Raw genomic sequence first — 57,671 nt, forward strand, 5'->3', positions numbered from 1 at the left:
GTATATTGAGCATTGTAAATTACCTCTATTGCTACCAACTCAGATGTCATGTCTTCTATCTGAGTCCTTGATTTTCACTTTAGAAGGTAACTGTTAAGAACCCGGAAAGATTTTCATAGAGGGTAAGGTTTTTAGCATTTATGCAAAAGAGCGATCGCTGCAAAGACAGGCGATCGCTCTCGCGTTACTCAAGGAGTACCTGCAAACGTTACCGAAGCAGTTTCAATTAGGTATAAGAACAAAGCTACTTCTGGGGCATTGGCATTGAATGATTCATCGTGCCCGCACCTGGTTTCTGTTGCATGTTCTGCATCATTTGCTTGCAGCAACTACAGCCACCAGACTGGTTGGTTTGAGGAGTAGCAGGCTTAGTTTCTTGGGCAAATGAATGACCAGCAGTAGCAACAAAAATCGTGAAAGTTGTAATGGTGCCTGTAGCTGCAAGCAGAATGTTCTTTGGTGTCATCATGGTGAACTCAATATTTAAGTTTGTATGCAGAGAGGAATTCTTTAAGGAATCAAAGTTTCATCCCTGTATTTTCAACCTTACACTGGAGTTATGAAATTAGGATGAAATTTGAACTTGTTGCTACTTGATAGTAAACCGCCCATTCACTTTTTCACCATTAATGTCTGATAGAATTGCAATTTTGACTTCCCCATTTATAGCCCCAGGTAATATCGCAGTGTAGTGCTTTCCATCGGCATCGTATTTGAAGTCTAATGTCTGCTGGCTACCATCCGGTAACTGAACTTGTGCGGTCACATCTGCATTTGGAATCGCTTCGTGATTATCTCCCTTTTGCAAGAAAAAGTCTAAATGAACTCCTTCTGATTCTTTTGCAGTAACCAATTCCAAATGGTAGGGTCCAGATTCAATTACCTGTCCGCCTTCCCCCCCGTGTCCATCCGAACTCATGGGAGATGAATCAGCTTTTGCGGTTTCAGTTGGAGCTTCCATTGGTTTTGATTCCGCTGGAGGTGATGCGGCAGGGCTGTTGCCAGAACTATTTGTCTGATTACCACTACTGCAAGCGCCCAAAAACAAAAGTCCGAAGCTGGCAAATAGGATGATACGAGATTTGGTCAATTGCATAAAATTCAATTACTCCTAAAGCAATGATACGAATAGGCGGAGTGCTTAACCAATCAACGATTGAAGCTAAATCGTCCGTTTGCTTTTTTGCCATCAATCTCTGTTAGAACGATGACTTTATAAGTTCCTTTTGCCGTTCCAGGTAGTATTGCTGTGTAGTGTTTGCCTGAAGCATCATACTTGAACGGAAGTGACTTTTGAGTTCCATCTGGCATTTGTACTTGGGCCTTAACCTTAGCATTTGAGATAGCTTGATGGTTATCACCTCGTTGGACAAACAGATCCAGGTGGGTTCCAGTCGATTCTTTTTCAACTACCAGTTCTAAATGATAGGAACCTGATTCAATGACTTGCCCGCCTTGTCCTCTATGTCCATCTCCTTTGAGTTTATGAATAGAGCCTGCCTCCTCTGTAAGTGCAAGTCGAATTGGTGATTTCATGGAAAGAGGATGAGTTACATCATTACGATTTACGGCTTGGCTATCTCCTGCATTTAAGAGCGCGATCGCCAATCCTAAAGTACTTGCAAGGATTAGATAATCTCGATTCAATAACATAATTGACTCCTCAAAACAAAGGTTAATCGGTTGAAACCAAATGGTTTCGTTTGGTTAAACTGTTAGGCTCCGACCTTTTCGACAATGATGTCGGTTTGAATGGTTCCTTCAGATTTTTTGGGCACCAGGAATTTGCCAAATTGAGCATAGAGGGCAGGCAGAACCAGTAAGGTCAGTGCGGTGGAGGTAAACAATCCACCCAGAACCACAACGGCTAAAGGTTGCAAAATCTCTTTTCCGGCTCCACTGCCAACTACCAGAGGTACCATACCTAATGCAGAGGTCAGTGCCGTCATCAGAATTGCAACGAGCCGCTCCATTGAGCCGTCTGTAATCACTTGCTGAAGCGGCATTCCCCTGGCAAACTTCGTGTTGTAGTTGTCTACCAATAACAGTCCATTGCGGGTGGCAACGCCGAATAGGGTGATGAAGCCAACTAGAGAAGCAACGGAGATCACGCCCCCTCCCAGGGCGATCGAGAAGATGCCCCCCACCAATGCCAACGGCAAGTTAACCATAATCATTAACATAGCGGGTACTGACTTAACCGCAAAGTACATTAGCACGGCGATCACAATCAATGCTAATCCGCTGTATAGCAATAGACTTTGAGTCGCTCGTTCCTCGGATTCAAACTGCCCGCCATACTGAATGAAATAACCAGAGGGTAAGGTTACGTTCTGCCGAATGTTTGCTTCAATTTCATTAATCGCCGATCGCAGATCTCGTCCAGACACGTTGGCAGAGACTACGATCAGGCGCGAGACATTTTCCCGATTGATCGTGTTGGGTCCGGTACCATAATCAATGTCGGCAACCTGTGCTAAGGGAATTTTTTGCCCGGTAGGGGTATCGACCAGCAAATTGCGAATTGTATCCAGGTTAGTCCGGGCTTCTGGTTGTAGCCATACCAATAGATCAAAGAGTTGCTGGTCTCTTAACACTTGAGACACGACCTGACCATTGAGCGCTGTTTCAATGACTTTGGCAATTTGACCAACGGTGAGTCCATAACGGGCAGCATTTGCTCGATTAAACTGAATTTGGATCTGACGAATCGGCACTTGCGGTTCCAATTGCAGATCGACTAAACCGGGAATGTTCCGCATGGTGGCTTCTGCTTCCTGCCCGATCGCTCGTAATTCTGCCAGATCGGGACCAAAGATTTTGACGGCGATCGCGCTCCGTACTCCGGATAACACCTCATCCATGCGGTGGGAGATAAACCCGCCAATGTTGGGAGCCACCCCAGGCAGCTTGTTGAATTCCTGACGCAGTTTCTCAATGCTGCCTTTGCGGTCCTGAATGCCCGCGTCGCTCAGTTCCACATCCAGATGTCCCAAATTCACCCCGCCTGCATCCGCATCACCGGGAGCGCGTCCTGCCCGCAGTTGAACGGTCTGAAACCGAGGATCACCTTTCAAAGCATCCTGCATCGCCAATCCAGACTGATTCGTGGCTTCCAGAGAACTACCGGGATAGAGCAACATCGCGTTAACTAGAGATCGCTCCTGAAACTCGGGCAAAAATTCTCGTCCTAACGTGGGCAGAATCACCAGAGATGCCACTAGCGCCGCACTGGCTATCAGCAAAATTAGCTTGGGACGGGCGATCGCAGCGGACAACAGCGGACGATACAGGCGTTGTGACCCTGCCGTTACCCAGGTTTCATCGGAGGGCAAGCGCCGATTGGCAAGCAAGATGGCACAGAGCGCTGGAGATAGCGTCATCGCAACCAAAGTGGACGCGAGAATCGACACCAGATAGGCAATTCCCATCGGGGCAAAAATCCGCCCTTCTACGCCCGTCAAGGTAAAAATGGGGGCAAAGACAACGGCAATAATTACGGTGGAGAAAATTACGCTGACTCGCACTTCCACCGATGTGTCATACACAATTTGAAAAGGATGCTTGGGATGTTCACTGACCTGATTTTTGCGGAGTCCACGATAGGCATTTTCCATATCCACGATTGAGTCATCGACAACCGACCCAATTGCCACCGCTAATCCCCCCAATGTCATCGTATTAATGCCCTGTCCAAACCACGAAAGAATCAGCATTCCAATCAAAATCGATAGCGGAATCGCACTGAGTGTAATGATGGCAGTGCGCCAGTTCATTAGAAACAGCAGTAAGATCACCGAGACGATGATGATGCCATCTCGGAGAGAATCTCGCACATTTTCGATCGCGGACTCAATAAAACTTTCCTGGCGAAACGTTTCTAGTACCCGCACATCTTTGGGTAATCCAGCTTTCACTTCCTCCATTGCCCGTTCTACGGCACGAGTGACCGTCGGGGTATCTGCTAACGGTTGCTTGTTGACGACGACCACCACTGCTCGTTGTCCGTTGGCGCTGCCATCGCCTCGTTGTAAGGCGGCTCCAATTTGCACCGATGCAACATTTTGTAGCAAGACGGGTTTTCCATCTCTGGCAATCACAACCGACTGTGCCAATTGCTCGATCGATTCAATCCGCCCCATACCTCGGATAATTTCTTCCTGGTCAGGAGTAATCAGGAATCCGCCTGCCGCATTCACGTTGGCTTGCTCTGCCGCCTCAGTCACCTCTTGCAGGGAGACATTGAACGCCGCCAGTTTTGCCGGATCGACCAGCACCTGATACTGGCGCACATCCCCCCCATAAGCGATCACCTGGGAGATTCCGGGCACTGCCAGCAGGCGATTGGTGACATCGCGATCGACAAACCGCCGGACTTCCATCAAGGATGTTTGGGTTGCAGATTCCCCTGATGGTTGCGCCTCTCCTTCCACCGAAAAGGCGTACATCAGAATCGTGCCGATCGGAGAGGTGATTGGTGAAATTTGCGGAGTTTCAACTCCAGCCGGTAACTTAGAGCGGGCTTGCTGTAACCGTTCGGTGACTAACTGCCGTGCCTGGTAAACATCGGTGCCCCATTTGAAAATAACTTTGACGACGGAGATCCCAACCGCTGAGGACGATCGCACCGTTTCCACGCCTGGTGTGCCATTCACTGCACTTTCGATCGGCAAGGAAATCAGCGACTCCACTTCCTCTGGAGCCAATCCGGGCGCTTCCGTTTGAATTTCGACCTGGGGCGGTGCGAAGTCTGGAAACACATCCAGGGGCATCCGGGTCAGGTTATAAGTTCCTAAAACTGTAACAATAATGGCACCGATAACCACCAGCCATCGCTGGACGATCGACCATTTGAGAATGGCATTTAGCATAACGGGTTACGTTGCGAGCGGTTTGAATGGGGTTTATTCTTCGGGGTGTTTGGTTGAATGGGCTTGCTCTGACTGGCTGGTGCGGTTCAGGTAAAACTCTTGCTCGTACCCAACCTTGCTATGCCCGTTGAGTGCCGGATTCAATGCTAATCGCCGAGTACGACGATTTGCCCAATACATCCCTGCCCAAAACGTACCCGCCGCGATCGCTCCACTCGCTGGAATCATGATCCACCAGGGCAAAGCTGAAGACTGAGGGCTGGAGGCGGCGGAAGGAGCAGGCGCTTCACTGTGATCATCAACGGTTGTGCCACCACGCAGGGATTGAGCATAAAGTTGATTTGCCCGTTGGGTAACAATCTGATCACCGTCAAATAAACCGCTTGTAACCTCAACCAAATTGCCAGCTTCTCTGCCTAAAGTCACTTCCGTTGCTTCATAGGCGTTGCCATTCTGCACAAACACAACCCGCTGCTTATCGTTGGTTTCCACGATCGCCGCTTTGGGAACAACCAAAACTGCCGCCGGAGTGCGATCGGTCAACACCTCCAACTTCACAAACATTCCCGGTTTCAACAATCCCCCTGAGTTGTCTAGTTCTGCTTTGACGGGAATCACACGGCTTTCTCCATTCACCACCGCACCCACGACGTTAATTTCACCGTTGAAGGTGCGATTCGGGAGTCCGTTGGCTTTGACCCGAACTCGTTGTCCCACTTCCACCCGTTCTAAGTCTTTCTCAAAAATGTTGCCAGAAACCTGAACACTACTGCCATTTACGAGCGTCATGATCTTTTTACCCGCATCCTGCCCGGACTCGCCTTTGGTGGTTTCTTGATCGGCAACCACCCCTGAAATTGGAGCGGTAATGGTTAGGGTGCCATCTGCATTAGGACTGGCTCCCAATTGTTGCAAGCGAGTTTGATAGGTTTGATCACTTAAATTAACCCGCGATTGAGCCACCTCCACTGCCGATTGTGCCCGTTGCAGTTGCGCTTGGGCTTCCGAAACAGGCAAGCCACTTTCCGCTTTGGCAAGCGCCGCCCTCGCTGCGGCTAAATTGCTTTCAGACTCTAAAACTTGGCGGCGGGGAATGGCTCCCCGATCGAGTAATTCCCGATCTTTGTCGTACCGCTCTTGGGCAACATTCACCGCCGTTCGAGCTTGCTGAATGTCGGTCGCCACGATCCGTCTCTGCTGGGTCAAATTCTGCTGTGCCAGTCGTAAATCAGCTTGCGCTTGTTGAACAGCGGCAGTCGCTTCCGCTTTGCGATCGAATGCCGTTGTTCTCAGTTCTGCCAATTCTGGGCTGGTCATAATTGCCACCGCTTGCCCTACCTGCACCGAGTCTCCCGGCTTTACCAATAGTCGAAGCACAGTTCCGCCCACGGGCGTGGTGACTTCAACCTGCTGATTGGGGAGTGTTTCAATCTGCCCAGTCGTTTTGACTCCAAAGGCTAACCGCTGACGAGTCACAGGTTCGACCTTCAGCCCTAGTCGCTTCGTTGTGGCAGGATCAACCTGAACTGCCCTTGCCGACTGAGCTTGGCTGCCGCCTTGAAACTCATTGCCATGCCCACCGTGGGCAAGCCCCTTTAGCGGTGTCGTTAGCAGCAAGGTCGTTAAGAGCGCACCAGAAACACGACGACCTGCCGCAGTGGAATAGATAGCTGAGTGATAACGAGGCATTAATGAAGTTCCTTGACGACAGGATGATTATGATGACGAAGAAAGCCTTCAAGCCAATTGTTGATCAACTAAGGAATATTCTCGTTTTGAGATAAAATGAACCCAGATATGATCTTCTCCCTGTAGAGAACATGTGCTTTGGATAAACGCATTTGAGTAGTAAAGGTTCTTTCCAGACAAATCACTCCGATAGCCGGATGGTGTCCATTTGCCATAAGGGTCGTTTACAAAGAAACCATTTTGGTCATAACCCCTAACAACTATCGTGCTACGAGGATGATTGAAATGACCATAAGCAATACATGGATTGCCCTCTGCGATCGCTTGACGAATATCTGACAAACGACCTCGCATTGTAAACTTATCCTTAAGCCCATAATGACTTGCCATTTTGACAAGATCCTCTGGCTTCCAATGGTTCAATCTATTCATTCTTAGATGTCGATAGACTTCATCTTCCATCAACCAAATATTGTTTCGGGTTCGTTTAACTCGAAAATAAGCCATTACCATGGCAAAACTAGTGACGTGACAAGCTCCGGTAGGCATAAGTTCATCATCAACTTGGTCATTGTGTGGCACATCTAATAGTTGGGCTTCTAAAGGTAGACTTTGCGGAATTGCCTTTGCTTCACCTTGATCACTTAGTAATTGCACATGAGGAATATAAGCAAACCATGTCGCCTGAGTAAGCTTTTCAGTGGATAGATCAAGAACGATTTTTAAGTAGTTTCTATCAAGCGGTTTCCAGTTATAAATGCTTAAAATCTGACCGGGTTGGAGCCAAAGCTTACCCTGCTCCGAAAGACTTAAGGAATCTTTGGCAACCTGCTTAAGGGCTGTAGGGTGAATCACTTTCAGTTTCATAAGCTTGCTTTTATGTACTTGCTCAAATGGTGACTTTGATTAGCACTAAGAGGTGATCACAGTGGTTTTGAAATCGCTCGCGCATCAAATTTAGTTTGCTGACTTTTTTAGTAACATATGTACTCAGATGAGTTTCTCTCCTTTGAAGAGATGCATCAGTGCAGTGTTTGGGATTATGAATTGCCCACTACAATCCCAAACACTAGTATCTCAAACAGTTATGAAATCAGAATGAAATCTTGCAGCCAAAACTATTGCTTATACCAGGCTTTGCGCCACTGCTGCATCTGCTCAATCTCATCTTTCTGCGACCCAATGATGCCCTGAGCTAACTTCTGAATTTCGGGGCGCTTTGATTTTTGCCATGCATCATTTGCCATCACGACAGCCCCTTCATGGTGCGGAATCATGGCATCAACAAAGCGTTTGTCAAAATCGGCATCGGCTGCACCTAAATCCATATCCATCCGCATGGCTTTGATTTGGTCTTCAGACATCGCCATTGAGTGGTTCATCTCTTTGTGCCATGCCACAGGTGTGCTAGGGGCTTTGGGATACCAGACAGTTCGCCACTGCTTCATTTGAGCGATTTCTTTGTCCTGCGCTTTAATGATGTCAGCCGCTAGCTTTTGAATCTCAGGACGCTTCGATTTCTGCTGAGCTTCTTTTGCCATGACAACAGCCCCTTCGTGATGCGGAATCATGCTGTCGATAAATCGTAAATCAAACTCAGCATTCGCTGGACCCAAGTCCATCATGCTGTGATCCATCATGCCGCCTTTTGACCTGTCGCCATGATTCATGCCGCCCATGTTGCTGTGATCCGTCTGCTTGGTTCCAGCATCCATTGCTGTTGCACTGGGAGTTTGTGCCTGATTTTGGGCAGATGATGAGCAAGCATTCAGGACGCTGGTGGTAGCGATCGCCCCTAACGTCAGGGCAAGGAAACCTGTTTTTGTAAAGAAATTGAGTGGCATAGCTTTGGCGCAATTTAGATAGAAGGAACAAAAGGTATCTGTTGCTATTTTGAGTTCTCCAGTCAGATGGAGAGTCAATGGATCGACGAACCTTATATAGAACAAACTCTAAGACTGGAGGCTGACGCATCATTAGCAGTCTTTTTCAGCCTTACACACAGTTATGAAATCAAGATGAAATTTCTGTGCACCCAAGTGGCGAATTCCACGTCTTCCGTTGATCAAATTCTAAATAATACCGATTTAAGAGACGCGGCAGATGCCTGATGATGAGACTGATGGCATAGAACTTCCGCAATCCAAACTCGCAAATCTAAAATCTAAAAGGGTATAAGCACACAGTTATGAAATCAGAATGAAATCGTTGTCGCTCCAAAGTGTGATTTTTCCTCCCTTCGGGGGATAGAGGCAATTATTTGAATGCTCCTTTAGTGTGAAGCCTGAGAGCCAATGGGTTCTCCTTGTTGTTAATTTACTAGGAGCTAGATTATGACAGCTACACAATCTCATCAATCTCTACTTGAAACCTGTATTCAGAACTGTCTTGACTGTCTGCACGAATGCGAACATTGCGCGACCGCTTGCCTAGATAGCGACATGGTGCAAATGATGGCTCAATGCATTAAGCTGTGCCAGGATTGTGCCGATACTTGTGACATTTGCGCCCGGTTCATGGCTCGTGGCTCTGACTTTCACGCTCAATTGTGTGCTGTTTGTGCGGAAGCGTGCGATCGCTGTGCGGCTGAATGTGAAAAGCACGATCACGAGCATTGCAAAAAGTGTGCCCAAGCTTGCCGTCGTTGTGCTGAATCCTGCCGCCAGATGGCATCGGCAATGGCGTAGTTCATCCCTAGCTCATAGCTGCCAAGCGGGTAGTGCGATTTGGATTACCTCTTGGTAACTTGCGATCGCACACTAACAACCTAAAGGAAATTTAATGTTTCACAGCAACGGTTCATCGTCTAGTCTGACTACAGACCCGCTCTCCACAGCTTCTAACGGGCTTGCTGTTACCGCAACGCCGCTTACAGCCGATCCTTTCTCGACATCTGATTTGGCTTTGCATCTCTCAAAATCTGCTGCATCGGATGTTTATGCCGCTGGATCTCCTGCTCCTGATGAATCAGCCGCTCGGTTTGATGTGCGCTACTTGCAGCAGACGATCGACCACCACCAGATGGCGATCGACATGGCAGAACTGGCTGTAGATCGGGCAATCAACAATGATTTAAGAGCACTGGCTCAGAACATCGTTGCGAACCAGACCGAGGAGCGCGAAACGATGCAAACCTGGCTGAAGGACTGGTACGGATTTGAGTCTGAGCCAGAGATGAACCCAGGTGAAGAGCGGATGATGAAAGAAATGTCGATCATGAAGGGGGCTGAATTCGAGATCACCTTCATGCGGCAAATGACGATGCATCACATGGCAGGGATTAATGATGCGGTTCCCTGTACTGCAAGCGCTGGACATGTTGAGTTGAAGGGACTTTGCAACGACATTGCCTCTACCCAAATGCGTGAAGCCGAGCAGATGCGGCAGTGGCTGCGCGATCGCTACCAAACATCAGTGGGCATGATTGGTGTCTCTTCAGATGCTGACAATGGTTCAATTCCCAATGGCAGCTTCGAGAGAGGTAATTTTACAGGTTGGTCTACCGTTGGACATGCTGATATCCAAATGCTGGATTACGGCGTTTTCCCAACGGATGGGGCATTTCAAGCTCTAATTACTACTGAATCTGAAACAGTTCCAGGGATAGAGTTTGAATCGAGATTGGGTCTGAGGCAGGGAACCTTATCCACCATTCACAGTGGAGATATTGATGAGGGATCTGCTCTTCAACTGACGTTCAATGCCCAAGCAGGCGACACCTTAACGTTTGATTGGAATTTCCTCACCAACGAGCTAGAGTCTGATTTAGTTGGTTCCAGTAATGACTTTTCCTTCGCAGTGCTGCAATCAATAGGAAGTGGACAACAGCCTTTGGTTTATGAGCTAACGGATATTCATGAAGTTCCCAACACTTCTCGAACAATGTTCACCAATGAGTCAGGATACAGAACATTCTCCGCCGCGATCGATGCTTCTGGTGCTTATACCTTGAGTGTCGATGCGGTCAATATCGATGACCCTCTATTTGACTCCGTGTTGTTAGTGGATAACTTTCAACTGACTTCTGCTTAAATCACCAACCACGTCACTGTCGAGAGAGGCATAAACCTTTCATGCATCTCCAATTAATTCTAAATTCTGCTTTCTTAGGAGGATCTTATGGCTCATAAAGTTGCTCAATCTAGTGTGGATATTGCGGTTCACTGCGCTTACGAATGTGAACATTGTGCCGATCAGTGCTTGGGTAGTATGGTAGAGTGTGCCCGTCTTTGCATTGACTGTGCCCAAATTTGTTGGACTTCTGCTGCTTACATGAGTCGCGGCTCACGCTTCATTCCTCAGGTTGTCAAATCTTGTATCGAGATTTGCGAAGCCTGTGCTGCTGAGTGCGAAAAGCATGATGCTGAACACTGTAAGAAGTGCGCTCAGGCATGTCGGCAAGCGGCTGAGGAGTATCGTAAGATTGCCAGTATTGCAGGAGTCGCTTAATAATTCTCGTATTACTTTGAGTTCTGGAATTGTAAGCTCCGTCTCCTTGCAAGGGGCGGAGTTTTTAAGCTACCTCTCCTACCCAAAAGATCATCAGTTGAAAATTTTTCTGGAGGCACTTGACTCTCCAGTCCACTGAAGGGTTCAAGATAGAATCAATCTGAAGTAATGAGGGTTTAGATCATGACACTGCAACTCAAAGTTCCGAATATGGCTTGTTCCGCCTGTGGTGAAACCATCACCAAGGCTGTAGTCGGTGTTGATTCAACGGCTAAAGTGCAAGCTGATACCAAAACGAAGTTGGTCAGCATTGAAACTCAAGCATCTGAAGCCGTGATCAAAGAGGCGATCGCTGCCGCAGGTTACACCGTGGAATCGTAATCGTATGGCAAATCATCAGAACATCATTGGCTCTTGGCGCTGGCTGAATTCTCCTGAGTGGAATGTGGCAATATTCTCATTTCTCCTGTCCTTCTTTTGGGAAATTCAGCAAATGCCGTTTTATCAAATTTCAAACGAGTTCTCTTGCTTCGATCGCACTAGAAATTGTACCCTTGCGACCGTTGGAGATGTTGGAATTTCGCTGACTGCTTTTTGGGTAGTTGCAGTTCTAGCAAAGTCGCGTCAGTGGGTGCGGCGACCAAGCCGCAGACAAATCATCATTTATACGTTTGTAGGAGTGGTGATCACAGTTGTTTTTGAAGCTTTGGCAACTGGACCACTTAATCGATGGGCATACGCTGAGACCATGCCCACAATCCCGTTTTTGGGCACCGGATTAGTTCCATTAGCAATGTGGTTGCTGATGCCGCCCTTAACGATTTGGTTCGTCCAACGTCAGCTTTCTCACGTCCATCCTAGAAGCTCAGAGCAACTGTGATTGATTCAGGGTTGATTAGAAAACTCCTCCTCAAACTCTTGATGTTTAGCAGCGATCGCTGCATCGGAATACACCTTCGATGAACCTTCATTCCTACGAATACTGGACATCTTATGGAAAACACAACACTTAAATTGCGAGGCATGAGTTGTGCCTCTTGTGCGAATAATATCGAGACTGCAATTCGCTCTATTCCAGGAGTCTCTCAAGCAACCGTTAACTTTGGTGCTGAACAAGCCAGTGTCACCTATGATTCCACTCAAACTGATGTTGCTCAAATTCAAGCAGCAGTGGATGAGGCAGGATATGCGGCTCAACCCCTGCAAGAGGATAAGCTGGTGGCTGAAGATGATGTGGAACGGCGAGAACGGCAAACCGAAGAGCGGCAATTAACCCGTAAAGTTTGGATTAGCGGCATCATTAGCGCCATTCTGGTAGTGGGTTCGTTGCCGATGATGACAGGGTTGCACATCCCATTGATTCCCCTATGGTTACACAATCCCTGGCTGCAACTGGTGTTGACGGCTCCCGTGTTGTTTTGGGCAGGGAGTGGATTCTTCATCAATGCCTGGAAAGCCTTCAAACGTCACACTGCCACAATGGATACCCTGGTAGCGATCGGGACGGGTACGGCTTACGGCTACTCGCTATTTCCGACGTTCTTTCCGGATTGGTTCATCGCTCAGGGTCTCACTCCAGATGTTTACTACGAAGCCGCTGCGGTGATCATCACATTGATCTTGCTGGGTCGCTTGCTGGAGAATCGCGCCAAAGGGCAAACCTCGGAAGCCATCCGTAAACTGATTGGGTTGCAGGCAAGAACCGCACGGGTAATCCGGGAGGGGCGAGAAGTGGACGTGCCGATCGCGGAGGTTGTTCTCAACGATGTGATTCTGGTGCGTCCGGGGGAAAAGATTCCGGTAGACGGGGAAATTGTGGAGGGTGGCTCGACGATCGACGAAGCAATGGTGACGGGGGAAAGTCTGCCAGTGAAAAAGCAGGTGGGCGACGAGGTGATTGGTGCCACGATCAACAAAACGGGCAGCTTCAAATTTCGAGCGACGCGGGTTGGAAAAGATACCTTCTTGGCTCAGATCGTAAAGTTGGTGCAACAAGCTCAAGGCTCAAAAGCCCCGATTCAACGACTCGCTGATCAGGTGACAGGTTGGTTTGTCCCGGTCGTGATTGCGATCGCGATCGCCACCTTCGTCCTTTGGTACAACGTCATGGGCAATGTGACGATGGCACTGATCACGACCGTTGGCGTGTTGATTATTGCTTGCCCCTGTGCCCTCGGTTTAGCCACTCCCACTTCCATCATGGTTGGTACAGGCAAAGGCGCAGAAAATGGCATTTTGATCAAAGGCGCAGAAAGTTTAGAACAGGCACACAACCTGCAAACCATCATTCTGGATAAGACGGGCACCATCACCCAGGGCAAACCGACCGTCACCGATTTTGTCACGCTCAAGGGAACGGCTCACCGGAATGAACTGCATTTGTTACGGTTGGCGGCGGCAATTGAGCGCAATTCAGAGCATCCCTTAGCTGAATCCGTGGTGCAATATGCTCAGGCTCAAGCAGCAAATTTGACGGATGCCCAGGAATTTGAAGCCATTGCTGGCAGCGGTGTGCAGGGAAAGGTATCGCATCATTTAGTGCAGATTGGTACACACCGTTGGATGACAGAATTGGGGATTGAGACGAGTGCGCTGCGATCGCCGTGGGAGAAATTAGAATCTCTGGGCAAAACAGTCATCTGGCTTGCCGTTGATAGTCAGGTGGAAGCCATTATGGGGATTGCAGATGCGGTCAAACCTTCTTCTGTCCAAGCGATTCGGGCATTGCAAAAAATGGGTTTGGACGTGGTGATGCTGACCGGAGACAATCGCCGCACGGCAGAAGTGATTGCGCGAGAAGTGGGCATTCAGCGCGTATTTGCAGAAGTCCGACCGGATCAGAAAGCTGCAACGGTAGCAAGCATTCAGGCGGAAGGTAAAGTCGTGGCGATGGTGGGCGATGGCATCAATGATGCGCCTGCTTTGGCTCAAGCCGATGTTGGATTGGCGATCGGAACGGGCACCGATGTGGCGATCGCGGCTAGCGACATTACATTAATTTCAGGCGACTTGAATGGCATTGTCACGGCGATTCAACTATCTCGTGCCACGATGCGAAACATTCGGCAAAATCTCTTCTTTGCCTTCATCTACAACGTGGCGGGAATTCCCATTGCAGCCGGCATTGTCTATCCCTTTTTCGGTTGGTTGCTTAATCCAATCATTGCCGGGGCCGCGATGGCATTGAGTTCAGTTTCCGTTGTCACCAATGCCCTGCGGCTGAGAAACTTCAAGCCCAGAGTCCACGCTTAAGGAGATTTTCACGATGAAGAAGACCATTTTTTGGGGAACGTTGGCAGGGTTCGGCTTTATACTAGGGGCAATTTCAGGCGCGATTGCTACCGAGATGCCAGAACACTCAATGGAATCGATGCCGCGATCGTCCGAAAACGCCGGACAGTTTCAACGGATTGAACAACCCCTGGGGAACAAAGTTGCGGTGACGCTGGGTGGCATGGGATTGATTGGTTTAGAACTCTGGTGGTTCTTGTTTAGTAAGCCCAAATCTCGTAAGGCAACTAGTCAGGGAGGCATTCAGGAAGTTACCGTCACAGTGGATGGCGGGTATGAGCCAAGCCTAATTATGGTGCAGGCAGGGCAACCTGTGCGCTTGAATTTCGATCGCAAAGACCCCAGCAGTTGCTTAGAGGAAGTGCGGTTTCCTGATTTTCGGATTGCTCAAGAGTTGATGCTGAATCAAGTCACACCGATTGAATTTACCCCTGATAAACCCGGTCGTTACGAATTTTCCTGTGGTATGAATATGTTTCGAGGGGTGGTAGAAGCCCAAGCAGCGGATGCACAGACAGCTAAGACAGATCCTTTAAATGATTAGGCAAGTCACTATCAATGAGTTCGTTTACAGATATAGTTGGTAGTCCACTTAATTGTTCTAACTCTTTTACTTTTCTTATCAAGAGGTGAATTAGTGCTCCATTTTGATCAAGCTCGAAAATATCATCTCTGTCGAAAACAATAATCTTTTTCCCGGTTTTCGCATGAAATAGTACTTGGCATAATCTTGCATCACGAACACTAAGGACCCTCTTCCCATCCCGTTTAGGACTCGTAAATAAATAACTTTTACATCTTCCAGGTCAAATGGATCTACTATTGATTCATGAAAGACGACGATTTGCTTGCTCAGAAACTACTCACGATTTTGCCGCATCTTAGTGAGAAACAGCGTCGATTGGTTTTGGCAGCCGAAGCTCATAGTCTGGGATATGGTGGGGTTTCTCAAGTCGCACGAGCCACTGGAATTTCGCGTCCAACCATTCATCAAGGCTTGCGAGAATTGGATACCGATGAGGAGCAAAAGCCTGGGATTCGTCGAGCAGGTGGGGGGCGTAAACGAGTCGAAGAAGTAGACTCAACGCTCATGGAGGATTTAGAGAAGTTGGTTGACCCCGATAGTCGAGGTGATCCGCTGTCCCCTTTGCGGTGGACGTGCAAAAGTACTCGGCAATTAGCGACGCTTCTCCAACAGCAAGGACATCAGGTCAGCCATCAGTTGGTGGCAGAGTTATTACGAGCGAACGGATACAGTCTTCAAGCCAATGCCAAAATCCGGGAGGGAAAGCAGCATCCTGAGCGAGATGCTCAATTTCATTACCTCAATGAGCAAACCAAGCAATGCCTGCAACAAGGATTGCCTGTGATCTCAGTGGATACCAAAAAGAAGGAACTGGTTGGAGCGTTCAAGAATCCTGGACAGCAATGGCAGCCTCAAGGACAACCTGTTGAGGTGAATGTTCATGATTTTTCTGACCCTCAACTGGGTAAGGCAATTCCCTATGGAATTTATGACATTGGGCGCAACGAGGGTTGGGTTTCAGTGGGACAAGACCATGACACCGCCAGTTTTGCCGTTGCCAGTTTGCGTCGATGGTGGCAAGTTGTTGGTTATCCGACTTATCCCCATGCCAAGCAATTGCTGATTAATGCCGATAGTGGTGGGAGCAATGGTTATCGATTGCGTTTATGGAAATTAGAACTGCAACACTTTGCCGATGAAACCCAACTAGAAATTACCGTGTGTCATCTTCCACCCGGAACCAGTAAATGGAATAAGATTGAGCATCGGTTGTTCTCTTACATCACCATGAACTGGCGGGGACAGCCATTAACCAGTCACGAAGTCATTGTTGAACTGATTGGTGCAACAACGACGACAACAGGTTTACGAGTGCAAGCTGAGCGAGATACAGCGACTTATCCAACTAAAGTCAAAGTCTCTGACACGGAACTAGCATCAGTTTGTGTTACCCCTCATGTGTTTCATGGAGAATGGAATTACACAATTTCGCCACAAAATAAGTTGTAAAAGTTATTCCTTTACAGCCCCTTAGGGAAACCAGCAGCTCCTTCTATCGTAAAAAATGCACCAAGACCAACAGTATCACACAGTTCTAAACTCATAATGCTGCACAGCCGAGCAAACTGAGCACTAGAAACAGATTCTCCTATTGCCTTTGCTTCAACAACAATTCCCCGATAACCTTGTTGTTTGATATAAATTCGATCACAAACAATATCCCAAGTAGGACCATCACCACTAATGAGAAAATCATATTGATGATTAGCAGATCGATAGCTTTTAATCTCGGAATAGCCCGCTAACCCTCTAAAGGTCAATGCAAGGATTTTTTCTAGCAAGTAACCTGCCTTCTGCCTCGCACTTGTGTCGGGCTTGTCTACTTTCAAGAAGCTCTTTAATTCATTTAAGTGGCTAGAAAGCTCAGGAGTGGGAGTATATAACCAGTTTATTATTTGTTCTGATTCAAGGCTCCCGTGTTCTAAATACTTTAGAGCTTCAATAATTTGTAGATAAGCTTGGCTAGCATTCATTCACTTTTCAGCCTTATATCAAACAAATTCAACAGGTATTTCAATTTCTGCCATTACATCAAACTGAAATTCATCATAGCTAAAGAGAGTCACCTCACAATATGGACAAACATAGGGTAGCTTAGGCATACCTGAACTAAGAGGCTTTCGTTCCACAAAAGTTTCTGAGCATACGTGATAAATTAGCAGCCAATTTTTACAAAATCCGTCAGCGGCTAAAACAGCTAGAATTGCAATAACTTGAGAGTATTCAACACCTAACTTAATAGCTAATTCACGCGGCTGCGCTGTCTGTGATGGACGATTGAAATGCTCACTAAGTACTAACTTATGACGATCGGAAAGAAAATCTAATCGGTTTTCACAAACTAAGCGCGCCATAGTGTTAACCTCAGCACTTCAATTCTGACAGAAGGAATTTTAGAGCTTGTGTACTTCCTCCATAATCTCCTGTAAAACATCTCAAATGTTGAAGCGAATCTTGCGGCGAGGAGCTTGAACCATTTGCAAAGTAGCAATGTGCCCGAAAAAGTTTTTCTGATTTACCATTAGAATTGTTTACTTTGTCTAGACTGAATTCATAAGACTTGATTCCCCATTCTTGAATTAAAGTTCTTAGCAATGCATTTTCAACTAAACTGATTGTTTCTGATGTCTCTTGTATATTAAGGGACTTTAGTGCTGAATTTGCTAACTGTCTTGATAAAGCCTGTAGACCCCTCATTTGTTGAGTTTCCTGATCAAAGGCTCCAGTACTGTGAGCGTTCAAAGCTACCCCGCGATTGTCAGCCCGGATTCTTAGATGTCGCCAAACATACTGACTATTCCCAAGAAATTTGTCCCAAAGGTTTTGCAGAACAACTTGATGAAGGACTGGATGCTGCCAAATATCTTTAGACGTTTTGTGAGAGGTGCTTGCAAAAACATCCAATTGGTTAAAAGGTTCTTTCTCAAGCTCCTTGAAAAACTTAGGAATATGCAACCAATATGGGAACTGCATGAGTGACTCAATATGTGGATCAATTAATCCAGGTGCTAGCTCGTTATGTCGAAAGCCATTCCAAGACAAAGCTATATAGTTAGTTCCCAATTCAGCTACAACTGTCCAGCGAATTGAGTGAGATGCTACTGATTTGACTTGCTCAGCAATCTCGAACGCTGATGCCCCTTCTGCTTTATAAACCTGCTCATAAAATGGGATTTTATGAGTGCGAATGTACCATCTGCGGGGGCTGCTTACATCTGCGATCGGTCCGTACCATCCTTCTTCACCAAGCTCAGTGAGTAGCAAACTAGCTGGTTTAGAAGTAGGTGGCTTATCGCAATAACCTAACTTCAAACTCAACCACTTCCGGGACTGTTGGACAAAAGCGAGTAAAACTTCGTTTGAGTCGAGAGTTTTGGTTTCAAGCCCGTTTGCCAAACTAGCTGCCAAATGGTACTTCGATTGGTTTTTCCCATCCTTGGCAAGAGTCCTCAAGGTGTTTGAGTTGAATTCGGGGCTGTAGAGAAATTGAGTACAGAATAGGTTGCCAGCAGGAAATCCCTTGTCAATAAATGCTTCTATACCTGCTCTGCCTTGATTCCCCATATATTTTGTTGATTTCCTAAAACCATTGAGTTAAGGTAGCTTGAGGATAAGCGAAAACACAGCTGGTTGACCATCCAGTTTAAAGAAATCTAACAATTTAACTGCTGACCCGCATTGACTCTCTTTCTTTGGGTTCACTCGCATTCCTTCAAGCAAAATAGCGACCGGAGCGGTTTACTCGGTGAATTTATACCTTTGATCGCTCTAAACTCTTCTCTTGACTCTTCAGCCAACTGGAGAGTTTAAGATGGGGTTAGTTGAAAGGCTTGATTGTGGGAGATGAGCCATGTTAGCCCAAGAACAGCCAAAACAGATTGGTTCAGTGGCGAAAAAGAGTGGTGTACCGATTAAAACCATTCGGTATTACGAAGAATTAGGTCTGCTCAAGGCTGCGGGCAGAACAGAAGGCGGCTATCGATTGTTTGATGGAGATATCTTTACTCGTCTCAGCTTCATCAAACGTGCTCAGGGTCTTGGATTAAGTCTGGCGGAAATTAAAGAGTTTTTGGATGTGCATGACCAGGGTGATTTACCGTGTGATCACGTCCGGGTTAAATTGCAGGACAAAGTTGCTGACATCGATCGACAAATTCAGCAGCTTCAACTCCTGAAGCTAGAACTAAACGGGTTGCTTTCAGGTACAAGCATTACGCCAGAACTGCACGAGACAATTATTTGTCCAGTCATTCAGCGAAACTAGATAAGTAAAGGTTAAAGCATTTACCCTTTCGTCAATTCAATTGACTTGAAGTGAACACTCCAAAACGCTCCATCTTTAAGTTAGATTCATCTCATTAAAATAAATCATGAGAAATAATAATGATAACCATTATCAGTGTTATCACAGAGTAAAACCTATTATTACTGTGTAACTTAATACTTTCTTGATGTTTCCTGTGTTTTAGAGAACGCGCTCTGGTACTAATACGGGTGCTATGTTACATAGGGCATTCTAGAGGATGCTTATTGAATTGAGTCGATATAAGGAGCGAATAAGCTCCTGTGTAATTCTTGGCATCTCGTTATGTAATACCGATGCCGAGACAGATTTATCTGTCCAAATTAAGGAGCTAAACTGCAATGGCTAAGAACGTCATCATTATGATTGGCGACGGTATGGGCTGGGAAATGGCTCGTGCCGCTGCGATCTACCAACAAATTCAGAACGGCAATACAGGCACATCTTTAGATGACTTTTACACTTCAGGTAAAGGAACTGGGTTGAGCTTCCAAAGCCTAAGTAGTTCTTCCCTCGTCACAACCTATGGCACCACTGTTGCAGGCGCAAACGGAACATTTAACACGGGTAACTCTGCTCTCACTGGCTCAGATTCAGCAACGGGTGGAAGCCCCGTACTTCCTGGCTTTCAATTCAATCCTGCATTCAACCCCGGCACAACCGCTTCTGGCGGAGCTACAGTTGCTAGCGGTGCAGTCGGAAATTTAGTTGGCTACGATCCCATTGAAGGTGGTTTCTTCCCCTGGGATTCAGCTTATTACGGTGGTTCCATTCCAGCAGGGTTTGACAAGGAGTACATCAAGCTCAGCTATCCTGACTCGGCAAATACAGCAACCACTCTCTACACCGGGGTTAAGAGCTACAACAACGCGATCGGTGTTGATATTTTTGAGCAGCCCCTTGAAACGATTCTTGCGACGGCGGCATTAAATAATAAATCGACAGGTTTGGTCACCTCAGTTCCTATTGACCATGCAACTCCTGGCGCAGCAGCAGCAACAGTAAACCGCCGTGGTAAATATGACAGTGAGTTTCCGGATCTGGACAGTATCCTACAGCAAGAATTGCGAATTTATCAGCCCACTGTCTTGTTAGGCGGCGGACACCCTCTCTCCAATACTGCTAGTCCTCTTCCTGTGGGGGTTGAGCCTCCCCGCGACTATGGCTTTGTCACTAAGGACACCTACGACTACCTGGTTGCAAATCCCACAGATAACCGATATGGCTATACCTTTGTTGAGCGTGGAACCAATGCTGCTCAAACGCTAGCGGTTACTGCGGCTGGAGTTGATCCTGATAGTGGTGAGCGTTTGCTAGGTCTGTATGGTGCCCGTGGACAGAACGGTAACCTGCCTGTAAGCTCTGCGAATGGTGACTATAGTACGACAGGGCTGGATATGTTTACTGTAAACAGTACCAAAGGGCTTAATCCAGATACCAAACGTCCTTTGTTACCCGGTGAAACCGATGCATCTTTTATTGCTCGAGAAGTGAACGAAAACCCCACCCTGAAAGATCTAACTGATGCTGCTTTGAATGTATTGGGCAAAGATAAGGATGGCTTCTGGTTGATGGTTGAAGGGGGCGACATTGACTGGTCGGCTCATGACAACAACATCGACAACCTGATCGGTACGATGTTAGATTTCGACAAGTCTGTAGCCTCCACAATTAACTGGATTCAAAACAATGGTGGCTGGGAAAACAATCTGTTGATTGTGACAGCAGATCACGATCACTACTTGACCTTAAATCCCAATTATCCCCTGTTGCTTCAAACAAAAGGTGCTGAGGCATTGACCGCTTTGGATACTAGTGCTGAAGCGGGTCATTTTTGGGGTTCTAAGCCTGCCACCGATAAGTATGATTGGGGCAATCACACGAACCGCCCAGTGCCTGTTTATTATCAAGGTGCTGGCTCTGAAGTATTGACAGGTTTTGTGGGGCAAGGTTACGAAAGCTACGGCTTCCAGATTCCTGGTTTTGTCAATGGGGTAGATCAGAGCCAGATCTACCAAACCATGTTGGCGGCTATCACAGGCTCTACCGAGAAGCCTAACATCACAGGACCGCAAGTCGCGAATGCTTATTTTACGGCTGGACCTGGAAATGATGCAGTTATTTACACCGGGGCATTTGATGACACCGTGTACGGTGGTGTTGGTAAGAACTATATCTACGCCAACAATGGCAACAATACTGTATATGCCGAGAATGAGGATGATCTGGTGTATGCAGGTACAGGTAACGATAGCATCTTTGTGAATAGTGGCAATAACACTGTATTTTCTGGTGCTGGCAATGATTATATTCGTGCGTGGACAGGCGATGATGTTATCTATGCAGGTGCTGGCAACGACGATATTGTTGTAGGTGCTGGGAATAACTACGTTGATGCAGGCAGTGGTAACGACATCATCTTTGCCGATTCCGGAGATGATGAGATTTTAGGTGGCGCTGGCGACGATGAGATCTATGCAGGTGCGGGCAATAACATTATCAATGCAGGCACAGGCAATGACAAAGTTGTTGTGATGGGTGACGGGGCAAATATCTTCACGCTTAATGCAGGAGTTGGGTCTGTTACTATCTTCAACTTCGACTCTAATGACAAGTTCAAATTAGGGTCTGGTCTAGCAGTTGCGGACATCACATTAACTCGCAGCGGCAACGATACGTTAATCAGCAAGGGTGATGACCTACTGGCAACTCTAACTTGGACTAATCTCAATACTTTGCCGATCGCTTAACTCGTGCATGATTGGTTTTCAAGTTATCCTCGTATCGGGTGATCACTTTCGCAATGCTTGGCATTTGCACTCCAGGATCGCCTTTTTCTAATTTAGAAACTGCCAAATAGATTAGGGCATAAATTAGGATCGACCCTACGTTTCCTTAATTAGAAAAGTAAGGCTTGCAATTAGGATTTTCGAGCCACAAAAACTTTGGTGGCTCGAAAAATCTTACGTGACACAATAGCTGTGTTTGCAATCACTCAGGCTTACATTGTCAGCAGGAAGCAACGAACGTTTAAGCGCTTGCAGGACAGGGAATTACAGGAGAAATCAACCAACAGTAGGCATTGGTAGTACGCGATCACCGATACGGTTCGACCCGAAGCAGCAAGGGCGATCGCTGCCTGATAATTTCACATTGCTGTCAAGTAACAATGACAGTCTGGCTTCTCCAAAAGAGATTCTACTAAGGCGTTCAAGGCAACGGCAGCTAACAATCCACCGCCCAATGTTCCTTCAATCGCAACATAAGGGACTCCTGAGCGCATCAACCGCCGTTTTGCAGCCGGAGCATGGCTGAAACCAATGGGCATCCCAATTACAAGCGCTGGTTGCAACTGTCCCTGCTCAATCAATTCACAGGTAGCCATCAACACAGAAGGAGCATAGCCAATCACGAGGATGCATCCAGCAGGCAGTTGCCGTAACCGTTCTTTCCACTGCTGATCGTGCCAGAAGGCTTGCTCTGCTTCTACCACACTCGTAATGTGGGGGTTAGCAATCAACGTTTCAACAGGGCACTGCAAATGTGCCAACCGAGTTTGATCGAGGGCAGCAATCACCGTTGGCACATCTCCGACAACCTGACAGCCTGACTTGAGTGCATTACGAGCCGTCGAGAGCGCGTTTTGAGCCTGTCCTCGACTGATACGGACAAACTGAACTAAACTCACATCGCCACACGCCAGCACAAGCTTGGAGAGCAGGTCTACTTCAATTTCAGAACGGTCAGAAAGGTCTGGTAGTAAACGTTGTAAAGATTCCTGGAATGCCTCTGGGTGAGCCGCTGTCTCGGCATCTAAGCTATGCCAAAGTTCCTCCAACTCTCCCAGATCATTATGAGTTTCGGCTTCTATCAACCTCAGCTGGGCGATCGCTTCTGCCTGAATGGTTTGACAGTCGCGATCACGTCCCAATACGCCTTCCAATGCGGCAGCAGTTTGCCGCAGCCGCGCCAATTGCTGAATGACCTTGCGATATTGCAATTGCAGTTGGTGGATCAACGTTTGATCGGCATCCACTCCAGCTTCGCTTTGCAGGAGTTGCTGAATATGAGATAGCTGAAACCCTTGCTGCTTCAATGCCACCAGTCGCCGCAACTGCTGCACATCGCCTTGGGCGTAGAGTCGGTAGTTGCCCGCCGAGCGTTGGGGGGTTGGCAGCAAACCCAAGGTGTGATAGTGCCGTACCATTCGGGGGGTAATTCCACTACCCACTGCTTCGGTGAGTTCTTTAATCGTCAGATATTCAGTCTTCATATCTCTAGTTTAGTCAAAAGCTTGACATTGACACCAATGTCAATGTTTAAGGTGAAAGGGTATCAATTATGACCGTTTAAGCCAATGGTTTCTGCCAGCCCTTTCATTCCTCGCTCTCCGAACTTCCTCAAGGAACACCCAGACGCGGTAGCGGCGATCGTTTGCGCGATTCTGGTTTTTCTAGGTTGGCAAACTCTCAATCTCGGTTGGATTGGAGTTGCTTTGTTCATCCTGACCGCTGCCTATGTGATTGGAGGATTTGACAGCGCTCGTGAAGGTCTGACTACCCTGATTGAAGAAAAAGAACTGGACGTAGACCTGTTGATGATTGTGGCAGCGTTGGGGGCAGCGAGTTTAGGGTTATGGCGGCGGGAGTATTACTTAATCGTAGACGGTGCCGTTCTCATCTTGATCTTTGCCATTAGTGGAGCGCTGGAAGGGTATGCCATGCGACGAACGGAGCGCAGTATCCGAGGGTTGATGAGTCTGACCACCGATACAGCACGAGTATTGCTGAATGGACAAGAACGAACTGTGGCGATCGCGGCGTTAAAGGTGGGCGATCAGGTCTTAGTCAAACCGGGAGAGTTAGTGCCGACGGATGGTTTAGTGACGGAGGGGTCGAGTACGCTGAACCAGGCTTCAATTACAGGAGAGTCTATCCCCGTCGAGAAAATAGTCGGTGATGAAGTCTTTGCGGGGACGCTGAATGGCAATGGAGCGCTCAGGCTCAAGATTCATCAACCGCCCGAGAGTAGCTTGATTCAGCGAGTTATCCGTCTCGTCCAGCAAGCTCAAAATGAAGCACCGCCCTCTCAGCAGTTTATTGAACGCTTTGAGCGCGGGTATGCCAAGGTGATTGTAGTCGCAGGCATCCTGCTGGGCACTCTCCCCCCGTTCCTGTTTGGCTGGAACTGGGAAGATACGATCTATCGGGCGTTGATTTTTCTCGTCGTTGCTTCGCCTTGTGCTTTGATGGCATCAATTATGCCCACTCTGTTGTCTGGGATTGCGAACGGGGCACGGCATGGCATTTTGTTTAAGAACGGGGCGCAATTAGAAATGATGGGGCGAGTCAAGGCGATCGCCTTTGATAAAACGGGAACGCTGACGACTGGTAAGCCTCAAGTAGTTGAAGCGATCTCGCTATCATCGTCTAATACGCAATTACTCCAAGTCGCGGCGGCTTTAGAGAGCTTGTCTGAACACCCGATCGGTGAGGCGATCGTCCAGTTTGCGCGACAACAGCAAATTGAATGGCAGGAACCAACGAACGTTCAAGCGCTTGCAGGACAAGGAATTACAGGAGAAATCGACCAACAGCAGGCATGGGTCGGCAAGGCAAGTTTCATCCAGGAACAGGTCAACGGTTGGTCGGATTGGCTAATTGCAACGGCACAACAGTTAGAAGCATCAGGAAAAACGCTTGTGTGGGTAGCTTACGCAGGAGAACCTCTAGGCATCATTGCGATCGCTGATACCGTTCGACCCGAAGCAGCAAGGGCGATCGCGAAGTTAAAGCAACTCGGTATTCAAGAAATTGTGATGTTAACTGGAGACAACGAACGCACTGCTCGTAGCATCGCTCAAGATATTGGTATTGACCAGGTATACTCGGAGCTTTTACCTGAAGATAAAGTCAATGTGGTTCGCTCCTTACAGCGGCAGTATCAAACGGTAGCAATGGTGGGCGATGGGATCAATGATGCCCCAGCCCTGGCTCAAGCTTCAGTTGGAATTGCAATGGGCGTGATCGGGAGTGATGTAGCACTGGAAACCGCCGACGTGGTGCTGATGGCAGATCGTTTGGAGCGATTAGCCACAGCCATTCGGCTAGGTCGGCATTCTCAGCGGATTGTCAAGCAAAACATCACCTTTGCTCTCGGCTTTATTGTACTGCTGCTGATTGCCAACTTTGCCAATCACATGACTCTCCCTTTAGGTGTGGTTGGACATGAAGGATCTACAGTATTAGTGACCCTGAGCGGACTGAGGCTATTGAAACCTTGATAAGGAACGGGGTGCTAACTTTGCTCACTTGCCTGCGAGTCTGCATAGTCACCTTGTGGAGCCGTTAGCATCTGATGGTTGCTCCAGTCTTGTCCTAATTTGATTGTGACATCGGAATATAAATCCTCTGTGCTTTCCACCCGAACCTTTCCGATTCCCAGAACGTGCCGAATGGCATTGGCACTATCTCGATCGCCCTTTTGTGCCACAATTCGAGTGACTTTGCGGGAGCGATCGCTGCGCTCGTCCACAGAGACTTGATTGTATCCTGATGTCATCAGCCTATTCACTAGCATATCAATGACTCCCCGCGACTGCATTCCGCCCTGAATCACGATCCTTAGGGATGCAGGATCAGCCGCTTGCAGACCGCCGTAGTCATGGTCAAAATACTGGGTCACGAGCGTTTGAATCTGAGAAGAATCTGGTATCCAATAGCTGGCATCATATTCCCCTGGAGCACTAAACCGACCAGGCACCATGAGCATTTGCACCTGCGATCGCTCTACTTTCATGGCAAAGTTAGCAAATGCTAGCAATTCTTCGTTGTTCAAATTTGTGTCGAGATGGGATTGAATGACAGAAAGAATTTCTGGTAAGCGCGTTACAGTTGAGGGCTTCAGGGTTTGTTTGAGGAACGCCTGCATGAACAACTGCTGGCGCTTGACTCGTCCGATGTCGCCTAATTCACCGTAGCGAAACCGCAGAAACTGAAGTGCTTCAGCACCATTCAAACGCTGTTCCCCTGCTTTTAGATTGATGTAAAGATGCTGGCTGTCATCCTGATACTTCAAGTCCTTGGGTACGTTAACCGTTACACCATCCAGTGCATCAACGAGTTTTTCCACACCCTGAACATTAATCCGAACGTAGCGATCGATGCCAATTCCGTCTAATAAATCGCTAACCGCTGTTGCGCTCAGAGCCGGTCCACCATACGCATTGGCAGCATTGATTTTTGTCACACCATGTCCTTCAATCCAGGTGCGCGTATCTCGTGGAATCGATAATACGGTTACTGAGCCAACTTCTGGGTCAAAACGCAAGAGCAGAATAGTGTCTGCTAATCCATCTAGCGAATTGACTAATTGGTGGTAGCCGTCAGCTTGCGTAGTCGGAGTTTGGACATCTGACGTTAATACCTTAGTGCCCAACACCAACACATTGACTGGGCGAGTTAAGGCGGGTAACTGCAATCCGATACCGCTGGAGATCTGACTATTCTGATTGAATGCAGTGGCTTCTTGAGAACTGCGTGGATGCTGCATGAACGATGTCTGTGTTAGCAAACTAGCTATAAAGGCTCCGACGATCGCTGATGTTGCCGCTATCCCAGCCATCCCAAACCAAAGAAACCGTCTTCGTCGAGACGATTTACGGACAGCAGAATGAGAGATATTTGATTGTGACAAAAAGCGCTTAGACATTTTCTACTTTGGCATGATTAACAGCAACAACTTACAAGTCACCGAAATAGTACGATACACCTCATAAGCAAAGGAATTAGCTTACGCTACTTTTTGTAAAAGATAACACTGTGGTTTTCATCGTCTGTGAGAAAGAAATTTTCAATAAATCGCTCATAACTCTTTCAATAGGTACTTTAATACAATGATCTTTGGCTAAATAGAATTTCGATCGCTCGTTTTAAGTAAAATCTGCGTCTATAGGAGGATGAGCTGAGCGAAAAGACAGGTTTACGGTCTTGTTAGCGTAGTTGCAAGTTTGTCCAACCCATCTCATTTTTCCTTGTGTAGTCACGGTCAAAAAATTACAACTAGTTTAGGTAAGGCAAGGAAAAGTTTTTACCAGAACTTGACCCATCAGGGATGGGTTGATATTCGATCGCTCAAACGATGGTTATTTGTCGCTGTGATGCTTGCGGCGTTACTCCTACCCCTCTCTGTTGCGGCTCAAGATGATCGGGCTACAGTTCGAGTCGATGGTCGATCCGTTTTTCGAGTGAGCGCGGTAGAAAACGTGGATGCAACCACACGCGCACGGCAAATTGAGCGACGAATCAACCGGTTGTTAGAAAACCCCACCGCGATCGCGCCTCCCCGTATTGAATTTGCAAGAAATAATACGCAGCGGATTATTACGATCGCGGGTGTTCCAGTTGTCACTGTTACGGCAGAAGATGCTCAAGACAACCTCACTACCGTGAATGCGCTCACTGCTCAATGGACTCAAGCCATCGACAGTACCTTAAATCGAGCGAGCCAACGTCGGCTTTCTCCCTGGGGGCGCTTTGTTGCAGAGGTACGGGCATCGATCGAAACTGCGTTTGGACGGTTGGTGGAATCTGCAATCATCATTATTCCCCGTGCTTTAGCAGCTTTACTGGTGATTGGATTATTTGGGGCGATCGCAACCTTTGTGCGCTGGTTGATGCGTCTTGTCTTTCGCCGAATTGTAGAGGATCTGACGGTTGAGAATTTAATCAAGCAAGTTGCTTACTATGCTGTTTGGATTCTTGGATTCATTGTTGCCTTAGATGCTTTTGGTTTTGATCCACAAACAGTTGCAACGGGGTTGGGCTTAACCAGTCTTGCTCTAGGCTTTGCCCTTAAAGATATTTTGTCTAATTTCATCAGTGGCATTTTGATTCTGGTGCTGCGTCCCTTTGAGCTAGGCGATCAAATTATCGTTGGTGAAACAGAGGGCAATGTTGAACGAATTGAATTGCGAGCGACTCAACTCCGCACCTACGATGGTCGCGTGGTGCTAGTTCCGAATGCAGACGTATTCACGTCCCGCATCATCAACAATACGGCAGCGCCCATTCGCCGCAGTAATGCCACCCTATTCCTTGGCTATGACACTGATTTACAGAAAGCCACAACCATCCTACAGTCCGCAGTGCAGACAACCGAAGGAGTTCTAACAGAACCCGCCGTTTCGGTACGAATTCAGGAATTGGGACAAGATGATATTGCGGTTGACGTGCGATTTTGGACAGATTCACGACGGTCTGATTTTGTTGCAACCACATCTGCCGTCAGAGCCGCGATCGTTAGTGCGTTAAGAGATGCGGGTATTGGCTTGCCTGACCCCGATGTCCGAATTCTACTACCGCGCCACCCTGAGCAATGGCGGACAGCGTTGAGTCAAAACGGCACTTATTCTTACCCTCTGGATAATTCATCTGAGCAACAGGTAAGCGGCGATCGCACTGAGTAAAACTTTCCGCATCGGTTCCCATCTCCTTGGTAGCTTAAGGACTTCTCGTATCTTTACTCAGTTAATTTGCCTTATTGTTTGGAATCGCAGTCGCGATCATCAACCCCCAGATGATGCCAAACCGAACTTTGGTTGCCTGCTGAATTTCAAATCCAAATCCAGCATCTTGAAAAAGTTGATGAAATTCGGCTTGGGAATAACATTGCTTGTGAGCCGGATCAAACAGCTTCAGCAAACTATCACAGATTTGACACACAATATAATCCCGACACCAGTCAATAATCACAACTTTTCCATCGAGTTTCAGGACTCGTTTCATTTCTGCTAAGGCAAGCTCAGGCTGGTCAAAGTAGTGAAAGGCATTTGCAGAAACGGTTACATCAAAGCTGTTGTCGGCAAAAGGCAATGCTGAGGCGGATGCAACTTGAAATGCAACATTTGGATAACCATCACATTTTTGCTGGGCGATCGCCAGCATCTTTTCGGAAATATCTACTCCAACCATTGCCTGCGCCGGGTTTTCAGCCACCAGCATATGTTCAAATTCTCCAGTTCCACAAGCGATATCGAGTACCCGTGCAGTTGATGGAATTTGTGCCCAGTGCTTGAGAAATGACAGCGTGTTAGAGACATAGCGGCTCCACCGCCAGTCGTAGGTTGCTGCCATCTGGTCGTATTGTTGCCGTACTTTTGCTTCAGTCATAAAGGGATACCGAGTCCAAATGCAAGAGCTTTCGCTAGGATAAGGCTGTGGTAAGGAGTTTTTTCTATGAATCCTGTTTCTAAGATTACTGTAATGCTTGGCATACTAGGGCTGATTATAGCCATACCTTCGACTCTATATGCTCAGTCTAAGCCAGATGCAGTTGTGCAAGTGAGTTCTGTGGAGTTGCTGAATCGAGGCATGGAGAAAGCCAAACAAGGAAATCTTAGGGGTGCGATCGCAGATTACACCCTTGCCCTCCAAGCGAACCCCAAACTAACGGATGCCTACATCAGCCGAGGTCTGGCTCATCATGATTTAGGAGATTATAAGCGGGCAATTGCCGATTTTGACCAAGCGGCACGACTTGACCCCAAGAACGCAAAAGCCATTTACAACCGAGGCGAAGCGCGATCGGACATTGGCGATTTCCCCAATGCATTGGCTGACCTGACTGAAGCAATTCGGCTCAAACCCGATTATGCAGCAGCTTATAACAATCGAGGCGTGGTGTACGCTGGAATGGGAAATCTGCAAGCTGCCGTGAAAGACCTCGATCAGGCAATTAAAACGAAGCCTGACTATGCGGATGCTTATTACAACCGGGGGAAAGCTCGAACTGCTTTGCAAGACGCGAAGGGCGCGATCGCAGACTTCACTCAAGCGATTCAACTGAATCCTTCTCTCGCTGAAGCCTTTGGGAATCGCGGTATTCTCTACTCGCAACTAGGAGACAAGTCAGCAGCGTTGATAGACTTGCGGCAAGCCGCCCAATTGTTTCAGAAGCAGGGCGATCAGAGAAGTTATAACCAAACCAAATTCTACATTCGGCAACTTCAGCAATTAGATAAATAGTGTCTTACCAAGTACCGAGCCTGAATTAATTGCCTTAGTAATCTCGTTCAGTTATTTGCTCTAAGCAATTAGAGCAGAATTCTCCATCATCATCGTCCAAATCTTCAGATGTATGAACCGTTGTTTCGCCTGGTTCTATTAACGAAAGAATAGGACAATTGCACATTAAACAGGATTTCACGCTGTATTTGACTTCACAACGAAAGTAATGGATGGTTCCATCCGTTAAAGTTGGGTCAGGAAAAGCAACTGACACTTCGTCACATTTCTCACAATGAAGCAAATCGTGTTCTACTCCGAAATCTTTAGGATGCAATGAGATATCCTGCTCCGACATTCGTTCAGTATAAGAACCAAAAGCATCTAATAGTGCTTGATAGATACTTTCATTCAATTCATCCTGAAGGTCAATTTTTAATTCCTTGTAAAGAAATATCCGCAGGAAGCGCATTGCTCGACCAGCATAGTTCTCAATCTCTTCGTAATTTCCAGCAAATTTATGATGCTCAATAGAATTTCTCACTCGTTGTAAAAACTTCAAATCATCTCTATCCTGCTCGCTTAGAACAACACCAACAGCTTTTAAGCGGTTTTGTAGTTCTCCAAAGTTAACAGTGAAACCATCCGCTTCTATCTTCTTATTCCGGTAGATCAACTCAGGACTTGCTTGTGATAAACGTGCTTTAAGAAAAAGTTCAATTGCGTGAAAAATATGGAGAACGGTGTATTTGAGATCAGTATCTCTCTCATTAGCTGACAAGTGCTCTATTGCATGAGTAAGTGAGTCTAATGCATTTTCTTCTAAAGTCAGGGAGAAGTCATTATCAGTCGAAGAGCTATTCATATAAGTTGCACTGATTATCTCAATATTCTCATTGCGTTAAAAATTGCTATTAGTGCCATACCCACATCAGCAAACACTGCTTCCCACAATGTTGCCAACCCGATCGTTCCCAACACGATGAAAATTCCTTTGATTGCCATTGCCATCACGATGTTTTGCACCACAATTTTGCGAGTTTTTCTGGCAACCTGAATGGCTTCTGCCACTTTGGACGGAGCATCCGTCATCAGCACCACATCCGCCGTTTCGATCGCCGCATCCGATCCCAATCCACCCATTGCCATCCCAACATCAGCTCTGGCGATTACTGGAGCATCATTAATCCCATCGCCCACGAAAACAACCTTCTTCTTGCCAGAGCGATCCAGTAGCTTCTCGATCGCGCCCACTTTGTCTTCGGGGAGCAATCCGGCAAAGTAAGAATCTAGAGTCAACTGTTCAGCAACCCGTTTGGCGACAACCTCGTTATCCCCCGTCAGCATCACAGTTCGTTCCACTCCGACTTTTTTCAAATCACGGATTGCTTCAGCCGCATCTTCTTTGATTTCATCGGCAATCAGAATGTACCCAGCATAGCGTCCGTCCACCGCTAGGTGAACCACTGTTCCAGCCACATTGCAAGTATCATGGTCGATGTTTTCTCGGTGCAGTAGGCGGTCATTCCCTGCTAAGACGACTTGGTTCTGGACTTTAGCTCGGATGCCATGCCCTGCAATTTCTTCGTAATCGATGACTTCAGACTCATTGATCGGTTGTCCGTATGCCTCTCGAATGGATTGCGCTACTGGATGGTTAGAGTTCGCTTCAGCTTGCGCTGCTAACGCCAACAGTTCTGATTCCGAAAACCCACTTTTTGTCACAATTTGCGTGACTTTGAAGGTTCCTTTCGTCAACGTTCCGGTCTTGTCGAATACAACCGTTTTGACGGCTGTGAGCGCATCCAAGAAAGTAGAGCCTTTGACCAAAATTCCGCGCTTGGCAGCGCCGCCAATGCCACCAAAATAGCCAAGGGGAATGCTGATCACCAGTCCGCAGGGGCAAGAGATGACGAGCAAAATCAGGGCGCGGTAAATCCAATCACTCCGATTTGCACCTGGAATCAACAGCGGTGGCAGAATGGCAACTGCTAGAGACAGGAATACGACAACTGGTGTGTAATAGCGGGCAAACTTAGTGATGAATTTCTCAGTGTCTGCCTTCTTGCTGGTAGCATTTTCAACCAGGTCAAGAATTTTAGCGATCGACGATTCGCCAAATAGTTTTGTGACTCGAATGGTGAGAGCGCCCGACTTGTTAATCATGCCTGCAAGAATTGGATCTCCAATGTTGACGATGCGGGGAACTGACTCACCCGTCAATGCAGAGGTATCCACTTGAGAGTTGCCCTCTAGAATTTCGCCATCGAGCGGCACTTTCTCACCCGGTTTCACCAAAATTTGATCACCCACATTGATCGTTTCAGGCTTCACCTGTTTCACGGTGCCATTTATTTTCAAGTTGGCACTATCAGGACGAACTTCTAATAGTGCTTTAATCGATCGCCGCGATCGCCCCACAGAATACTCTTGAAACAACTCACCCACCTTAAAGAACAGCATCACGGCAACCGCTTCGGGGAATTGATGAATCGCAAAGGCTCCCAATGTGGCGATCGTCATCAAAAAGTTTTCATCAAAGATCTGCCCTCTGAGAATATTGCGTCCCGCCGTCTTTAACACCGACCAACCACTAAGCAGGTAGGCAGGGATGAATACAGCAAGTTCACCGATGTTGTAGGGCGTATTGTGTAAGGGTTCTTCAAAGACAATCCCGATCGCAAATAACGCGATCGCAGCCAGCACCGGAGCAGCCTCTTTCTTCAGGTTAAATTCGCCAGAGCCATGACTATGATCGTGTCCCTCCGTCTCACTCTGACCGTCATGCGTCTGTCCATTTGTGGAAGCAAGAGATTGAGCCGATGAGGTGGGTGTTCGTGCTTGCGCGATCGCAACCGTGTAGCCCAATCTCGTTACCCGATTTTGAATTTCCGCCTCGCTGACTTCCTGCGAATCGTAAGACACAACCATGCGTCCTGTTGCCACGTTGACCGATACCTCAGCAATTCCTGGCAATTTCTCAACGCTGCCTTCAATCTTCATCGCGCAACTGGCGCAGTCCATACCACCGACTTGCATTTGCTGAGTTTTCAGCGAAGGAGTTTGAGTCATAGCCGTTTGCCAAAGTCAGATTGCAGATTATTCCAAAAATTGTAGAACAAAACTCTCAATATCTGAAAGTATATTCATATATAGAACGATAACCATTCTTAGCTTTATACTGTCATTGAGCAAAGCTAACTTCTTCACAGCCGTTACCTTGATTCGTCCTATGCCTAATCGCAAAGAGCTAATTCCTCAGCTCCAAGAGTCGGATGTGCCAGAGTGTGAAGCCCATCTCGTTCATCTGGATGCGGTGCGGCAGGTACAGCCAGAAATCCTACCGATGCCAGAAGCTCAACGGATGGCAGAATTCTTTGGTGTCTTGGCAGACCCAAATCGACTGCGGGTGCTCTCGGCGCTGGCGCATCAGGAGTTATGTGTATGTGACTTGGCCGCAAGCTTAAAAATGGGTGAGTCAGCCGTATCTAGCCAACTCCGCATTTTGCGATCAACGCGATTGGTCAATTACCGCAAAGCGGGACGCAATGTGTATTACAGCCTTGCGGATGCTCATGTGATGAATTTATATCAAGACATCGCCGCACATTTAGATCCTGTGAGGAGCCAGCATAATAATCATCGTACCAACCAGGCAAACCGCTACACCCAATAAATCCCAGCGATCAGGTTTGACTCCTTCCACAGTCCATAACCAGATAATTGCCGAAAGAATATAGATCCCACCATAGGCAGCGTAAGCTCGCCCAGCGTTGGAGGTTTCAATTTGGGTAAGGGCAATCGCAAAGATGGCTAGAGCAACTAATCCTGGAAGCACCCAGAGTATACTTTTTCCGAGTCGGAGCCATGCCCAGAAGGCATAACAGCCAGAAATCTCACCTAACGCCGCTATACCAAAGAAAAGGAGAGATCGCATTTCAGTTAGAAGTTAAAGTGACGATATACGTTGTAGAAGTGGGCAAAAGGGGATTGCTTAAATAGTTTGATAGAAATTTTGCTAAAGCTTATGTTTCTGAGTTGATTTCCTTAACAAGAACTTAACCCTGGTTTTTGTGCATCTGCTAAAACCGTCATTAAATTTTCATCCTGTCCTGGCATTCTACGGATGGAGCCGCTGTATAGAGGTTATCCATTACGAAAAGTCATTTTGATTTTTCAGAAAGAGTAGTGTGAGGATGAAAAATGCGTTCAATACTGAGAGAGTTTGTGTGGAGCGTCCCAACGCTTCTTGTCGCATCGCTGATGATGCCAGGTGATGCGCTGGCAAATGGAATACCAACGAATGAAAAGTTAAATCAGTTTGCTAATAGTGCCGCCGCTTCGACAGGAGTCGGTTTGTCGGATAGCAGCACGACTTTGCAACAAGTTAGACAATACAGCGCTGAAGGCAGAGGCGCTCAACTGGATCAGGTGACCTCCGTCTCACAATTTACGGATGTAGATCCTAGCAGTTGGGCATTTCAGGCATTGCAATCGTTGGTAGAACGGTATGGCTGTATCGTTGGCTATCCTGACAAAACCTATCGTGGCAATCGTGCTCTATCTCGCTATGAATTTGCCGCAGGTTTGAATGCTTGCTTGGACAAGATTCAAGAACTGATTGCCGCTGCTACGGCTGACTTCGTGCGGAAGGAAGATTTGGAAGTTGTTAAGCGACTGCAAGAAGAATTTGCAGCAGAACTCGGTGCTTTACGCGGACGAGTTGAGTCCTTGGAAGTGCGGACTGCTACTCTGGAGAAACAGCAGTTTTCCACCACTACCCGATTAAGGGGTGAAGTTATCTTTGCGATCGCCGATACCTTTGGCGATCGTGCCACCCGCACTGGTAACAACACCTTCCTCACTGGTGTGAATGCTGCCAATGAGAACTCCTTCCGAGACGATCGCACTGAACCCATCTTTGGTAACCGGGTGCGGCTTGCACTCGAATCTAGCTTTACAGGTAAAGACCGGTTGCTAGTTCGATTGCAAGGTCGCAACATTACTCCCTTCAGCGGTGCTTTCACAGGAACGAATGGAACTCGGTTAGGCTTTGACGGCAACGAATCCAATGCCGTCAATATTGACCACCTCTTCTATCGATTCCCTGTGGGGCAAAACCTCCGTATTCAAGTTGATGCGGTTCAAAGCCGAATCTACAGTTCACTATTTGAAACCCTCAGCCCATTTGAAAGTAGTGGTGGCGGTGCGATCTCCAGGTTTGGACGGTTTAACCCGATTTATCGCTCTAACGATCAGACGTTTACTAGTTCTCCAGGAGTTTCTTTTGACTACAAATTCGGTCCCAGACTGAGCCTACAGGGCGGCTATTTTTCTGATAGAAATGCCAACGATCCTGGAGCAAAGAATGGATTGTTTGATGGGAACTATGCTGCTGCTGGGCAACTTGTATTTCGTCCTTCTCGCAACTTTGATATTGGTCTTACCTACGTTCGTTCTTATTTCCCCGGCACCTCCACTGTGTTCAATCAGGGTGCGCCAAACCTCTTTGGCAGTACTGGAACCGGCTATGCCGCGAACCCGTTTGCAGGTGCAGCCACATCTGCTGACACTGGGTCAGTGCAAGTGCAGTGGAAGGTAGCGCCCAGACTCACTGTCGGCGGCTGGTACGCTTTCACGTGGGCTTACAACAAACGCAACAACCAGGAAGCGCAAATTCAAAATTGGGCTGCTTTCCTAGGCTTCCCCGACTTGGGTCGTAAAGGCAACTTGGGCGGTTTGCTGTTTGGGATGCAACCCCGCGTCACCGACAACGACTTCCGTGCCAACGCGAACACCCGTCGTCGTTTAGATGGTTCTCCACCATTCCATTTAGAAGCGTTCTACCGTTACCGGATTAATGACAACATTGCCATCACACCAGGGGTCTTTGTGTTGTTTAACCCTGAAGGCAACAGACGGAATGATACTCAGTTAGTGGGGGTCATTCGGACGACATTTAGTTTCTAGCTTTGCTGCTTGGGAAAAATCATCTTAATCTTTGATTGAGCAGGTTTCTCCTTAGCAGCTAGGCAACATTAGGTTTCCTCACACCAGTAAATACTGGAACGGAGATGAGTCAAGAAGATTCATCTCCTTTTATTTTTTAGCGTTGATGAGCTTAAACCGTCATTGTAATTTCATTAGCAAGTTTTATGATTACCAATACGTATTCAACAGACTTCTTTCAGTAAATTCAAGAGAACAATGGATTTTTAGACAGACCATTGTCTCACTCACATCCGCTGGAAGGGGTCTGTTGACTTTTCTCGAAATGAGAAGTTGAAGAATTTTCATCGCATGATCACTCAAATAAGATTTTGGATGAGTCAATATTTCACTTCATTTTCATCCTAATCTGCCAAGCTATTAATAGAATCAATCTATTTGAAATTGCAAGAACCTATAAAGGTCAAAAACTTTTTAGGGAAAGCTTTTGCGATGAAAATTTTATTAGTTGAACCTGATCTAAAGTTAGGTGAACAGATTCAAGAAAGTCTAAACCAAGAACACTATATTGTGGATTGGTTTCAAGATGGGCTTGCGACCTGGAACTACTTAGAACCTAAGTACAGGACAAAAACTGTAAAATTTCAAGGAACTCAGCCATCTTGTGATCTAAATTCACCACGATATTGCGAATGTGGTCAAATCCGTAGCGAAATAGACTTTTCTCTCTACGCCCGTGAGACTTGAGTTTCAAAGGGTTGTGTTGATGCAACCACAAGCCAGTCAGAAAGGCCCAACACAACCCCAGCGATAACAGAGCAATTAACTTGCGCAAGCGATAGAGGTCAATGAAATGGGTCGATTCGAGACAAAAGCCTCGCGTCTTGAATGCGCCAAACAACGTTTCAATCGACCACCGTTTCGCGTAATCGGCAATCGCGGTTTCGGGAGAGTGGTCAGTAATCACAATGAGTAAGGAGTTGTCTTCTAGACGAGTAGCCGCAATATAGACCCAATGTCCCCACAAGCGACGACGTTTTGACAACACTTTGAGTTGCCCAGGACGCAAGTCTGCGAAGACCACCGAGGCTCTGCGGGACTGACTGCCATCCCACAGGCGTTCAGACTCACGAATTCGAGCACGAATCGGTGTTTTGGGACGCTCTAACAAATAGCCCAACCAGTCTTTGCCCACAAACTCCCGGTCAGTAGTCAGAAAGGCGATTTTGCGCTCACCGAACAACGCAAAGAACTCTTGCATCAGGTCAATGCGCTCATCGGTATTGGAGTTGCCGCGTTTATCGAGCAACAAGTAGACAACCGGAAACGCTATCCCTTCATGCACAATGCCCAAGGTCAAAATGTTGAACACACACCTGCCAAACTGCCACTCAGTCCGGTCTAAACTGAGCACCCACGGCTCTGGAATCCCCATCAGTCGCACCACGGTATAGGCAACCGTAGAGTCATCCAACTCGTAGTCGGCAAAAAAGCGTTGCAGGCGTTTGTAGTGGGAGTCAGTGTGGGCGTTGCCACAAAATCCGTTGGCTAACTCAGCCAAGTTCACCGTCTTAACCCGAAACAGCGCGATCAAAAACAGGGCGACAAAGGCAAGTCGAGCACCGTGCCAGCCCAGATGGGGCTGCAAAACCCGACGTAATTGAGTAATCTGATCCATAGGGTTTCGTGGTTGATATTGGTTATTTCATGAAACCCTTTCCTCCCAACTATTTCAAGGTTTTGTCCTGTACTGAGACTTAGAACTTCAACCTATTCAATATACGGTGGCGATTTTTGAGTGGATGATGCCAGGACTGCCAGCGGTAGAACTCTGTCAGCGCTTGAGAGCACAGCATCCTTTACCCGTAATCGTCTTGACATCAGAGCGACGCTGGCAGGATGGTGTTTTAGCGTTGGATGCCGGAGCCGATGATTACTTGGTAAAGCCATTTCGGATGCAGGAATTGCTGGCACGATTACGTGCATTACGACGACGATCGCCCCAATATCAGCCCTTACAACTTCAATTCGGTCGTTTGTCCTTAGATTGTAATAACCGGCTTGTTTCCTGGTACTCTAACTCAACTGAGTATGAGCAAGTTCGCTTGAGTAAGAAAGAGTTTCAGGTGTTGGAATATTTGATGCGACAGCCCAAGCAGGAAGCTAGCCAAGAGCAACTTCTGAATTATCTGTATGAAATGGAGTCTGAACGAGTCAGCAATGTTGTAGCAGCCCAGATTCGGCGACTGCGATGCAAACTGGCTGAATTAGGCTGTGAAGATGTGATTCAAACTGTTCAGGGTGGCAACTACCGATTAAATCCGGTTTATATCGATTATTCCGTTGAACAGTCTAAATCCATCAGTTAGTTTTACTTTTTGCTGACTTAGTTTTCTAATAAGTCTTCTAGTTTGCAGTTATGATTTTTTTCTGAATCTAGCCTGTTTTTCATTTTAGTTTCATTTGTATTTGAGAGATTAGTAATAGGTGATTGAGTAATTCAATCATATTTGATTCTTCAGAAGAGGTTAAAATAATGCAACGTCTACTTTCTGCAACAGCATTTTCCTTGGTTTTGGTCGCTGGGGTAGCTGTGCCTCAAGTCTCTGCTAAACCCGTCGCTGAATCGCTGATAGCGAGAGTTCATCCACAGTCCTCACGTCCATCCTCAGCTCAACCCTCTGAAAAACAAACTCAACCCACTTCAGAATCTGAAGCAGTACAGCAATCTCAGAATAATGCTGCTCCAACATCGCGGTATCAATCAACGTCTGAGCGGAGAGAAAATACTGCGGTGCCTGGTTACTGCGTCTTACCTCCTAATGTAGTTGAAGGCAGCTTTCAATATCGGGAAGAGTTGTATAACTGTAAGTATGGACTCTAGATTCTGTTGCTGCTAACGGCTAGTGTCAGCGAGGTGTTGATAAGTTTCCTATGAAATGAATGGGCGATCGCAACGTTTGATCGCCCATTCTTATGTGCTATTCGGCAGGTTCTTGCAGTTGTTTCAGTGCATTTTGTATTTGTTGATAACGATCGCGCTCGCCCCGTTCGGCAAATAGTTTTGCTGCCTGTTGCCAATCGGTTAATGCTGCCTGTCGATTTCCTATTGCCAGATGTAGTCTGCCTCGATTCAGGTAAGCTTCTGCCAATGTTGGACTTAGGCGAATGGCTTCTGTGTAATCGGCGATCGCGCCCTCTACATCTTTCAATGCTGTTCGCACCAATGCCCGATTATTGTAGGCAAAAACATAATTCGATTTCAGTGCAACCGCACGGCTAAGATCTTTTAATGCCATTTGGAATCTACCCATTTTGGCATAAACGACACCCCGACTGTTAAACGCCTCTGCATAGCCTGGTTTCAACTCAAGGGCTTTGTTCAAGTCTGCTAATGCTTGGGGTAATTTCTCTAAATTTGAGTAGGCTTCTCCTCGGTTGTAGAAAGCTAAAGGATAATTCGGTTCAAGTTGGATAGCTCGATCAAAATCGGCGACTGCCTGCTTAAGCTCCCCCAAACTGCGATATGCCAGCCCTCGTTTAATGTACGACTCAACATCCTTTGAGTTAAGCTGAATCGCTTTTGTATAGTCAGCGATCGCACCTTTGTAATCTCCACGCTCAAATTTTTCTAGCCCCTGATCGACAAAGTTATGCTCCTTTGCTTGGGCAACCCTCATTTGGCTGGTTGACGAAAGTGAGGAAATTTTTGAATCCAAAAATGTAGCTGAAAGAAGTAGGGATGTAAATCCAAATGAAGTAATTAACCGATACAGAAAGTTCATAATCTAAACTCTTTTTAGAAGAGAACAAAGAAATAATTATGTTAGAAGACGGTTATCGAGTTTCCTACAGAACGTGATTTTAGGGGCAAGCGAACTGTAAACGTGCTTCCCTGACCCACTTCACTCTGGACGTGTAAATTCCCGTTGTGGGTTTCTGCGATCGCTTTCGCAATTGCCAACCCTAAACCCGAACCACCCGTTTGACGAGAACGATCGCGGTTGACTCGATAAAACCGATCAAAAATGTGCGTCTGCTCTTCGAGGGAAATTCCCATTCCCGTATCGTGAACTTGGATCACAGCATAGTTTTCGTCCTGCTTGAGAATCAGAGTGACAATACCTCCCGCTGGGGTGTAGTGAATCGAATTCACCACCAGGTTTGAAATCAAGCGATAGACCTGGTCTTCATCGACTAGAACATGTAAGTTCTTAGAGATTTGAACCTCTGCTGCCAGGGTTAAACCGTTTGCGTCGGCAAGGGCTGAGAACTCTTCAACCAAATCATGAATCAAGTCATTCAGACAAACAGATTCTCTTTGAACTGGTAGCGTGTGCTGTTCTAACCTGGCAAGCAAGAATAGATCTTTGACAAGTTCAAAAAAACGACTCACCTGACGTTCGATCGTTTTCAATGTATCTCGTGCCTCACTCTCTGGTAAGTTTGGCAGTCTTGATACAGACTCAACGGTTGCCAAAATAGCGGCAAGTGGGGTGCGTAACTCATGGGCGGCATCGGTTGTGAATCGCTGCATCTGTTGGTAAGAACGATAGATGGGTCGCATGGCAATTCCTGCCAACACCCAACTGGAAACGGCAACAATGGCAGTAATGATGGGTAAACCAATGAGAAAGGCTAACTTCAATGAAGCAAGACGGTTATCCAAATCTTCTAGCGATCGCCCGACTTGCAGATAACCCCACAACTGATTGTCTAAAGTGTGCAGCGGATAAGAGATTTGGTGAAAGCGATTTCCGTCAGAATCAACGACGGTTGCCCAAACCTCCGTGCCTTTTGTCAAGGGAACTGTTGAGCGTAATCCTGCCGTTGCAATGAGCTTGTTTGATGAATTGAGAAACTGAATGTAGTAGTCCGTTTTGTGAACGGCTTCAAACAGGCGATGCTTAGTCTTGGGCAGATGGTCATGGATATAAATTGGCTCACTTGGACAGGGAGCACTCACTGAACAAACATCAGGAACCAGTTTTTGAATAATGGGTTCGATTTGACCAGGTTGGCGTAAATTCCATTCAATCCCGTTATGCAAGGTTTCTGCAACGGACTCTAGTTCTCGGTCAATAGCATCTGAATAAGCTCGAATGATGACCTGATAGAGCGTCAACGCACCCAAACTTAATGTTAAACCCATGACAACTGCGTACCAACCCGCCAGTTGCAATCGGGTTCGTCTAAACAATCGCGTCTGCATAGGCGGGATTGAGCCGATATCCTCCCCCCGGAACGGTTTGAATTGCATCCTCACAACCTAATTCTGTAAGTCTGCGTCGTAACAACCGGACCTGTGCTGCCACCACATTGCTGATTCGCTCCGTATCTACTTCATAAAGGTAGCTCAGGATTTGGTCACGAGTGGCAGCGTGGCGGGGATGTTTCATGAAGTATTCCATCAGTTGAAATTCTTTCTTGCTGAGTCGAACGGTTCGATGATCGTGTTGAGGTGCTTGCCAGCGAATGGTGCGGTTGTGGCAGTCGAGAGTGAGACTACCCACCTGAATTTGGGTGGGTTGGAACTGAGGCGATCGCCGCCAGAGTGCCCGCAACCGTGCCAGCAACTCTTCCATCCGAAACGGCTTGACCAGGTAGTCATCGGCTCCCGCATCCAACCCCATCACCTTATCCTCCCAGCGATCGCGTGCTGTCAACATTAATATAGGTAGGGAGTTTTGCTCCTCTCGTAGGCGTTTGCAGAGTTCTGGACCTGTTAAACCGGGCAGCATCCAGTCAAAGATCGCCAACGTATATTGAGCCTGCCGATTGTCTAGATAATTCCAAGCATCTGCTCCATCTTGTACCCAGTCCACAATGTATTTCTCCTGCTGCAACGTGCGCTGGAGTGCTGTTCCCAAATCAATTTCATCTTCAACTAACAGAACTTTCATCGCAGCCTATACAAATCCCCCTACCCAGGATTGGAAAACTCCTACTATTAGCTTGACAGGCTGCGATGAAAACGAGGTGAAAATTTTTGCGAAAAACCTTGATTTCAAACAGGCTCAGAGAGCAGCGAATCATGAGGGTGCGCCTACCAGGAGCTTATGGGGCTTGCTGAGGAGCAGCCTCCTTAGCTGGAGTTGTTGATTGTGAAGGTGACTGGGTCGAGGGTGCATCACTCGTTGTTGTCGGTGTCGTCATCCGTGAAAGTTCTTCAAGACACATCGCTCTTGTGTTACGCCAGACGACATTCCGAACATGATGAGGATAGTTGGGAACTGGCGGTTTCTCTTTCAATGCATCGCCTTTGCATTTTGTTTCTACCGCATTAGCTGGGGAAACTAAAGCAACGAGTACCAAAGCAAAACTGGCAAAAGCGAGGTATTTCATCTGACTCTCCTAAACTAAAAGTCCCCCCTACGGGGATAAATCCATCTCTAGTTTGGCAAAGCGGAATGAAAGTAAAGTGAAAGTTTTAGATGGCAAGGGCACAAAATATTTTTTGAGTTTTATTTGTGGGTGGATGGGTCAGAGTCTTTGAAAGAATATGTTCTTGATTTGTTGGCAAAGGGCGATCAGGACTTGGAAAGCGCCCTTGTACTCATGAACAGCAAGATAAACAGTTGAAGTTGCCAGGGTGCTAGAACTAAACTCAAAACCAGGGCGACGATCGCAGCCAGTCCTGTAATTTCTGCTAAATCATCACTTGATTGTTGAGAAATGACAGCGATTACAAGACTGAAACTCATTGGAATCAGGAAAAATAACGACATTGCTGGCTCCTTCGACCTGGAGAGGCGAAAGTATAGAATTAACTCTGTGTTGGAGATACAGTCTGATCTAGCTGTAAAGTAGTCATCAGTTGAGACAGGAGATATTCCAGTCGGGTTCCAGCATCCATTGCCGACCAGTTTACAGAGGTGGGTTGTTGATCGGAACGAGATTTAGATGGGGTGGAAATTGTTTTATTTGCAACTGGGGCAGACTGCAATGCTTTAGTGAATTCAACTAAAGCGTATTCCAGCGCTGCATTGGCATCCGTTGCGACCCAACCCTCTGCCGTTAATTGTCGCAGTTCAAAATGGAGATTTGGTCCAGTTGCTGTACCTGTACTCCCAACTCGACCAATCACATCTCCCTGCTTCACCCATTGTCCAGGTTGGACAAAAACTTCTGACAGGTGGGCATAGAGGGTTTCCTGGGTATTTTTCTGATGCTGTAAGGCAACAGATAACCCATATCCACTGAGAAAATCGGCGATCGCAACTCTTCCGGCATAAGCCGCTAAAACTGGAGTTCCTAACGGCGCACCCATGTCCGTGCCAGAGTGGAAGCGTAAAACGCCACCAATCGGATGAATTCGCCAACCAAACAGCGATGTAATAGGAGATGGAATGGAGAGTGGGAAAATCAGCCGAATATTCCCAATGTTGCGGTTAATTGGGAGCCGAAAGCTACGAAGGTAACTTTGCCCAGAAGCAGTGGTTCCACCGGAATAGGCAATGGGAGGATTTAGGGCTGGAAGCTCACCAGTTCCTCGATATTTAGGATTACCTGAAATCGATAAGGTGCTGGGAGTGCGATCGCGTCGTAAAACAGTTGCGGATTGTCCAGATCGCTCGGTTGCACCGACGTTATAGGGAGTTGAGTCAATATATGAATTGTTAGACGCATCCGGATTGTCAGATTTGGTCAGATTGTTTGCGGCTGGAGTGGTTGGCTGAACGAACTCAGATGCTGAAACAGAAGCAGGGGGTTCTACTACAGATGGAGGAGCAACAGGTGAGGAGTCTACAGTGGGTTCGGATGCGGAAGGCACAGGAGCGATCGTCTCTTCAGTAGAGGTTTGAGCGATCGCGCTACCTCCATTCAGGAGAATCAAACCACTGAGCCAAAAAATACTTTGATACAGGAGTTGGACTCGAATGAAATAACGCAAACGGCTTTGAGTTGGATGGTTTTGGTGAAACATTGCAATGCTTTTGGAATTTAAGGGTTAGAAGATTGAGCCGGAGTATTGGTTGGTAAACCACTCACGGCTCGTTGTAACGCTGCCAAAGCGCGGTTATACCGGAGAATGGCTTCGAGTCGGTTGCTCTCCGCACGAATCAAGTCATTGCGGGCGGTGATGACATCTAACTGGGTACTTACGCCCTGTATAAATCGAAATTCTGCCACGTCTGCCACGTCTTGGGCTTCTTTCAAGGCAGCCGTTGCGGTCTCGATGCTGCGAACGTAAGATTGTAGGGTTTTATATGCTTGCTCAACCTGAAACCGGACTTGATTGCGGGTTTGAGCAAACCGAGTTTCCGCGATCGCTTGATTTGCTCGTTCCTGGTCTGCTGCCGCAAAGGTGGCTCCCCCGTCAAAGAATGTCCAACGTAGTCGTGCTCCTGCGGCATAACCGCCGAGAGTTCCAAAGGGTTCACTAAACTCGTTTAAGAATTGATAGTTGCCGAACAAGCTAATTTGGGGCAAGACACCCGCGATCGCGGCTTTACGTTGTTGCTGGGCGATCGTTCGTTGCTCTAATTGCTGCTGAAACTCAACTCGGTTTTTGTATGCCAGTAAAATGCTATCTTCCAAGGATAGTGTCCACTCGTCCGCCTTCTGTACTGGGTCTGCGGCACTCACATCTGCCGTCTCACCTAAACTGAGCAACTGGGCTAACTGACGACGAGCAACGGTTTGCTGCACATCAGCATCGGTCAAATTTTGTTGGGCATTTGCTAGTTGAACTCTGGCGCGACTCACATCAAACTTGGTGCCGATGCCTCCTTCTTCCAACGCTTGAGCATCAGCCAAATTCTTCTGGGCATTTCTCACAGTGGCTTGAGCAATCCGTACCTGCTCATCCCCCTGTTGCACATCATAGTAAGCATTGGTGATGTCCAATCGAACCTGTGACCGTAGCCGCCCTACTTCCAACTGCTCATAGCGAACTTGAGCCTCTGCCGCTCGGATCTGGGCGGGACGCTTACCCGATGTGAAAATGTCGTAACTTAGTTCCACTCTTCCGCCTAAAAGTCCTGATGGAGAGGCATCTTCTCTCAGGTATTTCAGGTCATCTAACCGTCCTTGTGCGGTTCGTTCATACCCAATTTCGGTGTCGCCTGCCACAGTTGGGTAAAGTGCGGCTCGTACCTGTCGTAACGCTGCCTGACTTCGCCTGAGCGTCAGTTCTGCCACTTGGAGATCACGATTGTTTCGCTCTGCCAGGGCGATCGCTTCCTGCAATGTGATAGGTTGAGTTCCTTGAAGCCTGATCTCATCCGGTTTAGTTGGTAGTTGTAGCGGATTGGGGTCAGGGTTGAGCGACGATTCTGAGGTTTGGGCTGTTTCCTGAATTGTTGGATTGGCAGTTGATTTTGTAGAAAACTGAGCACCTTTTGAGATCTCTTGAGCAACCAAAATCTGAGTTGCACTGAGATTGATTGTGGCACTGAGACTAAGCACCATTAAATAGCGAACACATTGCATCATGAACCCTCGCTCTCCTCACAAAACCTGTAGGCTCCAGTGAAGGCAGTTTCAATACCACCCTGAAAACCCACAGGCACCAACTTTCACTCTAAAGGAGCGGAATGAAAACAACGTGAAATTTTGGGCGCGCCAGGGACGAAAGTATTTACACCAAGTCATTGGGGGCTTGAGGGCAGGGATAATTCTGGTCATTGCTTGAAGCTAAACCGACCGTTGACCTTTTTACCATCAATATCTGACAAGATTGCCACCTTGTATTCACCTGGAACCGGATTGGGGATGGTTGCAGTGTAGACTCCTTCAGCCGTATTGAATTTCATGGCTAAAGACTGTTCAGAACCATCGGGAAGTTGCACTTGAGCGGTGACTTTTGCAGAGGGAATGGTTTTGTGGGAGTCACCTTTTTGCAGTAGGAAATCTAGATCTACACCGCTACCCGCTTTGTGACCTGCAAATTCCATGTGATAGTCGCCCGTTTCAATCACTTGTCCGCCCGCTGTATGAGGATTCCCGCCGCCCTCTTTATGGTCGTGCCCATCCCCTTCCTTGTGGTCATGTCCATCGCCTTCTTTATGCGTTTCTGTAGTGGGTGCTGCGGTGGTACTATTTGCAGCAGTCTCCGCAGGTTTGTCGGTAGTATTGGCTGAAGGTGTCGCGGAGTTACTGCCACCGCAAGCGCCTAAGAATAGTAATCCTAAACCGGCGATCGCTACGCCTAAAAATTTGATTGATTGCATCAGTTTTACTCCTTTCTGCCTAAATAGAATCATTGTGGTTAGAACTGCGAAACACTCTGGGAAGTCACTAAGTTTGCCTCAAACTTGGAAGTTGCTGATTTGGGCACCATGAATCGCCCAAACTGGGCGTATAAGGCGGGTAGAACCAGCAGCGTCAATCCGGTAGAGGTCAACAGTCCACCCAACACAACCACGGCTAAGGGCTGCAAAATCTCCTTTCCGGCTCCACTCCCAATTGCCAGAGGCAACATACCCAACGCTGAAGTAAACGCCGTCATCAAAATTGCTGCCAGTCGTTCTGTGGAACCTTCAGTCAGTGCTTGTTTAAGGGATTGCCCTTCCGCCAGACGAATATTGTAGTTCTCAACGAGCAACAATCCATTGCGGGTTGCCACGCCAAACAGGGTAATAAATCCAACTAGGGATGCAACCGAAAGAATGCCCCCAGTCAAGGCGACTGAAATAATGCCGCCCACCAAGGCAAGCGGCAAATTAATCAGAATCATCAGCGTGGAGGGGATGGATTTCACCGCGAAATACATGAGGATAGTGATAACTAGAAGGGCGATCGCGCCTGCAATCAGCAAGGTTTGACTGGCTTGCTCTTCTGCCTCAAACTGCCCACCAAATTGAATGTAGTACCCTTGAGGGGGTTGCACTTGCTGCTTAATTCGGGCACGAATATCGGCAATCACAGAGCCGAGATCTCGTCCCTTGGCGTTGGCAGAGACCACAATTAAGCGGGAGACATTCTCCCGATTAATGGTATTGGGACCGGTGCCATAGTCAATTTGGGCAACCTGTGCCAGGGGAATCTTTTTGCCATCGGGGGTATCGACCAGCAAATTCCGAATCGTTTCCAGATTGCGGCGATCGTTGGGGGTGAGCCAAACCACCAAATCAAAGACCTGTTGTTGTTCCAAGACCTGGGAAACAACGCGCCCATTGAGAGCCGTTTCAATGGTTTCGGCTAAGTCTCCAACGCGCAATCCATAGCGAGCCGCTGCGGTGCGGTCGAACTGGATTTGCAGTTGGCGGACAGGAACCTGGGGTTCCACTTGCAAATCGGCAATACCAGGAACGTCTTGAATTGCCGCCTGCACCTGCTGGGCGATCGTTCTCAGTTCGGGCAACTCTGGTCCAAATACCTTAATCGCGATCGCGCTTCTCACCCCCGATAGCACTTCATCAATCTGGTGGGAAATAAACCCGCCTACATTGGGAGCTACGCCAGGAAGTTTATTGAACTCTTCTCGCAGTTTATCCAGGCTGCCTTCTCGATTTTTCAATCCCTCCTCACTCAACGTCACATCCAAATGCGCCAAGTTTACTCCCGCTGCATCCGGATCTCCCGGCGCACGACCGGAGCGAAACTGCACATGCTCAAAGCGCTTATCGTCCTTCAATGCATCCTGCATGGCAAATCCATTGCTATTCGTGGATTCCAACGATACGCCGGGGTAGAGCAGCATCGAGTTAATCAGCGATCGCTCTTGGAACTCTGGTAGAAACACGCGCCCAAAGGATGACAGAATCAGCATTGAGGCAATGAAACTAGCGACTGCTACCAGGATCACCACCTTCGGTCGCCCAATCGCAAATTGCAACGCAGGGCGATAAAGCTGTTGGGATTTGTGGGAAATCCAGGTTTCATCGGAGGGTAGCCGACCATTGGTGAGCAAGAGCGCACACAGAGCAGGGGTGAGAGTCAATGCCACCACGGTAGAAGCGACGATCGACAGTAGATAGGCGAGTCCCATCGGCGTGAAAATCCGTCCTTCAATGCCGGAGAGGGCAAAGATGGGCGCAAATACCACGACGATGATCACTGTGGAAAACAGGACGCTGACTCGCACCTCAACAGACCCATCAAACACAACCTGTAATGGATTTTTGGGGTTCTCAGCGACCTGGTTTTCCCGCAAGCGACGGTAGACATTTTCCATATCGACGATCGCATCATCCACCACAGACCCGATCGCCACCACCAATCCTCCCAGTGTCATGGTATTGATCCCTTGCCCCGTCCAGGACAGCACAATCATGCCAATCAATAACGAAAGGGGCATAGCACTGAGCGTGATCACAGCGGTGCGCCAATTCATTAGAAACAGAATCAGCACCACTGATACGATGATGAACCCATCTCTCAGGGATTCCTCAACATTTTTGACCGCCGCTTCAATAAACTCCTCCTGAGAAAAGGTGCGAGTGACTTTGACATCCGCCGGCAAACTGGCTTTCAATTCTGCCATTGCCGCTTCAACTTGCCGCGTCACCGTGGGGGTATCTGCGGCTGGTTGCTTATTGATGACGACAATCAAGGCGGGCTTACCATCCAAGCCTCCGTCTCCCTGCTTCAACTCTGCGCCAATCTTCACGTCGGCGACCTGCGTTAGCAAAATTGGAGTCCCATTTCGTGCCGTGACCACCGATTGCTGCAACTGCTCTAACGACTCAATCCGCCCAATCCCTCGAACGAGTGTTTGTTGATCGGGGGTAATCAGTAAACCACCCGGTGCATTCACATTGGCTTTTGCCGTTGCCTCTGTCACCTCTTGCAGCGAAACATTAAAGGCTTTGAGCTTGTTGGAGTCTGCTAAAACTTGATACTGGCGTACATCGCCACCATAAATCAAAATTTGGCTGACTCCGGGCACGGCTAACAGGCGATTTTTCACCTGCCAATCCGCAATTCGACGCACGTCCATTAATGAAGTAGTGTCGGCAGTAAAGGCATAATGCAAAATAGTGCCAAGCGGTGCAGTAATGGGCGAAATTTGGGGTGGATGCACGCCTTGAGGCATTTGATTGCCCACTTCTTGCAACCGCTCTGCGACCAATTGACGGGCACGATAAATTTCCGTGTTTTGCTTAAACACAATTTTGACGACTGAAAGACCTAACGCCGACGACGATCGCACGGTTTCCAGATTGGGGAGACCGTTGACTGCACTTTCAATCGGGCGAGTCACCAGCGATTCCACCTCTTCCGGTGCTAAACCCGGTGCCTCCGTTTGAATATCAACTTGAGGTGGGGCAAAACTGGGAAACACATCCAGCGGCATTTGAGTCACCACTCGAATGCCCCACAACGAAATAATAATACAAGCAATCACGACCAACCACCGCTGGGCGATCGACCATTTAACGATGGTATTCAACATGGTTTAAACGGCTCCTAGTCAGGCTGGCGAGGATTTCTGAGGGATTCTTCTGGCGGCGGCTCAACCGGACGCTTGGCATGATCTAAATAGATTTCGGTTTCATAGCCTGCCTGGGGATACAACGAACCATTGGCGAGTGCTAACCGACTGCGCCGATTCGACCACAACGAACCTGCCCAAAATGCTCCACCTACCACAATTCCACCCACTGGAATCATCAACCACCAGGGTAGCGAGGCTCCAGAGGTCGTGGTTTCACCTTCACTATGATCATCAGCGGCTGCATTACCACCCCGCAGGGACTGGGCATACAGTTGATTTGCCCGTTGGGTCACAATGAGATCCCCATCAAAAAGCCCTTTTTTGACTTCCACAAACTCCCCAGATTCTCGTCCGAGTTCAACTTCGGTGAGCTGAAAGGCATTGCCATTTTGGACAAATACGACCTGCTGGCGATCGTTCGTTTCGACCAGGGCTGATTTTGGAATTGCCAGTACCGCCGTTGGAGTCCGATCCGTTAAGACCTCGAGTTCGGCAAACATCCCTGGCTTCAGCAACCCACCTGGGTTTTCCAGGGTGGCTTTAACCGGGACAACACGAGTATCACCGTTGACCACAGCACCAATCACGTTCACCCGTCCTTCAAAGGTTTGGTCTGGCAACCCATTGGCTCGGACTCGCACCCGCTGACCGCTCTGCACCCGCTCAATGTCTTTCTCAAAGATATTGGCAGACACCTGAACGTCATTCCCATTGACGATCGTCATAATGCGCTTACCAGCATCCTGCCCCGACTCACCCGCCGTGGTTTCGCGGTTAGCGACGGTGCCTGAAATCGGTGCTTTGATGGTAATTGTGCCATCTGGGTTCGCATCGGCTCCCAATTGTTGCAGTCGAGTCTGGTAGGTTTCACCACTCAGGTTCATGCGTTTCTGCGCCACCCTAACGGCAGATTGCGCCCGTTGCAATTGGGCTTGGGCTTCAGAAATTTCCAGAGCACTTTCTGCTTTTGCCAATGCTGTCTTTGCTTCTTGCAGCTTGGTTTCCGACTCCAGCATTGTTCTGCGGGGAATGGCTCCTCGTTCTAGCAAAGTTTGATCTTTGTCGTAACGCTCTTGGGCAAAACTCAGTTCGGTTTTGGCTTGCCGGATATTTGCGGTGACAATTTTGCGCTGTTGTTCTAAATTTCGTTGAGCCAGTTTGAGGTCTGCTTCCGCCTGTTCCACGGCTGCGATCGCATCTGCCCGTCGATCAAATGCTTCAGTTCGCAACGTCGCCAATTCTGGGCTAGACATGACTGCAACGGCTTGCCCTGCTACGACAGCATCACCCGGATTCACCAGTAACCTTGCGATCGTTCCACCCACTGGAGTGGTGACATCCACTTGCTTGTTTGGCAGGGTCTCAATTTGACCACTGGTCTTGATGCCAAAGGGCAACCGTTGCCGGGTTGCTGGCTCAATTTTGAGTCCCAATCGCTTGGCAGTCGCTGCATCAACTTCAATATTTTGAACGCTACTAGCTCCTGATTGCTGAAACTGGCTACTGCCATGATCATGCCCCGCACCTGCAAAGGCTTTGAATGGCACGGTCAAAAGCATTAATGTTAATAGGGTTCCGGTCGTTCGTCGGGCTACTTTGGCAGTGGTTGGGGATTGTCGCATAGGGTTTTAAATGGCTGCGCTTTAGAGGCTCATGAAAACTACACTCAGCACCCAGTTTGGCAGAGGAGAATGAAAGTAAGGTGAAAGTTTTTGTCAGACTTCAGGTTGAAGATACATCCCGGAGTCGTTTCCCAGACTGCCGCAGCCACAATCCGGCGAGTAGTCCTGCTACAAACAGGGCTGTAAAGTACAACAAACTGATCAAGCGTGTGAGCAGGGGTGGTTCAATTCCCTCGACATCGATTTGGTGAGCCACTTGAAAAGGACGGAACGATCTCGTAGCACCTGCTAACGGCTCTACATCAACCACTACCTGATGCGGCGCACCATCAAAAAATTGCTCTTGCCAGGTAAATCGACCCGTTGCATCGGGTGAACCCTGATAAGCAAAAACAGGCTGCCGATGTTCGATCGCAATGGATTGAATCGTGAGTACCACATCTGAAACCGGGGTTCCCGTTCTGATATCTGTCACCTGGATAGCTTGAAGGGCAGGTTTTCCAACGACTGCTTCGGTATTTCCTAATAGCCGTGCCTCAATTCCTTGAGCCTGCTGCACGGCTGGAGTAGAGGCATGGGTCTCGTTAGCATGATCGGCATGGCTAGAGGACAGTTCTGCACTGACGTTGACCCACAGGAGAGCCGCGATCGCAATCATCATTGCCCCACTCAACAGCAACCGTACAGGCTGAGGCGCAATTTCACCCGGTCTCACCGACTGATTGCCCCCGATCACCCAACCACCACCAAATCCTGCCAGCACCAGCACAGCGGCTAGAATCGCAAGATTTCGGTACTTCACCGGATTCTCCGAAACTGAAAATGTCAGGGTTTGCTCGAATGGCTTAAATGCCTCCGCTACTTTGGGAGTAACCGTCACCTCCATGCGGTACTCGCCCCGAATGGGTAACACTTGCTTAAACTGCAACTCTCCCGTAGGCGCGATCGCTTTCAGGTCTAACAACTTCGTGCCCTCAACAATTGGAAAGTCGGAGGTTAGCCAGGGTGTTTTCGGAGGGGTAAATAAACGTATCTGAACGTTCGCATCCGATAGGGGCTGACGGTCTGGATTTAGAACTCGCAACTTCAACCGAACTGGCTCTGAATCGGGAAGTACCTGGCTAATAGGAGGATTCGTCTCAAGTTGTACCACTGGCTGCGAGCCGACAGGGATTGCTGCCGATAGCAAAATATTCCCGCTGACAACTCCAGCAGCGAGAAACAAACCTACGTATTTCAGTTGTCTCATAAAGCCTCATTAATGCTGAAACCAGTACACCAAAGTTTGCTCTTAATCGCGGTTGAAGCAATTAAGGCGGCAACAAAAAGCGTTTAAGCTACGTGATTTAGTGACACGCAACAGCAAGAGTTTGATGGCGTGTTTCGTGCAAGGCGTTATGAGCCGGAGGATAGGTGGAAAAGTAGAGCGTCCAGAGAATGAGCATACAAAGGCTGGTCAATAGACCTACCTGGACGGGAAGAGAGAGCGTCATTCGCTGGGTACGCTGCCAAAGAGATGGATGACTAACCATAATCTGTGCCTCGCAGATGGATTGATAGGGGAGTACGATCGGTGGGCGTTCTGACTTAAAGACACGTGCCTTATCACAGTTGCGGGACAGTGGCAGACTCATACTGCACTTTCCCCGATTTAGCATTCAAAACTACGCTTACCTAAAGTTTTGAATCACAAACCTCTGGCGGCTGTTCCCCGCCAGAACCGAATCGATCACTCAAACAATACCGCAAATCTACATACGCGAAGGAGTCAACTGCAATTGCTTCATAGTTCTTATTAAACAAATCAGTGTTGGGTCAGCGATCGCATGGTTTTACTAATCTCAAAAGATGATGTATGCTCCCAGAGCCTAGTAACATTCCTTTGCCAAATTCCACCATTGTGTCTGATTAATCTCAGCCGCTTGGACACAATAGATTCACATTTGACCCAGTGCCATCATCCGCAGTTTGCGAAGTGAGTTTACGCAAAGTGGACAGTCGCAACCAAACAACGCGATGGCGGCATCACTCTCCTCATCTGAAAACTCTAAGGCATAGGGTGAGTCTTGAGGATTTGTCGCCAAGTCGATCGCCGGACTTGCCTTCACCTTCGTAATATCTTTGACTCGCGTACAAACATAGTTTGTTTGGCTATGACTCGACTCGATACACACCTTTCTGTCTGGTGGCAATGCTTTTAGTTCAGCCGCATGAGTGGGTGACAACACACCTAAAAGGCAAGAAACTGAACCTACTAACGACGACGACGAAAGTAAAGCGAGGAGAAAGCGTCTCATAGTTCAAACGTGTTGATGAGCAAAACAGGCTGTAGCAATATAGTCGAAATTAGGCAAGGCGTGTGATCAAAACTGCAATCTCAACAAAACTCAACGCGCTCCTGAGAGGCATAAATTTTTCTTGCCCATTTTCTAAACTGCAATGATAGAGTTAATTATGAAAAGAAAATGAAAAGACTTTAGTCTATGGCGCTCCCCGATCGTCTTCCTATCTTGCCAGAGGTGTATCGCAGCATTGCGATTCCAGTCGAGATCACCTTGAAGCGTGATCGGATTGTATTGTTTGGGTTACTCATGGGGGTTTGGCTCGGTGGATGTAATCCTCAGACAACCTCTACTCCACCACCGCAGCGTGAAGGCTCTAGCCCCACTGCCGCCACTAATCCGGCTCGGAAAGACAAGAAAGTTATTCTGACGACATTCACTGTCCTGGCAGACATGGCACAGAATGTGGCAGGAGATAAGGCGATCGTGGAGTCCATTACAAAGCCGGGGACTGAAATTCATGGCTATGAACCTACTCCCAGTGATTTTCAACGGGGGCAAGGAGCAGACTTAATTTTAGACAACGGCTTGAATTTAGAACGTTGGGCAGAGCGGTTTTACAACAATTTTCCCAAAGTAACTCGCCTCACCTTAAGTGAAGGGGTGCAACCCGTCAATATTGCTGAGGATGCCTATCAGGGCAAACCCAACCCTCATGCCTGGATGTCACCGCAAAATGCTCTGATTTATGTCGAAAATATTCGTAAGGCATTAAGAAACCTCGATCCGGCAAATGCAGCCGCCTATGATGCCAATGCCAAAGCTTACAGCGGGCAAATTCGGGCGATCGATACCAAACTTAAGCAAGCCATTTCAGCGATTCCTGCTGACAAACGCTACATGGTCAGTTGTGAAGGTGCATTTTCATACATTGCCCGCGACTACGGCTTGAAAGAAGTTTATATCTGGTCTGTCAATGCTGAACAACAAGCTACTCCCAAACAAGTAGAACGAGTGATTAACACGGTCAAAGCCAATCAAATTCCGGCAGTTTTTTGTGAGAGTACAGTGAACAATGAGGCACAGCTTCAAGTGGCGAAGGAAACAGGCGCGAAGTTTGCGGGTGTGTTTTATGTCGATTCTCTCTCTCCTCCCGATGGTCCGGCATCAACCTATCTGAAGCTACTCGAATATAACGTCAATACCTTGATAAAAGGGCTACAAAATTAGGGAGGAAAACTGATGAACTCAATCAGCATTGATATTGAAAATGTAACGGTTGCCTATCACGGCAAGATCGCACTGCATCGTGCTTCGCTGCAACTTAAAGCCGGAACAATTTGTGGCTTGGTTGGAATGAATGGAGCCGGAAAATCAACGTTGTTTAAAGCAGTAATGGGATTTGTAACGCCCGTAAGTGGACGAGTGTTAATTAATGGACTCCCGATTCATCGAGTGCAAAAAAGCAATTTGGTTGCCTATGTGCCTCAGTCAGAAGAAGTGGACTGGAATTTTCCGGTTAGCGTTCAGGATGTGGTGATGATGGGACGCTACGGCTATATGAATCTGTTGCGAATTCCTCGATCGTCTGATAAACGTGCCGTGCGTGATAGTTTGGAACGAGTCGAAATGTGGCAAATGCGCGATCGCCAAATTGGAGAGCTATCGGGCGGACAAAAGAAACGTACTTTTTTTGCACGAGCACTGGCACAGCAGGGAACGGTGCTACTGCTAGATGAGCCGTTCGCAGGTGTGGACATCAAAACGGAGAAAATGATGATCAACCTGCTCATGGAACTGCGGCAAGCAGGTTATACGATCTTAATTTCTACCCATGATCTAGCTTCTGTCACCACATTTTGCGATCAGGTCGTATTAATTAACCGCACGATTCTTGCCTACGGCGAAACGTCAGAGGTGTTTACTGAAGAGAACCTTTCTCGCACGTTTGGTGGTTCGATCGGTGATTTGTCATTTGCCAAAAGTCGGTTAACTCAAAGCAATCAGGAGGAACAGTAATGGACTTGTTTCAGTGGTTTATGGCTCCTTTGCAGCATGAGTTCATGGTGAAGGCAATTCTAGTCAGTGCCTTAGTAGGAGTTGTTTGTTCTGCGCTCTCTTGCTACATGACGTTGAAGGGATGGGCGTTGATGGGAGATGCTGTTTCTCATGCAGTGATGCCAGGTGTGGTGATTGCCTACGTGCTGAATCTTCCCTTTGCGGTCGGTGCTTTTGTGTTTGGCATAGGTTCTGTAATCGCGATCGGGTTTATTAAAGCAAAAACTCGCGTTAAAGAAGATACGGTAATTGGTTTGGTGTTTACCGGATTTTTTGCGTTGGGCTTAGTATTGGTTTCTAAGGTGAGAAGCGAGATTGATCTAACGCACATTTTGTTTGGCAATGTTTTAGGAATTTCAGATGCAGATATTGTTCAAACTGTCGTAATTAGCGTTGTTACTTTAGTAACATTAGCGATTTTACGAAAAGATTTAATTTTATTCTGTTTTGACTCGACTCATGCTCGTTCGATCGGGTTAAACATCACGTTTCTTTATTACATTCTGCTGTCTTTGCTATCGCTGACCGCTGTGGCAGGACTTCAGACCGTAGGCATTATTTTGGTTGTGGCGATGCTGGTCACTCCCGGAGCAACAGCATACTTGTTGAGCGATCGCTTTGACCACATGATGCTAATTGCAATGGTGAGCGGCGTGTTTTCCAGCGTTATGGGCACTTATATTAGCTATCATATTGACGGCGCAACCGGAGGCTGTATCGTTGTTCTGCAAACATTACTCTTTGTCGCTGCTATGATTTTCGCACCCAAGCACGGACTGTTAGCGCGAAGGCAGCAGCGGTTGAGTGATGAAATAAAATCAGCACTTTAGAGAACCGCTTGACTGTCAGTCGTTATTCCAGCCTTGTTAATATCTTCTTTAAAGAGCAAAGTACAGGAAGGCTGCTGGTATTTAGCCTAGTGGTGTTGTGCAGTTGTAGAACACAATTAGCTCTTCTCTGGTGAGCAATGTCTGATCGCTTCGAAGATATTCGTACGTTTGTTGTTGTGGTTCAGAGGCACAGCATTGCCAATGCTGTCGAGCAATTAGGACTGGTAAGTCTGCGGTGAGCCGTCGTGTGCGAGACTTGGAGGCTCGACTGGGAGTGCAACTGCTGAATCGCACCACACGGCATCTGAGTCTGATGGACACCGGAGCCGAATTCTACGATCGCTGTATTCAACTTCTATCTGATCTTTAGGAAGCAGAAGACGGTAGTGTTCTGGGCATATGGTTTATCTTCCATAGGGATGTTACATGTAACATCCCTATGAATCCCACAACAACAGATTTGAAACACTACCAGTGAAGGTAAGGGATACAGCAAGGTTAGTTGTCCAGTATGGTGCCACCATTGAACTCATCCTTGTAATACAGAACTTGATAACGGAAGGTTTCTGCATCTTCTGGAGAAGGAATATGCTGGGCAAGTTCCTCCACCCACTTGCAGGGAGAATCCGAAGCACCTTGAGATTGATAACGGTTGATTAACCAGTCACCAATGGGTCCTACCACATCGATCAGTGCCAATCGGCAGCGTGCGATAAAGTGTTCATTTGCAATAACCCAGCTAAGAGTATGTTGTACGCGGGGTTTTAAGTCGTTTGGGATTAGTTGGATCAGATTGTGGACAAATACTTGTCGAGACAGACTGCTGCGGAGGGCTTTGTGAATGACCTGGGATGAGATTGGTCCGAGGATCTGCATTAAGGAGCAACACAAAAAGTCCCACTCGTACTCAGTCCAGTTAAGAGGTGAGGTGGGAACAAATTCCTGAATTGTTCTGAATTCTCTAATTTGATGGGGTGTTCGCTTGATGGGATATCTACCTTGATTTAAGTGTGATTGGGGTGCCATGATGAAGTGTCTCTGATTGCCAGAGCGGAAGATGTTCAGCCCGATTTTCTCCACCCGACTGCTTCTAGATAAATCAAGAATTGATTGCTAGAGCCGCAACAACACAATGTGTTGACTGTGGGTTGCCAGTCGAACTGAACTGTTTGGATTGAAAAGCTTTTTTCCCATAGTGGACTGTGTTGTTTGGATTCTCCTCTCTCCATTGGCGTAGCTTCGCCTTTTTTCCGCAATGGAATTTGCGTTGAGGCTATTGAACAAATAGGGCTGAAAATACTTTCAAAAAGCTATTACAGCGATGTAATGTAAACTCACTAAATTACTCAGTTAC

At 47.6% G+C, this 57,671-nt stretch carries 53 protein-coding genes and 1 riboswitch (1 of these 54 only partly in view); of the genes, 21 read left to right on the forward strand and 32 right to left on the reverse strand.

Going from position 1 to position 57,671, the window contains the following annotated elements:
* From AC1S52_RS04275 to AC1S52_RS04310, 8 genes are all read right to left on the reverse strand, one after another.
* A protein-coding gene (locus AC1S52_RS04275; RefSeq protein ID WP_482027799.1) for a hypothetical protein crosses the window boundary here: on the reverse strand, nucleotides 1-13 show its start. The gene continues 191 nt to the left of window position 1, outside the view; only the first 13 of its 204 coding nucleotides appear in the window; the start codon lies at nucleotides 11-13; its stop codon lies beyond the left edge, outside the window.
* A gap of 231 nt (nucleotides 14-244) precedes the next feature.
* On the reverse strand, nucleotides 245-469 hold the full coding sequence (locus AC1S52_RS04280) for a hypothetical protein (protein WP_482027800.1): 225 nt from the start codon (nucleotides 467-469) through the stop codon (nucleotides 245-247).
* 120 nt (nucleotides 470-589) lie between these two features.
* Nucleotides 590-1,096: a hypothetical protein gene (locus AC1S52_RS04285; RefSeq protein WP_482027801.1), complete on the reverse strand. Its 507-nt coding sequence runs from the start codon at nucleotides 1,094-1,096 to the stop codon at nucleotides 590-592.
* Between the two features lie 53 nt (nucleotides 1,097-1,149).
* Nucleotides 1,150-1,653, reverse strand: coding sequence for a hypothetical protein (locus AC1S52_RS04290; protein ID WP_482027802.1), 504 nt, complete (start codon nucleotides 1,651-1,653; stop codon nucleotides 1,150-1,152).
* A 62-nt stretch (nucleotides 1,654-1,715) separates the two neighbouring features.
* Complete coding sequence (locus AC1S52_RS04295; RefSeq protein WP_482027803.1) at nucleotides 1,716-4,871, reverse strand: efflux RND transporter permease subunit; 3,156 nt, start codon at nucleotides 4,869-4,871, stop codon at nucleotides 1,716-1,718.
* Between the two features lie 33 nt (nucleotides 4,872-4,904).
* Complete coding sequence (locus AC1S52_RS04300) at nucleotides 4,905-6,560, reverse strand: efflux RND transporter periplasmic adaptor subunit (protein ID WP_482027804.1); 1,656 nt, start codon at nucleotides 6,558-6,560, stop codon at nucleotides 4,905-4,907.
* A 48-nt stretch (nucleotides 6,561-6,608) separates the two neighbouring features.
* Nucleotides 6,609-7,427, reverse strand: a complete 819-nt coding sequence (locus AC1S52_RS04305) for a C39 family peptidase (RefSeq protein WP_482027805.1) — start codon at nucleotides 7,425-7,427, stop codon at nucleotides 6,609-6,611.
* Between the two features lie 251 nt (nucleotides 7,428-7,678).
* On the reverse strand, nucleotides 7,679-8,404 hold the full coding sequence (locus tag AC1S52_RS04310; protein ID WP_482027806.1) for a DUF305 domain-containing protein: 726 nt from the start codon (nucleotides 8,402-8,404) through the stop codon (nucleotides 7,679-7,681).
* 489 nt (nucleotides 8,405-8,893) lie between these two features.
* On the opposite strand from AC1S52_RS04310, the gene AC1S52_RS04315 reads away from it, so the two are divergent.
* The 8 genes from AC1S52_RS04315 (at nucleotide 8,894) to AC1S52_RS04350 (ending at nucleotide 16,335) form a co-directional block, all read left to right on the forward strand.
* Complete coding sequence (locus tag AC1S52_RS04315; RefSeq protein ID WP_482027807.1) at nucleotides 8,894-9,247, forward strand: four-helix bundle copper-binding protein; 354 nt, start codon at nucleotides 8,894-8,896, stop codon at nucleotides 9,245-9,247.
* Nucleotides 9,248-9,341: 94 nt separating this feature from the next.
* Nucleotides 9,342-10,592, forward strand: a complete 1,251-nt coding sequence (locus tag AC1S52_RS04320; RefSeq protein WP_482027808.1) for a DUF305 domain-containing protein — start codon at nucleotides 9,342-9,344, stop codon at nucleotides 10,590-10,592.
* An 87-nt stretch (nucleotides 10,593-10,679) separates the two neighbouring features.
* Nucleotides 10,680-11,009 carry a four-helix bundle copper-binding protein gene (locus AC1S52_RS04325; RefSeq protein ID WP_482027809.1) on the forward strand — a complete coding sequence of 110 codons (330 nt, stop codon included), beginning with the start codon at nucleotides 10,680-10,682 and terminating at the stop codon, nucleotides 11,007-11,009.
* Nucleotides 11,010-11,192: 183 nt separating this feature from the next.
* The gene (locus AC1S52_RS04330; RefSeq protein WP_482027810.1) at nucleotides 11,193-11,390 is read left to right on the forward strand and encodes a heavy-metal-associated domain-containing protein; all 198 of its coding nucleotides are present in this window, start codon (nucleotides 11,193-11,195) and stop codon (nucleotides 11,388-11,390) included.
* 4 nt (nucleotides 11,391-11,394) lie between these two features.
* The gene (locus AC1S52_RS04335) at nucleotides 11,395-11,889 is read left to right on the forward strand and encodes a hypothetical protein (protein ID WP_482027811.1); all 495 of its coding nucleotides are present in this window, start codon (nucleotides 11,395-11,397) and stop codon (nucleotides 11,887-11,889) included.
* A gap of 113 nt (nucleotides 11,890-12,002) precedes the next feature.
* Nucleotides 12,003-14,261, forward strand: a complete 2,259-nt coding sequence (locus AC1S52_RS04340; RefSeq protein WP_482027812.1) for a heavy metal translocating P-type ATPase — start codon at nucleotides 12,003-12,005, stop codon at nucleotides 14,259-14,261.
* A gap of 13 nt (nucleotides 14,262-14,274) precedes the next feature.
* A complete protein-coding gene (locus tag AC1S52_RS04345; protein ID WP_482027813.1) occupies nucleotides 14,275-14,844 on the forward strand; it encodes a cupredoxin domain-containing protein in 570 nt (189 codons plus the stop codon).
* A gap of 285 nt (nucleotides 14,845-15,129) precedes the next feature.
* Nucleotides 15,130-16,335: an ISAzo13 family transposase gene (locus AC1S52_RS04350; RefSeq protein ID WP_482027814.1), complete on the forward strand. Its 1,206-nt coding sequence runs from the start codon at nucleotides 15,130-15,132 to the stop codon at nucleotides 16,333-16,335.
* 11 nt (nucleotides 16,336-16,346) lie between these two features.
* On the opposite strand, the gene AC1S52_RS04355 is transcribed toward AC1S52_RS04350, so the two are convergent.
* From AC1S52_RS04355 to AC1S52_RS04365, 3 genes are read right to left on the reverse strand one after another with little or no spacing between them, the layout of a single operon-like run.
* Entirely contained in the window at nucleotides 16,347-16,859 is a 513-nt protein-coding gene (locus tag AC1S52_RS04355; protein WP_482027815.1) for a hypothetical protein, read from the reverse strand.
* 18 nt (nucleotides 16,860-16,877) lie between these two features.
* On the reverse strand, nucleotides 16,878-17,240 hold the full coding sequence (locus tag AC1S52_RS04360; protein ID WP_482027816.1) for a hypothetical protein: 363 nt from the start codon (nucleotides 17,238-17,240) through the stop codon (nucleotides 16,878-16,880).
* A 10-nt stretch (nucleotides 17,241-17,250) separates the two neighbouring features.
* Nucleotides 17,251-18,450, reverse strand: a complete 1,200-nt coding sequence (locus AC1S52_RS04365) for a hypothetical protein (protein ID WP_482027817.1) — start codon at nucleotides 18,448-18,450, stop codon at nucleotides 17,251-17,253.
* 286 nt (nucleotides 18,451-18,736) lie between these two features.
* On the opposite strand from AC1S52_RS04365, the gene AC1S52_RS04370 reads away from it, so the two are divergent.
* Both AC1S52_RS04370 and AC1S52_RS04375 read left to right on the forward strand, forming a co-directional pair.
* Nucleotides 18,737-19,150, forward strand: a complete 414-nt coding sequence (locus AC1S52_RS04370; RefSeq protein ID WP_482027818.1) for a heavy metal-responsive transcriptional regulator — start codon at nucleotides 18,737-18,739, stop codon at nucleotides 19,148-19,150.
* Between the two features lie 380 nt (nucleotides 19,151-19,530).
* Nucleotides 19,531-21,939 (forward strand): alkaline phosphatase, encoded by a 2,409-nt coding sequence (locus tag AC1S52_RS04375; protein ID WP_482027819.1) that lies wholly within the window; start codon nucleotides 19,531-19,533, stop codon nucleotides 21,937-21,939.
* Between the two features lie 398 nt (nucleotides 21,940-22,337).
* Here AC1S52_RS04375 and AC1S52_RS04380 read toward each other — a convergent pair whose 3' ends face one another.
* Nucleotides 22,338-23,462, reverse strand: a complete 1,125-nt coding sequence (locus AC1S52_RS04380; protein ID WP_482027820.1) for a precorrin-8X methylmutase — start codon at nucleotides 23,460-23,462, stop codon at nucleotides 22,338-22,340.
* Nucleotides 23,463-23,546: 84 nt separating this feature from the next.
* Here AC1S52_RS04380 and AC1S52_RS04385 point away from each other — a divergent pair, with 84 nt between their 5' ends.
* Complete coding sequence (locus tag AC1S52_RS04385; protein ID WP_482027821.1) at nucleotides 23,547-25,472, forward strand: heavy metal translocating P-type ATPase; 1,926 nt, start codon at nucleotides 23,547-23,549, stop codon at nucleotides 25,470-25,472.
* Between the two features lie 14 nt (nucleotides 25,473-25,486).
* Here AC1S52_RS04385 and AC1S52_RS04390 read toward each other — a convergent pair whose 3' ends face one another.
* Nucleotides 25,487-26,899: an LCP family protein gene (locus tag AC1S52_RS04390; protein ID WP_482027822.1), complete on the reverse strand. Its 1,413-nt coding sequence runs from the start codon at nucleotides 26,897-26,899 to the stop codon at nucleotides 25,487-25,489.
* Between the two features lie 388 nt (nucleotides 26,900-27,287).
* Between AC1S52_RS04390 and AC1S52_RS04395 the strand changes: the two genes are divergently transcribed.
* Nucleotides 27,288-28,655 carry a mechanosensitive ion channel family protein gene (locus tag AC1S52_RS04395; protein ID WP_482027823.1) on the forward strand — a complete coding sequence of 456 codons (1,368 nt, stop codon included), beginning with the start codon at nucleotides 27,288-27,290 and terminating at the stop codon, nucleotides 28,653-28,655.
* 61 nt (nucleotides 28,656-28,716) lie between these two features.
* Here the strand turns inward: AC1S52_RS04395 and AC1S52_RS04400 are convergent, their stop codons facing one another.
* Entirely contained in the window at nucleotides 28,717-29,358 is a 642-nt protein-coding gene (locus AC1S52_RS04400) for a class I SAM-dependent methyltransferase (RefSeq protein ID WP_482027824.1), read from the reverse strand.
* 66 nt (nucleotides 29,359-29,424) lie between these two features.
* On the opposite strand from AC1S52_RS04400, the gene AC1S52_RS04405 reads away from it, so the two are divergent.
* Nucleotides 29,425-30,213, forward strand: a complete 789-nt coding sequence (locus tag AC1S52_RS04405; protein WP_482027825.1) for a tetratricopeptide repeat protein — start codon at nucleotides 29,425-29,427, stop codon at nucleotides 30,211-30,213.
* Between the two features lie 34 nt (nucleotides 30,214-30,247).
* Here AC1S52_RS04405 and AC1S52_RS04410 read toward each other — a convergent pair whose 3' ends face one another.
* Complete coding sequence (locus AC1S52_RS04410; protein ID WP_482027826.1) at nucleotides 30,248-31,057, reverse strand: hypothetical protein; 810 nt, start codon at nucleotides 31,055-31,057, stop codon at nucleotides 30,248-30,250.
* Between the two features lie 14 nt (nucleotides 31,058-31,071).
* The gene (locus AC1S52_RS04415; protein ID WP_482027827.1) at nucleotides 31,072-33,264 is read right to left on the reverse strand and encodes a heavy metal translocating P-type ATPase; all 2,193 of its coding nucleotides are present in this window, start codon (nucleotides 33,262-33,264) and stop codon (nucleotides 31,072-31,074) included.
* Between the two features lie 160 nt (nucleotides 33,265-33,424).
* Here AC1S52_RS04415 and AC1S52_RS04420 point away from each other — a divergent pair, with 160 nt between their 5' ends.
* Entirely contained in the window at nucleotides 33,425-33,868 is a 444-nt protein-coding gene (locus AC1S52_RS04420; protein WP_482027828.1) for an ArsR/SmtB family transcription factor, read from the forward strand.
* On the opposite strand, the gene AC1S52_RS04425 is transcribed toward AC1S52_RS04420, so the two are convergent.
* Nucleotides 33,803-34,129: a YnfA family protein gene (locus tag AC1S52_RS04425; RefSeq protein WP_482027829.1), complete on the reverse strand. Its 327-nt coding sequence runs from the start codon at nucleotides 34,127-34,129 to the stop codon at nucleotides 33,803-33,805. The two genes, AC1S52_RS04420 and AC1S52_RS04425, sit on opposite strands and share 66 nt — an antisense overlap.
* A gap of 266 nt (nucleotides 34,130-34,395) precedes the next feature.
* On the opposite strand from AC1S52_RS04425, the gene AC1S52_RS04430 reads away from it, so the two are divergent.
* The gene (locus AC1S52_RS04430; RefSeq protein ID WP_482027830.1) at nucleotides 34,396-36,162 is read left to right on the forward strand and encodes an iron uptake porin; all 1,767 of its coding nucleotides are present in this window, start codon (nucleotides 34,396-34,398) and stop codon (nucleotides 36,160-36,162) included.
* 595 nt (nucleotides 36,163-36,757) lie between these two features.
* On the opposite strand, the gene AC1S52_RS04435 is transcribed toward AC1S52_RS04430, so the two are convergent.
* Nucleotides 36,758-37,819, reverse strand: a complete 1,062-nt coding sequence (locus tag AC1S52_RS04435) for an IS4 family transposase (RefSeq protein ID WP_482027831.1) — start codon at nucleotides 37,817-37,819, stop codon at nucleotides 36,758-36,760.
* Between the two features lie 106 nt (nucleotides 37,820-37,925).
* On the opposite strand from AC1S52_RS04435, the gene AC1S52_RS04440 reads away from it, so the two are divergent.
* Together AC1S52_RS04440 and AC1S52_RS04445 are read left to right on the forward strand one after the other, a co-directional pair.
* Nucleotides 37,926-38,510 carry a winged helix-turn-helix domain-containing protein gene (locus AC1S52_RS04440; protein ID WP_482027832.1) on the forward strand — a complete coding sequence of 195 codons (585 nt, stop codon included), beginning with the start codon at nucleotides 37,926-37,928 and terminating at the stop codon, nucleotides 38,508-38,510.
* 167 nt (nucleotides 38,511-38,677) lie between these two features.
* Complete coding sequence (locus AC1S52_RS04445) at nucleotides 38,678-39,025, forward strand: hypothetical protein (RefSeq protein ID WP_482027833.1); 348 nt, start codon at nucleotides 38,678-38,680, stop codon at nucleotides 39,023-39,025.
* A 97-nt stretch (nucleotides 39,026-39,122) separates the two neighbouring features.
* Here the strand turns inward: AC1S52_RS04445 and AC1S52_RS04450 are convergent, their stop codons facing one another.
* The 13 genes from AC1S52_RS04450 to AC1S52_RS04510 all read right to left on the reverse strand — a co-directional run bounded on the left by AC1S52_RS04450 (nucleotide 39,123) and on the right by AC1S52_RS04510 (nucleotide 53,444).
* On the reverse strand, nucleotides 39,123-39,821 hold the full coding sequence (locus AC1S52_RS04450; RefSeq protein ID WP_482027834.1) for a tetratricopeptide repeat protein: 699 nt from the start codon (nucleotides 39,819-39,821) through the stop codon (nucleotides 39,123-39,125).
* A gap of 146 nt (nucleotides 39,822-39,967) precedes the next feature.
* Nucleotides 39,968-41,353: a two-component system sensor histidine kinase RppB gene (rppB, locus tag AC1S52_RS04455; RefSeq protein ID WP_482027835.1), complete on the reverse strand. Its 1,386-nt coding sequence runs from the start codon at nucleotides 41,351-41,353 to the stop codon at nucleotides 39,968-39,970.
* Nucleotides 41,334-42,044, reverse strand: coding sequence for a two-component system response regulator RppA (gene rppA, locus AC1S52_RS04460; protein WP_482027836.1), 711 nt, complete (start codon nucleotides 42,042-42,044; stop codon nucleotides 41,334-41,336). Before rppA ends, rppB begins: the two co-directional genes overlap by 20 nt.
* A gap of 154 nt (nucleotides 42,045-42,198) precedes the next feature.
* On the reverse strand, nucleotides 42,199-42,486 hold the full coding sequence (locus AC1S52_RS04465) for a hypothetical protein (protein WP_482027837.1): 288 nt from the start codon (nucleotides 42,484-42,486) through the stop codon (nucleotides 42,199-42,201).
* Between the two features lie 185 nt (nucleotides 42,487-42,671).
* Complete coding sequence (locus AC1S52_RS04470) at nucleotides 42,672-42,869, reverse strand: hypothetical protein (protein ID WP_482027838.1); 198 nt, start codon at nucleotides 42,867-42,869, stop codon at nucleotides 42,672-42,674.
* Between the two features lie 38 nt (nucleotides 42,870-42,907).
* Nucleotides 42,908-44,068, reverse strand: coding sequence for a M23 family metallopeptidase (locus AC1S52_RS04475; protein WP_482027839.1), 1,161 nt, complete (start codon nucleotides 44,066-44,068; stop codon nucleotides 42,908-42,910).
* 17 nt (nucleotides 44,069-44,085) lie between these two features.
* Nucleotides 44,086-45,579: a TolC family protein gene (locus AC1S52_RS04480; protein WP_482027840.1), complete on the reverse strand. Its 1,494-nt coding sequence runs from the start codon at nucleotides 45,577-45,579 to the stop codon at nucleotides 44,086-44,088.
* Between the two features lie 188 nt (nucleotides 45,580-45,767).
* A complete protein-coding gene (locus tag AC1S52_RS04485; protein ID WP_482027841.1) occupies nucleotides 45,768-46,316 on the reverse strand; it encodes a hypothetical protein in 549 nt (182 codons plus the stop codon).
* A gap of 38 nt (nucleotides 46,317-46,354) precedes the next feature.
* On the reverse strand, nucleotides 46,355-49,483 hold the full coding sequence (locus AC1S52_RS04490) for an efflux RND transporter permease subunit (protein ID WP_482027842.1): 3,129 nt from the start codon (nucleotides 49,481-49,483) through the stop codon (nucleotides 46,355-46,357).
* A gap of 14 nt (nucleotides 49,484-49,497) precedes the next feature.
* The gene (locus AC1S52_RS04495) at nucleotides 49,498-51,147 is read right to left on the reverse strand and encodes an efflux RND transporter periplasmic adaptor subunit (RefSeq protein ID WP_482027843.1); all 1,650 of its coding nucleotides are present in this window, start codon (nucleotides 51,145-51,147) and stop codon (nucleotides 49,498-49,500) included.
* Between the two features lie 100 nt (nucleotides 51,148-51,247).
* Nucleotides 51,248-52,396, reverse strand: a complete 1,149-nt coding sequence (locus tag AC1S52_RS04500; protein ID WP_482027844.1) for a hypothetical protein — start codon at nucleotides 52,394-52,396, stop codon at nucleotides 51,248-51,250.
* A 97-nt stretch (nucleotides 52,397-52,493) separates the two neighbouring features.
* The gene (locus AC1S52_RS04505) at nucleotides 52,494-52,679 is read right to left on the reverse strand and encodes a CbtB domain-containing protein (RefSeq protein ID WP_482027845.1); all 186 of its coding nucleotides are present in this window, start codon (nucleotides 52,677-52,679) and stop codon (nucleotides 52,494-52,496) included.
* Nucleotides 52,671-52,816: riboswitch (adenosylcobalamin (AdoCbl) riboswitch) on the reverse strand. Its footprint overlaps the gene before it by 9 nt.
* A 268-nt stretch (nucleotides 52,817-53,084) precedes the next feature.
* The gene (locus AC1S52_RS04510) at nucleotides 53,085-53,444 is read right to left on the reverse strand and encodes a hypothetical protein (protein WP_482027846.1); all 360 of its coding nucleotides are present in this window, start codon (nucleotides 53,442-53,444) and stop codon (nucleotides 53,085-53,087) included.
* Between the two features lie 186 nt (nucleotides 53,445-53,630).
* On the opposite strand from AC1S52_RS04510, the gene AC1S52_RS04515 reads away from it, so the two are divergent.
* The 4 genes from AC1S52_RS04515 (at nucleotide 53,631) to AC1S52_RS04530 (ending at nucleotide 56,687) form a co-directional block, all read left to right on the forward strand.
* On the forward strand, nucleotides 53,631-54,659 hold the full coding sequence (locus tag AC1S52_RS04515) for a metal ABC transporter substrate-binding protein (protein WP_482027847.1): 1,029 nt from the start codon (nucleotides 53,631-53,633) through the stop codon (nucleotides 54,657-54,659).
* Between the two features lie 12 nt (nucleotides 54,660-54,671).
* The gene (locus tag AC1S52_RS04520) at nucleotides 54,672-55,448 is read left to right on the forward strand and encodes a metal ABC transporter ATP-binding protein (protein WP_482027848.1); all 777 of its coding nucleotides are present in this window, start codon (nucleotides 54,672-54,674) and stop codon (nucleotides 55,446-55,448) included.
* Complete coding sequence (locus AC1S52_RS04525) at nucleotides 55,448-56,317, forward strand: metal ABC transporter permease (RefSeq protein ID WP_482027849.1); 870 nt, start codon at nucleotides 55,448-55,450, stop codon at nucleotides 56,315-56,317. The genes AC1S52_RS04520 and AC1S52_RS04525 overlap by 1 nt, the downstream gene beginning before the upstream one ends.
* Before the next feature lie 235 nt (nucleotides 56,318-56,552).
* Complete coding sequence (locus AC1S52_RS04530; protein WP_482027850.1) at nucleotides 56,553-56,687, forward strand: LysR family transcriptional regulator; 135 nt, start codon at nucleotides 56,553-56,555, stop codon at nucleotides 56,685-56,687.
* Nucleotides 56,688-56,815: 128 nt separating this feature from the next.
* Here AC1S52_RS04530 and AC1S52_RS04535 read toward each other — a convergent pair whose 3' ends face one another.
* The gene (locus tag AC1S52_RS04535; protein ID WP_482027851.1) at nucleotides 56,816-57,343 is read right to left on the reverse strand and encodes a DUF8082 domain-containing protein; all 528 of its coding nucleotides are present in this window, start codon (nucleotides 57,341-57,343) and stop codon (nucleotides 56,816-56,818) included.
* Nucleotides 57,344-57,671 lie beyond the last annotated feature (328 nt).

The sequence above is a fragment of the Kovacikia sp. CALU 1929 genome (assembly GCF_056784235.1).

Coding starts and splice junctions, on each gene's coding strand:
- AC1S52_RS04290 (WP_482027802.1), bottom strand. CDS start 1,653: ATGTTATTGAATCGAGATTATCTAATCCTTGCAAGTACTTTAGGATTG.
- AC1S52_RS04355 (WP_482027815.1), bottom strand. CDS start 16,859: ATGAATGCTAGCCAAGCTTATCTACAAATTATTGAAGCTCTAAAGTAT.
- AC1S52_RS04330 (WP_482027810.1), top strand. CDS start 11,193: ATGACACTGCAACTCAAAGTTCCGAATATGGCTTGTTCCGCCTGTGGT.
- rppB (WP_482027835.1), bottom strand. CDS start 41,353: ATGCAGACGCGATTGTTTAGACGAACCCGATTGCAACTGGCGGGTTGG.
- AC1S52_RS04320 (WP_482027808.1), top strand. CDS start 9,342: ATGTTTCACAGCAACGGTTCATCGTCTAGTCTGACTACAGACCCGCTC.
- AC1S52_RS04345 (WP_482027813.1), top strand. CDS start 14,275: ATGAAGAAGACCATTTTTTGGGGAACGTTGGCAGGGTTCGGCTTTATA.
- AC1S52_RS04505 (WP_482027845.1), bottom strand. CDS start 52,679: ATGGTTAGTCATCCATCTCTTTGGCAGCGTACCCAGCGAATGACGCTC.
- AC1S52_RS04445 (WP_482027833.1), top strand. CDS start 38,678: ATGCAACGTCTACTTTCTGCAACAGCATTTTCCTTGGTTTTGGTCGCT.
- AC1S52_RS04420 (WP_482027828.1), top strand. CDS start 33,425: ATGCCTAATCGCAAAGAGCTAATTCCTCAGCTCCAAGAGTCGGATGTG.
- rppA (WP_482027836.1), bottom strand. CDS start 42,044: ATGAAAGTTCTGTTAGTTGAAGATGAAATTGATTTGGGAACAGCACTC.
- AC1S52_RS04415 (WP_482027827.1), bottom strand. CDS start 33,264: ATGACTCAAACTCCTTCGCTGAAAACTCAGCAAATGCAAGTCGGTGGT.
- AC1S52_RS04325 (WP_482027809.1), top strand. CDS start 10,680: ATGGCTCATAAAGTTGCTCAATCTAGTGTGGATATTGCGGTTCACTGC.
- AC1S52_RS04335 (WP_482027811.1), top strand. CDS start 11,395: ATGGCAAATCATCAGAACATCATTGGCTCTTGGCGCTGGCTGAATTCT.
- AC1S52_RS04490 (WP_482027842.1), bottom strand. CDS start 49,483: ATGTTGAATACCATCGTTAAATGGTCGATCGCCCAGCGGTGGTTGGTC.
- AC1S52_RS04380 (WP_482027820.1), bottom strand. CDS start 23,462: ATGAAGACTGAATATCTGACGATTAAAGAACTCACCGAAGCAGTGGGT.
- AC1S52_RS04535 (WP_482027851.1), bottom strand. CDS start 57,343: ATGGCACCCCAATCACACTTAAATCAAGGTAGATATCCCATCAAGCGA.
- AC1S52_RS04430 (WP_482027830.1), top strand. CDS start 34,396: ATGCGTTCAATACTGAGAGAGTTTGTGTGGAGCGTCCCAACGCTTCTT.
- AC1S52_RS04525 (WP_482027849.1), top strand. CDS start 55,448: ATGGACTTGTTTCAGTGGTTTATGGCTCCTTTGCAGCATGAGTTCATG.
- AC1S52_RS04495 (WP_482027843.1), bottom strand. CDS start 51,147: ATGCGACAATCCCCAACCACTGCCAAAGTAGCCCGACGAACGACCGGA.
- AC1S52_RS04370 (WP_482027818.1), top strand. CDS start 18,737: ATGTTAGCCCAAGAACAGCCAAAACAGATTGGTTCAGTGGCGAAAAAG.
- AC1S52_RS04435 (WP_482027831.1), bottom strand. CDS start 37,819: ATGGATCAGATTACTCAATTACGTCGGGTTTTGCAGCCCCATCTGGGC.
- AC1S52_RS04515 (WP_482027847.1), top strand. CDS start 53,631: ATGGCGCTCCCCGATCGTCTTCCTATCTTGCCAGAGGTGTATCGCAGC.
- AC1S52_RS04400 (WP_482027824.1), bottom strand. CDS start 29,358: ATGACTGAAGCAAAAGTACGGCAACAATACGACCAGATGGCAGCAACC.
- AC1S52_RS04390 (WP_482027822.1), bottom strand. CDS start 26,899: ATGTCTAAGCGCTTTTTGTCACAATCAAATATCTCTCATTCTGCTGTC.
- AC1S52_RS04480 (WP_482027840.1), bottom strand. CDS start 45,579: ATGATGCAATGTGTTCGCTATTTAATGGTGCTTAGTCTCAGTGCCACA.
- AC1S52_RS04510 (WP_482027846.1), bottom strand. CDS start 53,444: ATGAGACGCTTTCTCCTCGCTTTACTTTCGTCGTCGTCGTTAGTAGGT.
- AC1S52_RS04405 (WP_482027825.1), top strand. CDS start 29,425: ATGAATCCTGTTTCTAAGATTACTGTAATGCTTGGCATACTAGGGCTG.
- AC1S52_RS04450 (WP_482027834.1), bottom strand. CDS start 39,821: ATGAGGGTTGCCCAAGCAAAGGAGCATAACTTTGTCGATCAGGGGCTA.
- AC1S52_RS04360 (WP_482027816.1), bottom strand. CDS start 17,240: ATGGCGCGCTTAGTTTGTGAAAACCGATTAGATTTTCTTTCCGATCGT.
- AC1S52_RS04465 (WP_482027837.1), bottom strand. CDS start 42,486: ATGAAATACCTCGCTTTTGCCAGTTTTGCTTTGGTACTCGTTGCTTTA.
- AC1S52_RS04375 (WP_482027819.1), top strand. CDS start 19,531: ATGGCTAAGAACGTCATCATTATGATTGGCGACGGTATGGGCTGGGAA.
- AC1S52_RS04520 (WP_482027848.1), top strand. CDS start 54,672: ATGAACTCAATCAGCATTGATATTGAAAATGTAACGGTTGCCTATCAC.
- AC1S52_RS04475 (WP_482027839.1), bottom strand. CDS start 44,068: ATGTTTCACCAAAACCATCCAACTCAAAGCCGTTTGCGTTATTTCATT.
- AC1S52_RS04295 (WP_482027803.1), bottom strand. CDS start 4,871: ATGCTAAATGCCATTCTCAAATGGTCGATCGTCCAGCGATGGCTGGTG.
- AC1S52_RS04280 (WP_482027800.1), bottom strand. CDS start 469: ATGATGACACCAAAGAACATTCTGCTTGCAGCTACAGGCACCATTACA.
- AC1S52_RS04305 (WP_482027805.1), bottom strand. CDS start 7,427: ATGAAACTGAAAGTGATTCACCCTACAGCCCTTAAGCAGGTTGCCAAA.
- AC1S52_RS04315 (WP_482027807.1), top strand. CDS start 8,894: ATGACAGCTACACAATCTCATCAATCTCTACTTGAAACCTGTATTCAG.
- AC1S52_RS04300 (WP_482027804.1), bottom strand. CDS start 6,560: ATGCCTCGTTATCACTCAGCTATCTATTCCACTGCGGCAGGTCGTCGT.
- AC1S52_RS04340 (WP_482027812.1), top strand. CDS start 12,003: ATGGAAAACACAACACTTAAATTGCGAGGCATGAGTTGTGCCTCTTGT.
- AC1S52_RS04285 (WP_482027801.1), bottom strand. CDS start 1,096: ATGCAATTGACCAAATCTCGTATCATCCTATTTGCCAGCTTCGGACTT.
- AC1S52_RS04350 (WP_482027814.1), top strand. CDS start 15,130: ATGAAAGACGACGATTTGCTTGCTCAGAAACTACTCACGATTTTGCCG.
- AC1S52_RS04365 (WP_482027817.1), bottom strand. CDS start 18,450: ATGGGGAATCAAGGCAGAGCAGGTATAGAAGCATTTATTGACAAGGGA.
- AC1S52_RS04385 (WP_482027821.1), top strand. CDS start 23,547: ATGGTTTCTGCCAGCCCTTTCATTCCTCGCTCTCCGAACTTCCTCAAG.
- AC1S52_RS04410 (WP_482027826.1), bottom strand. CDS start 31,057: ATGAATAGCTCTTCGACTGATAATGACTTCTCCCTGACTTTAGAAGAA.
- AC1S52_RS04470 (WP_482027838.1), bottom strand. CDS start 42,869: ATGTCGTTATTTTTCCTGATTCCAATGAGTTTCAGTCTTGTAATCGCT.
- AC1S52_RS04425 (WP_482027829.1), bottom strand. CDS start 34,129: ATGCGATCTCTCCTTTTCTTTGGTATAGCGGCGTTAGGTGAGATTTCT.
- AC1S52_RS04310 (WP_482027806.1), bottom strand. CDS start 8,404: ATGCCACTCAATTTCTTTACAAAAACAGGTTTCCTTGCCCTGACGTTA.
- AC1S52_RS04485 (WP_482027841.1), bottom strand. CDS start 46,316: ATGCAATCAATCAAATTTTTAGGCGTAGCGATCGCCGGTTTAGGATTA.
- AC1S52_RS04500 (WP_482027844.1), bottom strand. CDS start 52,396: ATGAGACAACTGAAATACGTAGGTTTGTTTCTCGCTGCTGGAGTTGTC.